The following is a 55859-nucleotide window of genomic DNA, read 5'->3' on the forward strand; positions in this document are numbered from 1 at the left end:
CTGCCGGATGGCAGCTTTCACGCGACGGTGCGCTACCGCGTGCCGCCCACGAACGACATCCGGACGCTCCAACTCGATCAGCAGCGATTTTCCGTGGCCTCGGAGGCGGTGCTTCGGGCCCGGGAATTGGCGGTGCAGTGGGTGGCGGACCGCTCCGGTGACGGGCGTGGCGAAGGCTAGGGACGTTCGGCGCGCCAGACAGGTGAGCGCATGAAGACGGCCAGCCGCCCCGGCCGGTCCAAGGCATCGGCTTTCTCCCACACCGATGCCGCTGCGGGCTGACACGCGCGGCATGCGCGCCGGCGCAGAGTCGCGCTTTTCACATCGCCCCGGAGCCCCAGCATGCAGCGTTTCACGGACAAGGTCGTCATCGTCACGGGGGCCGGCAGCGGCATCGGAGAGGCCACCGCGAGGCGCTTCTCGCAGGAAGGCGCCAGCGTGGTGCTGGCCGGTGACCACCGGGCCAAGCTCGAGCAGGTGGCGCAAGACCTCCCGCCGGAGCGCACGCTGGTCAAGGTGACCGACGTGTCGAAGTACCGGCAGGTGCAGGCGCTGGTGGATGCCACCGTCAAGCGCTTCGGCGCGCTGCACGTGCTGTTCAACAACGCCGGCATCGCCATCGACGGCAACGTCACCGAGGCGCCACTGGACGGTTGGGACCGGATCATGGCGATCAACGCGGGCGGCGTGTTCCACGGCTGTCGTGCGGCCATGCCGCACCTGATCGCGAGCAGGGGCTGCATCGTCAACACCGGCTCGGTCTCGGGCCTGGGGGGCGACTGGGGCATGGCGCTCTACAACGCCTCCAAGGGCGCGATCGTGAACCTCACCAAGGCGCTGGCGCTCGACCACGGAAAAGACGGCGTGCGCATCAACGCCGTGTGCCCGAGCCTCACCTTCACCCCCATGACCGCGGACATGAAGAAGGACCGCAAGCTCATGGCGAAATTCCGCGAGCGCATCCCGCTGGGCCGCGGCGCCGACCCGTCGGAGATCGCGGCGGTGGTCGCCTTCCTGGCCAGCGACGACGCGAGCTTTGTTTCCGGCGTCGCGCTGCCGGTCGACGGCGGCCTGAGCGCGTCCAACGGCCAGCCGAACATGGCCTGAAGACGCCGCTGCCCCACACCACCCCACTCACAAGGAAATCCCTCCATGGCCCACCGCAAAGTCGCCGACCTCGTCATCGAAACCCTGCAACACGCCGGCGTCAAGCGCTGCTACGGCATCGTCGGCGACACCCTCAACCATGTCACCGATGCCATCCGGCGCAGCGAGATCGAATGGGTGCACGTGCGCCACGAAGAGGCCGCGGCCTTTGCTGCCGGCGCGGAGTCGTACCTGTCGGGCGAACTCACGGCCTGCGCCGGGTCGTGCGGACCGGGTGGGCTGCACTTCATCAACGGGGTGTTCGAGGCCAACCGCAACCGCGCGCCGATGGTGCTGATCGCGAGCCAGATCGTGACCACCGAACTCGGCATGGACTTTCCGCAGGAGGTGGACTTCAAATCGCTCTACGCCGGCTGCAGTGTGTTCTGCGCGCAGGTGCATTCGGCCGACCAGGCGCAGCGCGTGACGGCCCTGGCGGCGCAGGCCGCGCTCTCGCGCCGCGGCGTGGCGGTGGTGATCCTGCCGAGCGACATCGCGCAGACCGAGGTCAAGGAGGGCCTGACCTTTGCCGTGCACCGTGCCGCGCCCGTGGTGCGGCCCAACGACGCCGAACTCGCCCAACTGGCCGACTTGATCGGCAAGGGCCAGAAGATCGCCATCTACGCCGGCCATGGCTGCGAGGGCGCGCACCGGATGCTGCTGGCGCTGGGCCAATGCCTGAAGGCGCCGATCGCCCACACCTCGCGCGCCAAGGATTTCGTGGAGTACGACAACCCCTTCAACATGGGCATGACCGGCATCTTCGGCGTGGAGTCGGGCTACCGTGCGCTGCAGGAGTGCGACACCTTGCTGCTGCTGGGCGCCGATTTCGCATGGAGCCAGTTCTATCCCTCGAAGGCCACCATCCTGCAGATCGACACCGACGGCAGCCACCTGGGGCGGCGCCATCCGGTCGCGCTGGGGCTGGTGGGCGACGTGGCCCACACCATCGAAGCGCTGATCCCGCTGCTCGAGGAGCGCACCGACCGCAGCTTCCTCGACGCGTGCCTGCGCCATCGCAAGGATGCGGTTGACACGCTGCGCCGCGACGAGCGGCCGGGCAAGGAAGGGCTGATCCACCCGCAGCACCTCACGCACATCCTCGACGAGTTGGCGTCAGACGACGCGATCTTCACGGCCGACGGCGGCAGCCCCATGGTGTGGTCGCTGCGGCACCTGCACATGAACGGCCGGCGCCGCACGCTGGTGAGTCTGCTGCACGGCACCATGGCCAACGCGATGCCGCAGGCGCTGGGCGCGCAGAAGGCCTATCCGGGCCGGCAGGTGATCTCGCTCTCGGGCGACGGCGGCATCGCGATGCTGCTGGGCGACCTGATGACGGCGGTGCAGGAGAAGCTGCCGATCAAGGTGGTGGTCTACAACAACGCCAGCCTGAACTTCGTCGAGCTCGAGCAGAAGGTCGAAGGACTGCTCGACAACTACACCGACCTGCTGAACCCGGACTTCGCGCGCCTGGCCGAGGTGATCGGCTTCTACGGCCAGAAGGTCGAACGCGCGGAGCTGCTGCCCGACGCGGTGCGCGCCTTCCTGGCCCACCCGGGACCGGCGCTGCTGGACGTGAAGGTCAACCGCACCGAGCTCGTGATGCCGCCCAAGGTGGAGTTCAGCCAGGTCGCGGGCACGATGCTGTACTCGGCCAAGGCCGTGCTGAGCGGCCGCTCGGGCGACGTGGTCGACCTGCTGAAGGAAAACTTCACCGAGTGAGGACCGGCCGCTTCAGCCTGACGAAGCTGTCGCTCGACGAACCTGTCAGCCGGCCCGTTTCTCGACCTCTCGAGCCAGCGCCTCATTGACCTTGGCCAGCTCCTGTGCCGACTGCGCCAATTGCTTCTCGAGCTGGTTGGCGTGTTCGATGGCCTGCGCGACGTCGCCGACCTGGACGTGGTCGGGCAGTTCCTGCTCGAGCACGGTGGCGACCACTGCCAGATCCTCGGACGCGCTCTGCACCTCGGCGGCGATCGCCTGGTTCTTCTCGAGCGTGCGGCCAAGTGGCGCCGTGCCCGTGGAGGGGGCGTGGGATGGGGAGGACATGGGTGCCATGGTAGCAATTCGGCCGTCGGCGGGGGAGGGCCACGTTCCGTGAAGGGCAAAAAAAAGGCCCCGTGAGGGGCCTTCATGAACTTGCTGTGTCCAGGTGGAAGGTCTGGACATCATTTTTTTGGCGGAGCAGGCGGGATTCGAACCCGCGGAGGGTTTTACCCCTCACACGCTTTCCAGGCGTGCGACTTAAACCGCTCATCCACCGCTCCGCGAAGCCTCAGATTGTAGCAGTTTGAAAGGGCGTTTCAGCTCGATGCCGCGGGTTTGCCTGCCTGCACCATGCGCATCGCCGACGCGATCAGCGCCGCGGTCTCGCTCATGTTGCTCGGCACGATCAGCGTGGTGGTCGCATCGGCGGCCACCTTGCCGTAGGCGTCGACGGCGCGCTCGGCCACCTTGAGTTGCACCGCCTGCTCGCCGCCGGGCTGGCGGATGGCGGCGGCCACGCGTTCGATGGCACCGGCAGTGGCTTCAGCCACCGCGGTGATGGCCGCGGCCTCGCCCTGCGCGTTGTTGATCTGGGCCTGCTTCTCGCCTTCGGAGCGGGCAATGAAGGCCTCGCGTTCACCGGTGGCGATGTTGATCTGTTCCTGGCGACGGCCTTCCGACGCGGCGATCAGGGCGCGCTTGCCGCGCTCGGCGGTGATCTGTGCCTGCATGGCCAGCAGGATTTCCTTCGGCGGCGTCAGATCCTTGATTTCGTAGCGCAGCACCTTCACACCCCAGTTCAGGGCGGCTTCGTCGATGGCCGCCACGACCTGCGCGTTGATGATGTCGCGTTCCTCGAAGGTCTTGTCGAGTTCGAGCTTGCCCACCACGCTGCGCAGCGAGGTCTGCGCCAGCTGCGTCACGGCCACGATGTAGTTCGACGAACCGTAGCTCGCACGCATCGGGTCGGTCACCTGAAAGTACAGGATGCCGTCGACCTGCAGCTGCGTGTTGTCGCGCGTGATGCAGATCTGGCTGGGCACGTCGAGCGGGATTTCCTTCAGGCTGTGCTTGTAGGCCACCTTGTCGATGAAGGGGATCAGGAAGTTGGCACCGGGCGTCATGGTGCTGTGGTACTTGCCGAGGCGCTCACGCACCCAGGCGTTCTGCTGCGGCACGAACTTGACCGATTGGCTGATGAACAGAATGGCGATGACCAGAATGACCAGAGGTACTGCGAAATCCATAGGGATGCTCCTTTTCGGGGGTTTGCTGCTAAATCTTGGTGACGACGAGGCGGCTGCCCACGACTTCGACCACACGGTGTTCACCGGTCTGCAGGTCGGTGCCGGCCTTCGCCACCGCCGTCCACTGCGCGCCGCGGTAGCGCACGGAGGCGGTGCCGTCCGGGTTCCAGGCCTCGACGTGGACGCTCTGTCCGATGTCGAGGTTGCCCCCGCGGTTGGCCTGCGCGGGCAAGCGCGCCACGCGACGACGCTTGATCAGGTACCAGCCCAGGACCGCGCCCACGCCGACCGCCGAAGCCACGATGAGCTGCGTGATCACGCTGGCGCCCAGGTGGCCTGCGATGGCGGCGGCAGCGAAGCCGGTGGCCAGCAGCAGCAGGTAGACGGTGCCGGACAACAGCTCGACCACGATGGTCGCCCCCGCGATCAGCCACCAGATGGTGGAACTCTCCATACAGCCTCCTTTGTGTCGTATCCACCCCATTCTGCGATACCTGTATCAGCACTTGTCTTTTGAATTCCTTACACTTCGCGCCTCTTCTCCCTGTCCGAGCCCCTGCACATGAAATTTCGCTTCCCGATCGTCATCATCGACGAGGACTTCCGCGCCGAGAACACCTCGGGTCTTGGCATTCGCGCGCTGGCGCAAGCCATCGAGAGCGAGGGCTTCGAAGTGCTGGGCGTCACCAGCTACGGCGACCTGTCGCAGTTTGCCCAGCAGCAAAGCCGCGCGAGCGCCTTCATCCTGTCGATCGACGACGAGGAATTCACGCCCGGCCCGGACCTCGATCCGGCCGTGCTGAGCCTGCGCAGCTTCATCGAGCAGGTGCGGCGCAAGAACGCCGAGGTGCCGATCTACATCTACGGCGAAACGCGCACCTCGCGCCACATCCCGAACGACATCCTGCGCGAACTGCACGGCTTCATCCACATGTTCGAGGACACCCCCGAATTCGTGGCGCGCCACATCATCCGCGAGGCCAAGAGTTACCTCGAAGGCGTGCAGCCGCCGTTCTTCAAGGCGCTGATCGACTACGCGGAAGACGGCTCGTACTCGTGGCACTGCCCGGGTCACTCGGGCGGCGTGGCGTTCCTCAAGAGCCCCGTGGGCCAGATGTTCCACCAGTTCTTCGGCGAGAACATGTTGCGCGCCGACGTCTGCAACGCCGTGGAAGAGCTCGGCCAGCTGCTCGACCACACCGGCCCGGTGGCGGCCAGCGAACGCAATGCAGCGCGCATCTTCAATGCCGACCATTGCTTCTTTGTGACCAACGGCACCAGCACCAGCAACAAGATGGTCTGGCACCACACGGTGGCGCCCGACGACGTGGTGGTGGTGGACCGCAACTGCCACAAGTCGATCCTGCACGCGATCATCATGACCGGCGCGATCCCGGTCTTCATGAAGCCCACGCGCAACCATTTCGGCATCATCGGCCCGATCCCCAAGAGCGAGTTCGAGCAGAGCGCGATCAAGGCCAAGATCAAGGCCAACCCGCTGCTGGCGGGCGTCGATCCCGACAAGGTCAAGCCGCGCGTGATGACGCTCACGCAGTCGACCTACGACGGCGTGATCTACAACACCGAGACCATCAAGAACATGCTCGACGGCTACGTCGACACCTTGCACTTCGACGAAGCCTGGCTGCCGCACGCCGCCTTCCACCCGTTCTACGGCGCCTACCACGCGATGGGCAAGAACCGGGTGCGGCCCAAGGAATCGCTGGTGTTCTCGACCCAGTCGACGCACAAGCTGCTGGCCGGCATCAGCCAGGCCAGCCACGTGCTGGTGCAGGACTCGCAGAACCGCGCGCTCGACCGCGACCTGTTCAACGAGGCCTACCTGATGCACTCGTCGACCAGCCCGCAGTACGCGATCATCGCGAGCTGCGACGTGGCCGCGGCCATGATGGAGCCGCCCGGCGGCACCGCGCTGGTGGAGGAGAGCATCCTGGAGGCGCTCGACTTCCGCCGTGCGATGCGCAAGGTCGAGGCCGAGTTCGGCAAGGACGAGTGGTGGTTCAAGGTCTGGGGTCCCGAGAAGCTGGTCGACGAAGGCATCGGCCGCGCCGAGGACTGGATCATGAAGGGCGAGGGCAGCACCGACAGCAAGGCCAAGAGCGCGAAGCGCAACTGGCACGGCTTCGGCAAGCTGGCCGATGGCTTCAACATGCTCGACCCGATCAAGTCGACCATCGTGACCCCCGGCCTGGACCTGCAGGGCAAGTTCGCCGAGACCGGCATCCCGGCCAGCGTGGTGACCAAGTTCCTGGCCGAGCATGGCGTGATCGTGGAGAAGACCGGCCTCTACAGCTTCTTCATCATGTTCACCATCGGCATCACCAAGGGCCGCTGGAACACGCTGCTCACGGCGCTGCAGCAGTTCAAGGACGACTACGCACGCAACCAGCCGATGTGGCGCATCCTGCCGGAGTTCTGCCAGCAGCATCCGGGCTACGAGAAGCTCGGCCTGCGCGACCTGTGCCAGCACATCCACAAGCTGTACGCGCGCTACGACGTGGCGCGCCTCACGACCGAGATGTACCTGAGCGACCTGACGCCGGCCATGAAGCCCAGCGACGCCTTCGCCCACATCGCGCACCGCAAGACCGAGCGCGTGGAGATCGACCAGCTCGAAGGCCGCATCACCACCAGCCTGATCACGCCGTACCCGCCGGGCATCCCGCTGCTGATCCCGGGCGAAGTCTTCAACAAGAAGATCGTCGACTACCTCAAGTTCGCGCGCGAGTTCAACAAGGAGTGCCCGGGCTTCGAGACCGACATCCACGGCCTGGTGGCGCGCATCGACGAGACGGGCAAGAAGCGCTACTACGCGGACTGCGTGCGCCAGCAGGCCTGAGGCACGAACTCAGGGCCTCAGGTCGCCGCGCACGCGCAGGAAGCGGGCGAAGCGCGGCAGGCCCTTGGCGGTGGTGCCGTTGAAGCGGTAGCTGACCCAGCTGCCGACGGCCGGTGGATCGTCGCGCTGCGCGTCGCTGAAGCCGCCGCCCAGCTTGAAGCGGCGGCCGTCGGGCATCTCGACCATCAGCGCGCCCATGCGGCCCTCGTGGCGGCCCTTGCCGGGCAGGTGCGCGACGACCCGCGCATCGGCGTCCTCGTAGGGCTTGAGCTTGAGCAGGTCCTGGTTGCGCTCGGCGCGGTAGAGCGAGGCGCCGCGGTGCAGCACCAGGCCTTCGCCGCCCATCTTCACGACTTCCTTCATCTGCGCCAGCAGCGCGGCATGGGTGGTGGCGCGCTGCTGGGCCACCGGCAGCACCCAGGGTGCGGCAGGCAGCGGCAGCAGGCGGCGCAGCGCGGCCAGGCGCGTCGTGAAGTCGCCCGGCTCGGCGGGCAGGTCGAAGACCATGAAGCGCATCTCGCGCCAGGCCGCGTCGAGCGGCACCTGGCTGCGCACCGTGGAGGTCGCGAACTCGAAGCGGCCGCGGCCGGCCCAGAGCTCGCCGTCCATCGGCACGGCCGGCAGCGGGGCGGTGAACCAGGCCGGCGCCATCACGCGCTCGCCGCCGCGCGTCCAGAGCTGGCGGCCGTCCCAGTAGCCGCGCAGGCCGTCGTATTTCTCGCTGACCCAGTAGTCGTCGAGCGCGATGCCCTGCCGGTAGACCTCGGCCAGCATCAGCGCGGGCGCCGCCGCGAACACCGGCGAAGCGCAGCCCGCCCAGGCCAGCAGGCCCGTCAGCAGGAGGCTTCGGCGATCCGGCATCGCGCCGCTCGGCGTCGTCGGACGCTATTCCTGGATGCCGCCGACGACCTGGCTGAAGCCGCCGTCGACGTAGGTGATCTCGGCCGAGACGCCGCTGGCCAGGTCGCTCAGCAGGAAGGCTGCGACGTTGCCGACCTCTTCGATGGTCACGTTGCGACCGATCGGCGAGACCTCGGCCACGGCCGAGAGGATCTTGCTGAAGCCCTTGATGCCACTGGCCGCCAGGGTCTTGATCGGACCGGCGCTGATGCCGTTCACGCGCATGCCCTTGCTGCCCAGCGACTGCGCCAGGTAGCGCACCGAGGCCTCGAGGCTGGCCTTGGCCAGGCCCATGGTGTTGTAGTTCGGCATCGCGCGCTCGGAGCCCAGGTAGGTCAGCGTGAGCAGCGCCGACTTCTCGCGCAGGAAGGGCAAGGCGGCCTTGGCCATCGCGGGAAAGCTGTAGGCGCTGATGTCGTGCGCGATGCGGAAGCCTTCGCGCGACAGGCCTTCGAGGAAGTCGCCGGCGATGGCCTCGCGCGGCGCGAAGCCGATGCTGTGCACGAAGCCGTCGAATTGCGGCCAGGTCTGCGACAGGTCGGCGAACAGTTTCTCGATCTGCGCGTCGTCGCCCACATCGCAATCGAAAATCAGCTTCGAGTCGAAATCCGCGGCGAATTCGGTGATACGGTCCTTGAATCGCTCGCCGACATAGCTGAAGGCGAGCTCGGCGCCTTGTTCGTGACAGGCCTTGGCGATGCCATAGGCAATCGAGCGATTGCTCAATACGCCGGTAATCAACAGTTTTTTGCCGGAAAGAAAGCCCATGAAGTTGCCTTGTGAAAATCTTGGGCAGAATTCTCGCATGCGAGGTTGGCTGCTCCTGATATTGGCTTTCTTGGCGCCGCCCTCGTGGGCGGCGCACGGACTGGGCATGGGCTATGAACCCAAGTACCCGGCGTCCTTCACGCACTTCGACTACGTGAACCCCGATGCCCCCAAGGGCGGCGAACTCACGCTCTCGGCCAGCGGCAGCTTCGACAAGCTCAACCCCTTCACGCTGCGCGGCCGCCCGCCGGTCGGCATGGGCTACAGCGCCAACGGCTTCGTGTTCTCGGAATACGGATTGATCTTCGACTCGTTGATGACCCCCAGCGAGGACGAGCCCTTCTCGAACTACGGCCTGCTCGCACAGGACGCGGCGCTGGCGCCCGACCGCCTGAGCATCACCTTCAGGCTCAACCCCAAGGCCCGCTTCTCCGACGGCAGCCCGGTGCTGGCGCAGGACGTGAAGCACTCCTTCGACACGCTGATGAGCAAGCAGGCCGGGCCGACCTTCCGCTCGTACTGGGTCGACATCAAGGCGGCCGTGGTGGTCGACGATCGCACGGTGCGCTTCGACTTCAAGCGCCGCAACTCCGAGCTGCACATGATCATCGGCCAGCTGCCGGTGTTCTCGCGCGCCTGGGGCCAGGGCAAGCCCTTCGACCAGCTCGTGACCGAGCCGCCGATCGCGAGCGGCCCCTACGTGATCGACAAGGTCGACTTCGGCAAGTCCATCACCTACCGCCGGCGCGCCGACTACTGGGCGGCCGACCTGCCGGTGCGCAAGGGCATGTTCAATTACGGCAGCGTCAATTACCAGTACTTCAAGGACCGATTGGGCGAAGAGGAGTCGCTCAAGGCCGGTTCGCTCGACGCGCTGGAAGAGGTCTCCATCATCGCCTGGGTGCGCCGCTACAAGGGCCGGCGCTTCGATTCGGGCGAGCTCATGAAGGAAGAGATCTCGCACCGGCGCTTCACCGGCATGCAGGGCCTGGCCGTGAACCTGCGCCAGCCCCGCTTCGCCGACGCCCGTGTGCGCCAGGCGCTCGCGCTGGCCTTCGATTTCGACTGGCTCAATGCGCACCTGTTCTACGGCCGCCGTGCACGCACCCAGAGCTATTTCCAGAACAGCGACGACCTGATGGCGCAGCCGGTGATCAGCGCCGAAGAGCAGGTGCTGCTCGATGGTTTGAAGACGAAGCAGCGCTATCTGGACAACACCCATGGCGAACTGCCACGGCCGGCCACCACCGGCGACACCGCCGAAGGCCTGCGGCGCAACCTCGTGCGTGCCCAGGCCCTGCTGCGCGAAGCGGGCTGGACCTACCGCGACGGCGCGCTGCGCGATGCGGCCGGCACGCCGCTGTCGATCGACATCGACATCGCCGACCGCAGCTCGGAAACCGTGCTCGCGCCCTATGCGCGCAACCTGGGCAAGCTGGGCATCACGCTGCAGTACCGGCTGCGCGACGCCAGCCTGATCAAGAAGAAGCTCGACGATTTCGATTTCGACATGGCGATCAGCCTGCAGGGCGGCTCCTCGAGCCCGGGCAACGAGCTCTACGACGACTTCGGCTCGAAGGCCGCGGCCGAGAAGGGCAGCCAGAACCTGAGCGGCATCAGCGATCCGGTGATCGACGAGATCCTCGAACTGATCGTCGACAGCCCCGACCGCGCCTCGCTGGCGGCCGCGGCGCGGCTGCTCGACCGCTACCTGCTGCACCAGCACTACGTGACGCCGATGTACTACGGCAAGCAGTATTTCATGGCCCACAAGCAGTACCTGCGCCATCCCGAGGCCGCGCTGCCGCAGCGCCTGCTGGCCGGCTCGGCGCTGCTGACCATGTGGTGGATCGACCCATCGAAGAAGAAGTAGACCGAGACTCCGACCCCACCGCATGGCCGCCTACATCCTCCGACGCCTTCTCCTCATCATTCCCACCTTGCTGGGCGTGCTGATCCTCAATTTCGTGGTGGTGCAGTTCGTGCCCGGCGGGCCGGCCGAGCAGCTGCTCTCCCAGCTCAACGACAAGGAAAGCCGGGTTTCCGGCGGCCCCGCGGGCCGTTCGCTGGACCCGAAGCAGGTGGCCGAGATCAAGGCGCTCTACGGCTTCGACAAGCCCGCGCCCGAGCGTTTCTGGCAGATGCTGACCCAGTTCGCACGCTTCGACCTGGGCAAGAGCTTCTTCCAGAGCAAGGACGTCTGGGAGCTGATCAAGGAGAAGCTGCCGGTCTCGATCAGCCTGGGCCTGTGGACCTTCTTCATCAGCTACCTGATCGCGGTGCCGCTGGGCGTCGCGAAGGCGGTGCGGGCCGGCTCGAGCTTCGACTTCTTCACCACGCTGATCGTGCTGGTGGGCTATGCGATCCCGGGCTTCGTGCTGGGCGTGGCGCTGCTGGTGATCTTCGGCGGACAGTTGCAGTGGTTCCCGCTGCGCGGCCTGACCTCGCCCAATTGGGAGTCGCTGAGCTGGGGCGCGCGCATCACCGACTACCTCTGGCACATCACGCTGCCGGTGACGGCGATGGTGCTGGGCAGCTTCGCCGTCACGGCCATGCTGACCAAGAACTCCTTCCTCGAGGAGATCCGCAAGCAGTACGTGCTGACCGCGCGCGCCAAGGGGCTGTCGGAGCGGGCGGTGCTCTGGAAGCACGTGTTCCGCAATGCGCTGATCCCGATCATCACGGGCTTCCCGGCCGCCTTCATCGGCGCCTTCTTCACCGGCGCACTGCTGATCGAGACCCTGTTCTCGCTCGACGGCCTGGGCCTGCTGAGCTACGAGAGCGTGATCCGGCGCGACTATCCGGTGTTCCTCGGCACGCTCTACATCTTCACGCTCATCGGTCTGCTGACCAAGCTGATTTCCGATCTCTGCTACGTATGGGTGGATCCGCGTGTCAAGTTTGATTGAGACCCCCATGACGCCTGTGACGCCCGTTGTGGCGAGCGCGCCGACCACCTCGCTGAGCCCGGGCCGGCGTGCCTGGTTGCGTTTCAAGCGCAACCGGCTGGGCTTCTGGAGCCTCGCGGTGTTCAGCGTGCTGGTGGTGCTGAGCCTGTTCGCCGAGGTGCTGTCGACCGACCGCCCGCTGCTGCTGCGCTACGAGGGGCAGACCTATGTCCCGGTGCTGCGCGACTACCCCGAGACCACCTTCGGCGGCAACTTCGAGACGCCGACCGACTTTCTCGACCCCTTCATCCAGGAGCGCATCACGCGCGGCGACAACTGGGCGATCTACGCGCCCAACCGCTACGGTCCGCGCACGCTCAACTATTTCGCCAAGCAGCCCAACCCGGCGCCGCCCTCGAGCGAGAACCTGTTCGGCACCGACGACCGCGGCCGCGACCTGCTGGCCCAGCTGATCTACGGCTTCCGCGTGAGCGTGCTGTTCGCGCTGGCGCTGACCTTCATCGGTGTGCTGCTGGGTGTGGTCACGGGCGCGCTCCAGGGTTTCTTCGGCGGCAAGACCGACCTGGCTTTCCAGCGCTTCATCGAGATCTGGGGCGCGATGCCCGAGCTCTACCTGCTGATCATCTTCAGCGCGATCTTCAACCCCAGCGTGGCGCTGCTGCTGATCCTGCTGAGCCTGTTCGGCTGGATGGGCCTGTCGGACTATGTGCGCGCCGAGTTTCTGCGCAACCGCCAGATGGACTACGTGCGCGCCGCCCGCGCGCTGGGCGTGTCGAACCTGCAGATCATGCGGCGCCACATCCTGCCCAACAGCATGACGCCGGTCGTGACCTTCCTGCCCTTCCGCATGAGTGCGGCCATCCTGGCACTGACCTCGCTCGACTTCCTGGGCCTGGGCGTGCCGCCGGGCACGCCCTCGCTGGGCGAGCTGCTGAGCCAGGGCAAGGGCAACATCGATGCCTGGTGGATCTCGCTGTCGACCTTCATGGTGCTGGTCGTGACCCTGATGCTGCTGACCTTCATGGGCGACGCGCTGCGCGACGCCCTCGACCCCCGAAAGCTGGACCGATGAACGCATTGCTGGATGTTCAGGGTCTTCACGTGGCCTTCGGCGGCAAGCCGGTGGTGCACGGCATCGATTTCTCGATCGCGCCGGGCGAAAAGCTCGCGCTGGTGGGCGAGTCGGGTTCGGGCAAGACCGTGACCGCGCTGAGCCTGCTGCGGCTGGTGCAGAACGCCGACATCACGGGCGTGGCGCAATTCGCAGGCATGGCGGGCGCGGGGCAGGGCGCCGGCAAGAACGCCCCGCGCGACCTGCTCTCGATGCCCGAGCAGGCCCTGCGCGGCGTGCGCGGCAAGGAGATCGCGATGATCTTCCAGGAGCCCATGACCGCACTGAACGCGCTCTACACCGTGGGCGACCAGGTGGCCGAGGTGCTCGAGCTGCACGAGGGCCTCTCGAAGCGCGCCGCGCAGGAGGCGGCCGTGCAGCTGCTGGCCGACACCGGCATCGCCGAGCCGGCCCGGCGTGCGCGCGCCTTTCCGCACCAGCTCTCGGGCGGCCAACGCCAGCGCGCCATGATCGCCATGGCGCTGGCCTGCAAGCCGCGGCTGCTGCTCGCCGACGAGCCCACCACGGCGCTGGACGTCACGGTGCGTGCGCAGATCCTCGAGCTGCTCAGCGAACTGCAGCGCAAGCACGGCATGGCGGTGCTGCTGATCACCCACGACCTGAACCTGGTGCGGCGCTTCGCCGACCGGGTGGCGGTGATGGAGCGCGGCCGCATCGTGGAGCAGGGCGCCGTGGCCGAGGTCTTCGGCGCGCCGCAGCATGCCTACACCCGCAGGCTGATCGACAGCCGCCCGGTGCGCGACGTCGCGCCGGGCCGGACGGGCGCAGCGCCCGTGCTGTCGGCCCAGGCGCTGCGCGTGAGCTATCCCGTGCCGATCCCGGGCGTGCGTGGCTGGTTCCGCAAGGGCGCATTCGTGGCGGTGCAGGGGGCCGACTTCAGCATCGCGCCCGGCCAGACACTGGGCGTGGTGGGCGAATCGGGCTCGGGCAAGTCCACGCTCGCGCTGGCGACGTTGGGCCTGTTGCCGCACAGCGGCACCGTGGCCGTGGCGGGCCAGCGTTGGGGCCAGGGCCGCACCGAAGACCGGGCGCTGCGACGCACCATGCAGGTGGTGTTCCAGGATCCGTTTTCCTCGCTGTCGCCACGCATGACCGTCGAGCAGATCGTGGGTGAGGGTCTCACGGTCCATGCGCCCGAACTCGATGCGACCGAGCGCCGCGTGCGGGTGCTGGCGGCGCTGGCCGACGTCGGCCTGACCGAGACCCAGTTTCCCTCGTTGCTCGACCGCTATCCGCACGAGTTCTCAGGCGGGCAGCGCCAACGTCTGGCGGTGGCGCGCGCGCTGGTGGTCGATCCCCAGCTGCTGGTGCTCGACGAGCCGACCAGCGCGCTCGACGTCACGATCCAGAAGCAGGTGCTGGGCCTGCTGCAGCGGCTGCAGCGCGAGCGCGGCCTGGGCTACCTGCTGATCACCCACGACGTCGAGGTGATCCGGGCCATGGCGCACCAGGTGATCGTGATGAAGGACGGCGCCATCCTCGAGCACGGCCCGGTCGACCAGGTGCTCGACCAGCCCGAACATCCCTACACGCGCAAGCTGGTCGCGGCCGCGCTGGCCGACTGACGACAACTCTTCGCCGCACCATGTCGAATATCGGATACGACCGCCGCGGCGCCTGGCGCGCCGCCCTCGCGTGCATGGTCACGCTGGCGGTGGCCATGGGCCTCGGGCGCTTCGCCTTCACGCCCATGCTTCCGATCATGCTGCACGAGGGCAAGCTGGACCTGCAGAGCGGGGGCGTGCTGGCTTCGCTCAACTACCTGGGCTATTTCCTGGGGGCGGTGTCCTGCGCAGCGATCCGCCTGCGACCCGCCTTCATGGTCCGCAGCGGCCTGGTCGCGACCGCAGTGCTGCTGCTGGGCATGGGCCTGCTCAACGGATTCACGCTGTGGGGCGCGTTGCGCGGCGCGGCGGGCGTGGTGAGCGCCTGGACCTTCGTCTTCGCCTCGGGCTGGGGCCTGCGCCGGCTGGCCGAAACCGGTGCGCCGATGCTGGGCGGCGTGATCTACAGCGGCCCGGGCCTGGGCATCGCGGCGACCGGACTGCTCGGCGGTCTGACCGGCCGCTGGGGCTCCGACTGGGCCTGGATCGGCTATGGGCTGGTGGCGGTCGTGCTGATCGCAGTGATCTGGCGGATCTTCGACGACGGCGTGCCGGCCGCGACGGCGGCGGGCGGCGCGCCGCAGGTGCCGGCGCCGACCGCGCTCACGCCGGAGGCCCGCAACGATGCGCGCTGGCTGATCGCGCTGTACGGCCTGGCCGGCTTCGGCTACATCATCACTGCCACTTTCCTGCCGGTGATCGCACGCCAGGCGCTGCCGGGATCGCCCTGGCCGGATTTCTTCTGGCCGCTGTTCGGCCTGGCGATCGTTCCCGGCGCGCTGATCGGCGCACGCGCACCGCCCGAATGGGACAACCGGCTGCTGCTGGCCATCGCCTACGCGCTCCAGGCCGTCGGCGTGGTGCTGTCGGTGGCATGGCCGACCATCGCCGGCTTTGCGCTCGGCAGCCTGCTGCTGGGCATGCCCTTCACCGCCATCACGCTGTTCGCGGTGCGCGATGCGCGCCGTTTGCGCGGCAATGCGGCCGCCGGCCTGATCGGCTACGCGACGGCGTCCTATGGCGTCGGCCAGATCCTCGGGCCGCTGTTCGCTGCGCCTTTGGCACAGCGCACCGGCTCCTTTGAAGTGCCGCTGCTGGTCGCGGCCGCCGTTCTGGCGGTCGGTGCGATGCTTTTTGCATCGGTCTGGTGGCGTGCCCGAGCGAAAGCGCTGGCATTGGCCGGTTAAAGCCCCACACTTTTGAGCACTTTTGGGCATATAATCCAAGGCTCACGACCAAACGGGCGGGTACCAACCGCCCGTTTTTTATTGGGCGAAGCATTTCTCTCGAAGATTGGCAGGTGCACGGCGCAAAGAGCGGCCCGCATCGCAATTCAGAGAGCAACACCAAAGGCGCATTCAGACACGTGGCATTGCAGCAAACAGTGGAACAAACCGTAGCCGGACTTGGCTACGACCTGGTCGAGATCGAGCGGTCGGCCGGTGGCTTGCTGCGCGTCACGATTGATTTGCCCTGGACCGCCCCCACCTCGGAAGAGATCGCGGCCGGCATTCCCGAGCCCTACGTGACGGTGGAAGACTGCGAGAAGGTGACGCGCCAATTGCAGTTTGCGCTCGAGGTGGACGGTGCGGAATACAAGCGGCTCGAGGTGTCCTCGCCGGGTATCGACCGCCCCTTGCGCAATGAACAGGATTTTCAGCGTTTCGTCGGCGATGTGATCGACCTGACGCTCAAGGCGCCCATGGGCGCGGCGGCAGGCGGCCAGGTGTCGGCCAGCCGCAAGAAGTTTCGCGGCACGCTGGAGCGTGCCGACAGTGGTGGCTGGCAGATCGTCTGGAGCGATGCCCCCGAACCCAAACCTGGACAAAGAGTGAGCAAGAAGCGCGCGCCTGCACCGTTGCATGCGCTGGGCTTCACGCTGGACGAATTGCGCGAAGCGCGGCTTGCGCCGATCGTGGATTTCAAGGGGCGCAGGCCCAGAACCCTAGAGGGTTCGCTGGACAAGGCCCCCGAAGGCCTTTCGGACATTGGCGGCACGGAAGTGTCGGACTGACAAGAGGAGCGTAGTGGCATGAATCGCGAAATGTTGATGTTGGTGGATGCGATATCGCGGGAGAAGAACGTCGAGCGCGACGTCGTCTTCGGCGCGGTCGAGTCCGCACTGGCGCAGGCTACCAAGAAGCTCCATCAGGGCGACGTGGACATCCGCGTCGCGGTCGACCGCGACAGCGGCGACTACGAAACCTTCCGCCGCTGGCATGTGGTCCCGGATGAAGCCGGCCTGCAACTGCCGGACCAGGAAATCCTGCTGTTCGAAGCCAAGGAAGAGATGCCCGACATCGAGGTCGACGAGTACATCGAAGAAGCGGTGGACTCGGTGCCGATCGGCCGTATCGGCGCCATGGCGGCCAAGCAGGTGATCCTGCAGAAGATCCGCGACGCCGAGCGCGAGATGCTGCTCAACGACTTCATGTCGCGCGGCGACAAGATCTTCGTGGGCACCGTCAAGCGCCTGGACAAGGGCGACATCATCGTGGAAGCCGGGCGCGTCGAAGGCCGCCTGCGCCGCAGCGAGATGATCGCCAAGGAGAACCTGCGCAACGGCGACCGCGTGCGGGCCATGATCATGGAGGTCGACCTGACGCTGCGCGGCGCGCCGATCATCCTGTCGCGCTCGGCCCCCGAATTCATGATCGAGCTGTTCCGCCAGGAAGTGCCCGAGATCGAACAAGGCCTGCTGGAGATCAAGAGCTGCGCCCGTGACCCGGGTTCGCGCGCCAAGATCGCGGTGCTCTCGCACGACAAGCGTGTCGACCCGATCGGCACCTGCGTCGGCGTGCGCGGCACCCGTGTCAACGCCGTGACCAACGAACTCGCCGGCGAACGCGTCGACATCGTGCTGTGGAGCGAGGACCCGGCCCAGTTCGTGATCGGCGCCCTGGCACCGGCCAACGTGTCGTCGATCGTGGTCGATGAAGAAAAGCACGCCATGGACGTGGTCGTCGACGAGGAAAACCTCGCGATCGCCATCGGCCGCGGCGGGCAGAACGTGCGGCTGGCTTCCGACCTCACGGGTTGGAAGATCAACATCATGGACGCCAGCGAGTCGGCCCAGAAGCAGGCGCTCGAGACCGACTCGAGCCGCAAGCTCTTCATGGAAAAGCTCGATGTGGACGAGGAAATCGCCGACATCCTGATCAATGAAGGTTTCACCAGCCTGGAAGAAGTGGCCTACGTGCCGATCTCCGAGCTGCTGGAAATCGAGAGCTTCGACGAAGACACGATCAACGAGCTGCGCACGCGTGCAAAGGATGCGTTGCTCACGATGGAAATCGCCAAGGAAGAAAGCGCCGAAGGCATCTCGCAGAATCTGCGTGATCTCGAAGGCCTCGACGCCGAACTCATTCCGAAATTGGCCGAGGCGGGTGTTCACACCCGTGACGACCTGGCCGACCTTGCGGTCGACGAACTCACCGAGATCACCGGCCACAGCGCCGATGACGCCAAAGCCCTCATCTTGAAAGCCCGTGAACATTGGTTCTCGGGCCAAGAGTGACGGTCATGGGAGCACGAAGCACATATGTCCAGCACCACAGTCGCCGAGTTCGCGAACGAACTCAAGAAGACCCCCGAAACCTTGCTTGACCAGCTCAAGAGCGCAGGCGTGGCCAAGGCCTCGCCCACCGATGCGCTCACCGAGGCGGACAAGCAGCGCCTGCTTGGCTTTCTGAAAGCCAGCCACGGAACGGCCGAAACGGAACGCAAGAAGATCACCCTGGTCAAGAAATCGACCAGCGAGATCAAGCAGGCCGATGCCACCGGGCGTGCCCGCACCATCCAGGTCGAAGTGCGCAAGAAGCGCACCTTCATCCAGCGCGACGAAGGTCCTGCCGCCGAACCGGTGCAGGCCCCAGCCCCCGTCGCCGAGCCCGCGGCCCCCAAGGTCGACGAAGCCGAGCTGGCACGCCGCGAGGAAGACGCGCGTCGCCAGGCCGAACTGATCCGCCGTCAGGAAGAAGAATTGGTCGAAAAACGTCGCCAACGCGAAGCGGCTGAAGCCGTCGAACGCGAGAAGGCCGAGCGCGCCGAGCAGGCTGAACAGCAAGCCAAGGCCGCAGCGCTCCAGAAGGAAAAGGAAGCAGCCGCCGCCCGTCCGCCGGCCCCCGCAGCGCCCAAGGCTCCGGTGGTCGAGACGCAGGCTGCCACCGAGGCCGCGACCGGCAAGGCCGCGGCCGAAGCCGCCGCCAACCAGGCCAAGGAAGATGCCAAGGCCAAGGTCGCCGCCGAATCGAAGGCCCGTGCCGACGAGGAAGCCGCGCGCGCCAAGGATCTGGACGAACGCCGTCGCAAGGCGCTGGCCGAAGCCGAAGCCATCCGCGCCATGATGAACGCACCGGCCCGTGTGCTGGTGCCGCACAAGGCGCCCGAGAAGGAAGTGCCGAAGCCGGCCGTCAAGGGCACGCTGCACAAGCCGGTCGCTCCCGCGGCCCGCCCGGGTGCGCCTGCCGCCGCCGGTGCTGCTGCAGCGCCTGGCGCCAGCAAGGACGTCAAGTCGGCCAAGCTCTCGTCGAGCTGGGCAGGCGATCCGGCCAAGAAGAAGGAAATCAAGACCCGCGGCGATGCCAGCGGTGGTGTCAATCGCGGCAGCTGGCGCGGAGGCCCGCGTGGGCGTCGTGGCAGCAACGACCGTGGCGGCCATGAAGAACATGTGCAAGCCGCACCGGTGGAAGCGCGCGTGCTCGAAGTGCACGTGCCCGAGACCATCACCGTGGCCGAGCTGGCGCACAAGATGGCCGTCAAGGCGCAAGAGGTCATCAAGCAGTTGATGAAGCTCGGCATGATGGCGACCATCAACCAGTCGCTCGACCAGGACACCGCGATGATCATCGTGGAGGACATGGGCCACACGGCCGTGGTCGCCGCGCTGGACGATCCGGAAGCCTTCACCGACGAAGACGTCGGCGCACAGGCCGGCGAGTCGCTGCCGCGTGCTCCCGTGGTCACCGTCATGGGTCACGTCGACCACGGCAAGACCTCGCTGCTGGACTACATCCGTCGCGCCAAGGTCGCTGCGGGCGAAGCCGGCGGCATCACGCAGCACATCGGCGCCTACCACGTCGAAACGCCGCGCGGCATGGTGTCCTTCCTCGACACCCCGGGTCACGAGGCGTTCACCGCCATGCGTGCCCGCGGTGCCCAGGCCACCGACATCGTCATCCTGGTGGTGGCGGCCGACGACGGCGTCATGCCCCAGACCAAGGAAGCCATCAAGCACGCGAAAGCGGCCGGTGTGCCGATCGTGGTCGCGATCAACAAGATCGACAAGCCCGATGCCAACCTGGACCGCGTGAAGCAGGAACTGGTGGCCGAAGAAGTCGTGCCCGAAGAGTACGGCGGCGAAGTGCCGTTCGTGCCCGTGTCGGCCAAGACCGGCCAGGGCGTGGACGACCTGCTCGAACAGGTGCTGCTGCAGGCCGAAGTGCTGGAACTCAAGGCGCCGGTGCAAGCCGCTGCCAAGGGCCTGGTCATCGAAGCCCAGCTCGACAAGGGCCGCGGCCCGGTGGCGACCGTGCTGATCCAGTCCGGCACGCTCAAGACCGGCGACGTGGTGCTGGCGGGCTCGACCTATGGCCGCGTGCGCGCCATGCTGGACGAAGACGGCAAGTCGATCAAGACGGCAGGTCCGTCGATCCCGGTGGAAATCCAGGGTCTGACCGAAGTGCCGCAGGCCGGCGACGAGTTCATGGTGATGGCCGACGAGCGCCGTGCGCGCGAGATCGCCACCTACCGTGCAGGCAAGTTCCGCAACACCAAGCTGGCACGCCAGCAGGCTTCGAACCTGCAAAGCATGTTCACCGACCTGTCGGCCGGCGAAGTGCAGACGCTGCGACTCATCATCAAGGCCGACGTGCAAGGTTCGCAGGAAGCCCTGGCGCAGTCGCTGCTCAAGCTGGCGACCGAAGAAGTCAAGGTGCAGATCGTGTACGCCGGTGTCGGCGGCATCAGCGAGAACGACATCAACCTCGCGATCGCATCGAAGGCAGTGGTCATCGGCTTCAACGTGCGCGCCGATTCGGGTGCACGCAAGCTGGCCGAAGGCAACGGCGTGCAACTGAACTACTACAGCATCATCTACGACGCCGTCGATGAAGTGAAGGTGGCGATGTCCGGCATGCTGGCACCCGAGCGCCGCGAAGAGATCATCGGCCAGGCCGAGATCCGCACGGTGTTCGTGGCTTCGAAGATCGGTACGGTCGCCGGTTCGTACATCACCGCAGGTCTGGTCAACCGCAGCGCGCACTTCCGCCTGCTGCGCGACAACGTGGTGGTCTACACGGGCGAGGTCGACTCGATCAAGCGCATGAAGGACGACGTCCGCGAAGTGCGCGAAGGCTTCGAGTGCGGTATCAAGCTCAAGAACTACAACGACATCAAAGAAGGCGATCAGCTCGAATTCTTCGAAATCAAGGAAATCGCCCGGACGCTGTAAGCGTTCGAAGCGAGAGCGTCCATGCCGAAAAGAAAAGCAGCAGCCCCCAACCGGGCCTTCAAGGTCGCCGATCAGATCCAGCGGGATCTGACGGAGCTGATCGCGCGCGAGCTGAAGGACCCGCGGGTGGGCATGGTCACGATCCAGGCGGTCGAGGTCACGCCCGACTATGCGCACGCCAAGATCTACTTCAGCCTGCTGGTCGGCGACCCCGTCGTCACCACCGAGGCCTTGAACCAGGCCGCGGGCTTCCTGCGCAACGGCCTTTTCAAGCGCCTGCAGATCCATACCGTGCCGACGCTGCACTTCCTGTTCGACCGCACCACCGAGCGTGCGGCCGACATGAATGCACTGATCGCTCAGGCCGTCGCCTCGCGCTCGAAAGACGAGTAGGCATGAACGCGCCACGCACCAGGGTGCAACGGCGCCCTGTGCATGGGGTGTTGTTGCTCGACAAGCCGCTGGGTCTCTCCAGCAACCAGGCCTTGCAGAAGGCCAAGTGGTTGCTGCGCGCCGAAAAAGCGGGCCATACCGGCACGCTGGACCCGCTCGCGACCGGCGTGCTGCCGCTGTGTTTCGGCGCGGCCACCAAGTTCAGCCAGTTGCACCTCGACGCCGACAAGACCTATGTCGCGACGGCGCGCCTGGGCGTGAAGACCTCGACCGGCGACGCCGAGGGCGAGGTGATCGCCGAGCGTGCGGTGCAGGTCACGGCCGACGACCTGATCCGCGTGGCGGCGCAGTTCACCGGCCCGATCCGTCAGGTGCCGCCCATGCACAGCGCGCTCAAGAAGGACGGCAAGGCGCTCTACGAATACGCCCGCGAAGGCATCGAGGTCGAGCGCGCGCCGCGCGACGTCGTGATCCATGAACTCGCGCTGACCGCGATCGAGCCGGACCTGGTCCGCATCGTGGCGCGGGTCAGCAAGGGCACCTACATCCGCACGCTGGGCGAAGACATCGGCGAAGCGCTGGGCTGCGGTGCGCACCTGCGTTCGCTGCGACGCACCGCGACCGGCGACTTCGTCGAAGCACAGTGCGTCACGCTCGAAGCGCTGGAGGCCATGGGCGAGGACGAGCGCCTGGCCCGGCTGCTGCCGGCCGAAGCGCTGGTGGCCGGCCACGAACGCGTCACGCTCGAGACCGAAGATGCGGCACGCTTTCTCTCGGGCCTGCGGCGACGCGGCGACTGGGCCGATGCGGAGGAGGTGGCCGTGTTCGGCCGCGATCCGCCGGCCTTCCTGGGCTCGGCCCATGTCAAGGCCAATGAACTGATCCCGGGGCGCTTGCTGAACCCCATCGAAATCCAGCAAATCCTTTTGAACGCATCCATCTGCGAAACGACACCATGAGTACCCAAAAGCAAATCCGCAATATCGCCATCATTGCCCACGTGGACCATGGCAAGACCACCATGGTGGACCAGCTGCTGCGCCAGTCCGGCACCTTTGCCGACCACGAGAAGGTGGTCGACACGGTGATGGACAACAACGCCATCGAAAAAGAACGTGGCATCACGATTCTGGCGAAGAACTGCGCCGTGACCTGGGAAGGCACGCACATCAACATCGTCGACACCCCCGGTCACGCGGACTTCGGCGGTGAAGTGGAACGCGCGCTGTCGATGGTCGACGGCGTGGTGCTGCTGATCGACGCCCAGGAAGGCCCGATGCCCCAGACGCGCTTCGTGACCAAGAAGGCACTGGCCCTCGGCCTCAAGCCCATCCTGGTCGTGAACAAGGTCGACAAGCCGGGCGCACGCCCCGATTTCGTGGTCAACGCGGCCTTCGACCTGTTCGACAAGCTCGGCGCGACCGACGAACAGCTCGACTTCCCGGTGGTCTACGCTTCGGGCATCAACGGCTGGTCGTCGCTCGAAGAAGGCGCCCCCGGTGAACAGTGGGGTCCCGACATGTCGGCCCTGTTCAACACCGTGCTCAAGCATGTGCCGGCGCAGAAGGGCGACCCCGCCGCGCCGCTGCAACTGCAGATCTCCGCACTCGACTTCTCGACCTTCGTCGGCCGCATCGGCGTGGGCCGCATCAGCCAGGGCACCATCAAGCCCATGATGGACGTGGTGGTCATGGAAGGTCCGGACGGCAAGGCCATCAAGGGCCGTGTCAACCAGGTGCTGACCTTCCAGGGTCTGGAACGCGTGCAGGCGACCGAAGCCGGCCCGGGCGAGATCGTGCTGATCAACGGCATCGCCGACCTGAACATCGGTGTCACCGTGACCGACTCGGCCAACCCGGCGCCGCTGCCCATGCTCAAGGTCGACGAGCCGACCCTGACCATGAACTTCTGCGTGAACACCAGCCCGCTGGCCGGCCGCGAAGGCAAGTTCGTCACCAGCCGCCAGATCTGGGACCGCCTGCAGAAAGAGCTGCAACACAACGTGGCACTGCGCGTCAAGGAAACCGACGAAGAAGGCATCTTCGAAGTCATGGGCCGCGGCGAACTGCACCTGACCATCCTGCTGGAGAACATGCGTCGCGAAGGCTTCGAAATGGCCGTGAGCAAGCCGCGCGTGGTGATGAAGGACGTCGACGGCGAGAAGTTCGAGCCCATCGAACTGGTGACGGCCGACATCGAAGAGCAGCACCAGGGCGGCGTGATGCAGGCACTGGGCGAACGCAAGGGCGAGCTGGTCAACATGGAACCGGACGGCCGCGGTCGCGTGCGCCTCGAGTACCGCATTCCGGCGCGTGGCCTGATCGGTTTCACCAACGAATTCCTGAACCTGACGCGCGGCTCGGGTCTGATCTCGAACATCTTCGACAGCTACGAAGCGCACAAGGGCGACATCGGCGGCCGCAAGCAGGGCGTGCTGATCTCGATGGACGACGGTGAAATCTTCACCTACGCGCTGGGCAAGCTGGACGACCGCGGCCGCATGTTCGTGCGCGCCAACGATCCGGTCTACGAAGGCATGATCGTCGGCATCCACAGCCGCGACAACGACCTGGTGGTGAACGCCACGCGGACCAAGCAGCTGACCAACTTCCGCGTGTCGGGCAAGGAAGACGCGATCAAGATCACGCCGCCGATCGAACTCACGCTGGAATACGGCGTGGAATTCATCGAGGACGACGAGCTGGTCGAAATCACCCCCAAGAGCGTGCGTCTGCGCAAGCGCCACCTCAAGGAAAGCGACCGCAAGCGCGCCAGCCGCTGATCGGCAAGCCCGTCACCAGAGGCCACTGTGCGGCTGACCCACGGGTTTGCGGTCTGGCTCATGGTCGGCGTGACCCTCATGTGGGCCACCGCCGGCGTGGTGACGCGTCATCTCGAGCATGCGCGCAGCTTCGAGGTGACTTTCTGGCGCAGCGCCTTCACGGTGCTGGCGCTGCTGGTGATCCTGCCACTGTGGCGCGGCCGCGCCGTGCTCACGACGCTGCGCCACGGTGGGCGCGCGCTGTGGGCCTCCGGCCTGTGCTGGAGCATCATGTTCACCGCCTTCATGATGGCGCTGACGCTCACCAGCACGGCCGACGTGCTGGTCACCATGGCGGTCGGACCGCTGCTCACGGCACTCGCCGCGCGGGTCTTCATCGGGCACCGCCTGCCCGCGCGCACCTGGTCGGCGATCGCCGTGGCCGGCCTGGGCATCGCCTGGATGTATGGCAGCCAGATCGGCGCCAGCCAATGGCTCGGCACGCTGGTCGCGCTCTGCGTGCCGGTGGCCGCCGCGGCCAACTGGACCGTGGTGCAGCACGCCCACGCCCAGGGCCAGGATGTCGACCTGGTGCCCGCAGTGCTGGTCGGCGCCCTGATCTCGGCGCTGGTCACGCTGCCGCTGGCCTGGCCGCTGCAGGCCACGCCGCACGACCTCGGCCTGCTGGCTTTCCTGGGCCTGTTCCAGCTCGCGATTCCCTGTGTGCTGTCGCTGGCCTGCGCGCGCGCCCTGAAGGCGCCTGAGATGGCGCTGCTGGGCCTGCTCGAGGTGATCTTCGGCATCGCACTGGCCTGGGTCGGCGCGGGCGAGGTGCCGGCCGCCAGCGTGCTGTTCGGGGGCCTGCTCGTGATCGGCGCGCTGGTGGCCAACGAACTGCTCGGGCTGCGCGAACGACAGGCGAGGGTGCGGCCCTTGCGCTCATGAAAAAAGCCGGCGGATGCCGGCTTTCTTGTCTGCGGTGGTCGCTTGCTCAGGGACGTGCGAGCTTCCAGACGCCGCCGACGCCGTCACCGGTGCGGTCGCCGGCCTTGCTGTCCTTGGCCCAGTAGTAGAGCGGGGCGCCCTTGTAGGCCCACTGCTTCTTGCCGTCGTCACGCATCACCACGCTGTAGTCGCCCATGGGCTTGGCAGCTTCGGGTGCGTCGAGCGCGGGCCAGTTGGCGATGCAGGGACCGTTGCAGGCCGACTTGCCGCTGCCGACGGCGTCACGCCCGAAGGTGTAGAGGCTCATGCCGTTCGGTCCGACCAGCACGCCATCCGCGGTGCGCGTCGGCGTGTCGGCGGCCATCTTGGGGGCCATGCCGCCGCAGCCGGCGAGCAGGGCCGCGGCCAGAAGGGATGCGCTGAACAGTTTCATGGAGTTTTCTCCTTCGGTTAAAAAATCGTGTGACGGGTCATGTGGAAGCGTCGGAATCACAGCTGACGGTACACCACCGTGGCAAGCCGCAGCAAGGATTCGCGCGGCAGCTTGCCGGCCAGTGCATAGCCGAAGCCGCCCTCGACCCAATAGAAGCTGGGAACCGGCCCCTCGGCCGAAAAGCTGAAGGCCGATCCGCCGGACTGGACCACGGCCGCGCCACCGTTGAGGGCTCCGAGGTACAGCGTGATGCGCTGTCCGGCGCCGTCTTCGAACATGAACTGTGCGCGCGCACCCTGGTCCCCGGGCAGCAGCCGACCGCCTACCAGCGTGTAGCCCTCGGCCGACAGATCGGGGACCTTGAGCGGCCGGTCGAGCCGGCGCGACAGCCACTGCACCAGGTGCTGCTGCTCGGCCGCGGCCACCTCGACCGGGTGACGCTTCTCGGGCGCGTAGACCGCATGCGCCACGGCGGCCGCGTGGACGAACTCCGGCCCCAGCGGGCCGCGCGCCATGGCCCGGCCGTGCGCGCCCGGCGACCATTGGCCGCTGGCCAGCCAGCCGGCCGCGAAGGCCATCAGCAGGCCAGCCGCCATGCCGCCCCAACGCATCCAGCGCGTCTGGTCGGCGCGGCGCCCCTCGGCCCGCTCCGCCGCCGCCAGCAACGCCAGGGGCACGGGCTCGTCGAGCACCTCACGGTGCAACTGGCGCAGGGCGTCGCGCTGCCGAGCCCAGTCGGGCAGGGCGTCGTCGTCGTCGTCGGGTGGTGTGGCGTGGTTCATGGCGGGATGGCGTCGGGGCTCATTTGAGTCGGCGAAGGCCGGGACGGGCCGTGAGAGGCGCAGCGCCTTCCATCAGTTCGTGCAGGCGCGAGCGCGCCCGCGACAGCCGCGACATCACCGTGCCGATGGGGATGTCCAGCACCCGGGCCACCTGGGCATACGAGAGATCCTCGAGCGCGATCAGCAGCAGCACGGCCCGCTGGTCCTCGGGCAGCAGCAGCAGGCAGCGCTGCAGGTCCAGGGTGCGGTCCTGGCCCGCATCGGCGCCGGCCAGGTCGTGCGCGACCTCGTCGATGTCCACCGCACGCGGCGGCGCCCGGCGCAACTGGTTTGCGAACACGTTGTGCATCAGCGTGAACAGCCAGGCCCGCAGGTCGGTGCCGACGGTCCAGAGGCGCCATTTGACGCAGGCGCGCTCCAGCGTGTCCTGGACCAGGTCGTCGGCGGCCCAGGCATCGCCCGTCAGCGCGCGCGCATAGCGGCGCAGGCTGGGGATGTGGGCGACGAGGGGGCGGGTGTCCATGACTACAGGATGAACACCGGCGGCCCCCGGTTTATTCCATCGCGGCGATCAACGGTTGTGCGTTTTCATCGCACGCTCGACTTCGCGCTTGCCTTCGCGGTCCTTGATGGTGTCGCGCTTGTCGTGCTCGGCCTTGCCCTTGGCCAGCGCCACCTCGCACTTCACCTTGCCGGCCTTCCAGTGCAGGTTGATCGGCACCAGCGTGTAGCCCTTCTGCTCGATCTTGCCGGTCAGGCGACGGATCTGCTCCTTGTGCAGCAGCAGCTTCTTGGTGCGCACCGAATCCGGCGTGGTATGGGTCGAGGCGCTGCGCAGCGGGTTGATCTGCAGGCCGACGATGAACATCTCGCCTTCGCGGATCACGACGTAGCCGTCGGTCAGCTGGACCTTGCCTTCGCGCAGGGACTTGACCTCCCAGCCCTCGAGCACGAGGCCGGCTTCGAAGCGCTCTTCGAAGAAATAGTTGTAGGCGGCCTTCTTGTTGTCGGCGATGCGGGAGGAGGTGTCTTGTTTCTTGGTAGCCATGGCGGTCTCATTTGGGGTCGCATGGCCTCAATACAATCGAAACGCACACACCGCCGATTCTATGAAAACCGTTCACAAGTCCGTCCTCATCTGGTACAGCGCCGAGGAGATGTATGCCTTGGTCACCGATGTGGCGAAATATCCCGAGTTCCTACCCTGGTGCGACCGCTCGCGGATTGTCGATCAGGACGAGGCCGGCATGACCGCCGAGGTGGGCCTGGCCTTCGGGGGCATGCACCAGCACTTCACCACCCGCAACACCCATGTCCCGGGCCGCGAGGTGCGGCTCAAGCTGGTCGATGGCCCCTTCTCCAACCTCGACGGCACCTGGAAGTTCAACCCCGTGGGCGAACAGGGCGAGCGCGCCTGTCGCGTCGAGCTCGACCTGAGCTATGGCTTCAGCAACTTCGCACTGCAGGCGCTGGTCGGTCCCGTGTTCGACAAGGTCGCCTCCACGCTGGTCGAGGCCTTCGTGAAGCGCGCCGAGCAGGTCTACGGCAAGACCTGATGGTCCAGATCACGCTGGTGTGCGCCATCGCGCCGCGCAAGGTATTCGAGCAGAGCCTGAGCCTGCCCGACGGTGCGACGGTGGACGATGCGCTGGCTGCCAGCGGCCTCGCCGGCGCGCTGCCAAGCTTCGATCCCGAGGCGATGACCGCAGGCATCTGGGGTCGCGCCGCGCAAGGACGGCAGGTCCTGAAGGAGGGTGACCGGCTCGAATGGTGCCGCGCCCTGACGGTCGACCCCAAGGTGGCGCGGCGCGAGCGCTTCCAGCAGCAAGGCGCGCGTGGCACGGGACTGTTCGCGCGCCGCCGCGAAGGCGGCAAGCAGGGTTATTGAGCGTTCGGCGCGGCCGGCGGCGCGCGCCAGACAGCGCCCCGGCTACTTGCAGTCGCTGTCGATGACCGACTGCAGGCGCTGCTGCTCCGCGGTCCGTGCCTTGTCGTCCATGATCTCGCGCTCGCCCTGTGCATTGACACGCGCGACGCGGATGCCGCTGTCCATGGTCGCCTTGCCCTGACGCGCACGGCCGCAGTTGTCGGCCTTGGCCTTGGCCAGCTTCTGCGCTTCGGCCGCCTGCTTGGCCTTCTCGGCTTCCTCGGCCTTGCGGGCCTTCTCCTCGAGTTCCTTGTCGACGCCCGAGGGTTTGGGGCCGCTGGGCGCCGGGGCAGAGGGTTCGGAGGGCGTCGCGTCGGCTGCTGCAGGCGTCGGCGACACCCCGTGGCGTGCCACCGGGACGCCGGCACGGCGCACGATGTTCTTGTCGGGGATGTCCGGTGGCGGGGCCTGGTCGCTGAAAACCTTCCTGCCGTCCTTGTCGACCCATTGCCACTGCGCGGCTGCCGCGAGCGGCATGGCACACAGACACCCCAGAACCAGCCAATGCACGATTTTCATGAGCGGCAGTTTAGCGCCGCCTTACGTTTTGCAATACCTTGGCGTTGCGCGGCCGCCGCCTCACGCCACGGCGCGCGCGGCGGCACGGTCAACGGCCCTTGGCGCGGCCGAAGATGAAGTCCAGGAATGCCAGTGCGAGCGCGGCCACGAGCAGCAACAGACTGACGTGATAGCTGCCCAGCGGGTGTTCGTGCAGCACCCCTGCGGCATTCGGTCCGCTCATGTCGAGCAACCCGAAGATCGCCACGAAGCCAAGGCAGAGCGCAAGAGCGAACGCCCAACCCCAATGGAAGTGCCACCTGCCCACAGTGGGGCCCGTCGGGCGCCGCGAGTTCGGTTCCTGGTTCTTCATGATGATGTCATTCCTGTACGGATCGATGCCGCGGGTGCCGCGGGCGGCCGGAGCCGGCGCTTCTTCCAGCCGCCGAAGCGGCATGTCTGGCGCACCGGGCACCAGCGTTGGTTTCACTTCTTGGCGACGGGCGTCGGCACCAGGTCGAAGTGGTCGTTCTGGTACTGGAACAGCAGGCAGTTGGTGCCCGGCTCGCAGCCGCTGAAGTGCGGCAGCTTGCCCGGGATGTAGTAATACGAGCCGGCCGGGTACTGCACCTTCTTGCCGTCCTCGAAGATCGCGTAGAACACGCCGCTCAGCACCACCGTGGGCAGCGCCTGGGTGTGGAAATGGTGCGGGTTGACGTAGCCGGCCGGGAACTCCACGAAGGCCTCGTAGGGGCCCTTGCCGATGATGTCTCCGCGCACGTTCGCGGCGCGGATGCCGCCCGTGCCGGGGACTTCATGCCATTGGAGGTCCTTGGCAGGCAGGGACACGAGGGCCTCGGTCGCGGCCGTCTTGCCTGCGTCCTTCCTGGCGGGTGGGGTGGCCCAGGCGGAGGCCGCGACACCGGCGACGGCGGCGAGGGTCAGGGCGCCGATCAGGCGATGGACATTGTTTTTCATGGTTCTTCCTTGTGTGACAGCAAAAAAAAGGGGAGGGAGCGGCGGGCCGGCCACCGCTCGAAGACTCAGGCCGCTCAGACTTCGAGGGGCAGGCCCAGGATGTCGGCGGTGGTGCGGATCTCGGCCACCACGTCGGACACGCCGCGCAGCGCCGCGCGATGCAGGTCCTGGTGTTTCAGCACGCCGCCTTCCTCGAGGTCCAGGTCGCGCGTGGCGCAGGCATCGCTGACGATGATGCTGTGGTAGCCGCGCGGTGCCGCATCGAAGGCCGTGGCCGACACGCACATGTGCGTCATGAGGCCGGTGATGACCAGCGTCTTGATGCCGCGGGCTTCGAGGTGCGCCTGCAGGTCGGTGCCCGCGAATGCGCTGGGCGTGGGCTTGCGCAGCACCACGTGGTGCGGGGCAGGGCGGATGAGCGAGTGGATCTCGAAGCCCGGGCTGCCTTCGGCAAAGATCGGGCTGTCCGACGGCGCGATGTGCTGGGCGTGGAACACGGTGATGCCGTGCGCGTCGGCCAGGTCCACCAGCCGAGCGGCCTGGCGCATGGCGGCTAGGCCATCGGGAATGGGCATCCGGCCCTCGAAATATTCGTTCTGGAAGTCGATGGCGATCAGCGCCGTCGTGCGCGGATCGAGCCGCGTGGTGGGGGTCGCGCCAGTGATCTGGCGGATGCTGGGGTGCGTCATGAGCGGGTGCCTTGTGTGCTGAATGTGTGACGGGCTGAAGCGTAAAAGAGTGCGCCGCCGCGCGATAGCCGTGGCGCCGCACAAGATTTGTGCAGATCGCGCACCGCAGTGACGTTTGGCGCGATTCGCAGGGTTCGTTGCCGCAGGGACACTGCACCGGCGCGTGCGGTGTAGGCCGACGCCTCGCTACAATTCGTCTTTTGGAGCCTTCCCCATGCGCCTTCTCGGCAAAGCGCTCACCTTCGACGATGTGTTGTTGGTGCCAGCGTTCTCCCAGGTCCTGCCCAAGGACACCTCCCTCGCCACCCGACTTTCCCGCAACATCACGCTGAACCTGCCCCTGGTTTCCGCGGCGATGGACACCGTGACCGAGGCCCGCTTGGCCATCGCGATCGCGCAGGAAGGCGGCATGGGCATCGTGCACAAGAACCTCACGGCGCAGCAGCAAGCGGCCGAAGTGGCGCGTGTGAAACGCTATGAATCCGGCGTGCTGCGCGACCCGGTGGTGATCACGCCCACGCACTCGGTGCGCCAGGTGATGGCGCTGTCGGACCAGCTCGGCATCTCCGGTTTTCCGGTGATCGACGGCGGCAAGGTCGTCGGCATCGTGACCGGGCGCGACCTGCGCTTCGAGACCCGCTACGACGTGCCGGTCAGCGAAATCATGACGCAGCGCGACAAGCTCATCACGGTGCCCGACGGCACCACGCTGGCCGACGCCAAGGCGCTGCTCAACAAGTACAAGCTCGAGCGCCTGCTGGTCATCAACAGCGACTGGGAGCTCAAGGGCCTGATCACCGTCAAGGACATCACCAAGCAGACCACCTTCCCGAACGCCGCACGCGACGCCAACGGCCGCCTGCGGGTGGGCGCGGCGGTGGGCGTGGGTGAGGGCACCGAAGAGCGCGTCGAGGCGCTGGTCGCCGCGGGCGTCGACGCGATCGTGGTCGACACCGCGCACGGCCACAGCGCCGGCGTGATCGAGCGCGTGCGCTGGGTCAAGAAGAACTATCCGCAGGTCGACGTGATCGGCGGCAACATCGCCACCGGCGACGCCGCGCGCGCGCTGGCCGACGTCGGCGCCGATGCGGTCAAGGTCGGCATCGGCCCGGGCTCCATCTGCACCACCCGCATCGTGGCCGGCGTGGGCGTGCCGCAGATCATGGCGGTCGACAGCGTCGCCACCGCGCTGCAGGGCACGGGCGTGCCGCTGATCTCCGACGGCGGCGTGCGCTACTCGGGCGACATCGCCAAGGCCATCGCGGCCGGCGCCAGCACCGTGATGATGGGCAGCATGTTCGCGGGCACCGAAGAGGCGCCCGGCGAGATCGTGCTCTACCAGGGCCGCAGCTACAAGAGCTACCGCGGCATGGGCTCCATCGGCGCGATGCAGCAGGGCAGTGCCGACCGCTACTTCCAGGAATCGACCACCGGCAACCCGAACACCGACAAGCTGGTGCCCGAAGGCATCGAAGGCCGCGTGCCCTACAAGGGTTCGATCGTCTCGATCGTCTACCAGATGGCCGGCGGCGTGCGCGCCAGCATGGGCTACTGCGGTTGCGCGACCATTGCCGACATGCAGAACAAGGCCGAGTTCGTCGAGATCACCACGGCCGGCATCCGTGAGAGCCACGTCCACGACGTGCAGATCACGAAGGAAGCGCCGAACTACCGGGCAGAGTAAACAGGCCCCACTGCGTGTGAGGCGCAGCCCCTCGAGGGGGCCACAGGCCGCCTCGGGGCGGCCCGGCGCCGGCCTGAAGCCTGATCTGGCCAGACTTAAGAAATCTGGCCAGATTTGCTAGAATCCGGGCCAGATTCCATTTTCTGGTCCCATGCAATCCATCGGCATCGCTGAAGCCAAGAACAACTTCTCGGCCCTGATCGACTCGGTCGAAAAGGGCGAGGAAGTTCGCATCACCCGCCACGGCAAGGAAGTCGTGCGCATGCTGCCGGTGCGCCGCAAGCCGGTGATCACCGACGAGCAGATCCAGCGCGAACTCGGCCAGATCGACGCGCTGCACGCCACCCTGCGCCCCGGCCCTTCGCCGCGCGCCCTGCGCGAAGAGGGCCGCCAGTCGTGACCGCCTTCGTCATGGACGCCTCGGTCACCGCCGCCTGGCTGCTGCCCGAGCACGCCACCGAACACACCCGCAAGCTCTACGCCGCCATCCGCCGCGACGAGGTCGAGCCGCAGGCCCCCAATGCCTGGCAATGGGAGTGCGCCAACATCATTGCCAACGGCGTGCGCAGCGGCCGCATCCCCACGTCCGCGGTCGAAGGGCTGTGGAGCGTGCTCGACGCGATCCGCCACCGGGTCGAACTGCACGAGCTCGCGCCCGCGCAACACAAGGCCGTGCTGGCCGTCGCCATCGATGCCGGCGTGTCGCAGTACGACGCGGGCTATCTGTGGCTCGCCAGATCGCTCAATCTTCCGCTCGCCACTTTCGACGAGCACCTCCTCCAGGCCGCGCCCAAGGCGGGCGTGAAGCTGTTCGACATTTCAACGCTCTGAGTCCAACGCCATGCAACACGACAAGATCCTCATCCTCGACTTCGGCTCCCAAGTCACCCAGCTGATCGCCCGCCGCGTGCGCGACGCCCATGTGCTGAGCGAAGTGCATCCCTGCGACGTGAGCGACGAATGGGTGCGCGAATACGCCGCCGACGGCCACCTGAAGGGCGTGATCCTTTCGGGCAGCCACGCGAGCGTCTACGAAGACACCACCGACAAGTGCCCGCAGGCCGTGTTCGACCTGGGCGTGCCGGTGCTGGGCATCTGCTACGGCATGCAGACCATGGCGCACCAGCTGGGCGGCAAGGTCGAGGGCGGCCACAAGCGCGAGTTCGGCTTCGCGGCCGTCCGTGCCCATGGCCATACCGCGCTGCTCAAGGACATCGCCGACCGCACCACGGCCGAAGGCCACGGCATGCTCGATGTCTGGATGAGCCACGGCGACAAGGTCACCGAACTGCCGCCCGGCTTCAAGCTCATGGCCAGCACCGACAGCTGCCCGATCGCCGGCATGGCCGACGAGACGCGCCGCTACTACGGCGTGCAGTTCCATCCCGAAGTCACGCACACCGTGCAGGGCCAGGCGCTGCTCAACCGCTTCGTGCTCGACATCTGCGAAGCCAAGCCCGACTGGGTCATGCGCGACCACATCGCCGAAGCCGTCGCGAAGATCCGCGAGCAGGTGGGCGACGAAGAGGTCATCCTGGGCCTGTCGGGCGGCGTCGATTCGAGCGTGGCCGCCGCGCTGATCCACCGCGCCATCGGCGACCAGCTGACCTGCGTGTTCGTCGACCACGGCCTGCTGCGCCTGAACGAAGGCGACATGGTGATGGAGATGTTCGAAGGCAAGCTCAACGCGAAGGTGATCCGCGTCGACGCGAGCGATCTGTTCCTCGGCAAGCTGGCCGGCGTGAGCGACCCCGAAGCCAAGCGCAAGATCATCGGCGGCGAGTTCGTCACCGTGTTCAAGCAGGAAGCCGCCAAGCTCAAGGCCGGTGATGGAGGCCACAAAGGCGCGACCTTCCTGGCGCAGGGCACGATCTACCCCGACGTCATCGAGTCCGGCGGCGCCAAGAGCAAGAAGGCCGTCACGATCAAGAGCCACCACAACGTGGGCGGCCTGCCCGAACAGCTGGGCCTCAAGCTGCTCGAGCCGCTGCGCGACCTGTTCAAGGACGAAGTGCGCGAACTGGGCGTGGCGCTGGGCCTGCCGCCCGAGATGGTGTATCGCCACCCGTTCCCCGGCCCGGGCCTGGGCGTGCGCATCCTGGGCGAAGTGAAGAAGGAATACGCCGACCTGCTGCGCCGCGCCGACGCGATCTTCATCGAGGAACTGCGCAACTTCACCGACGAAAGCGGCAAGAGCTGGTACGACCTCACGAGCCAGGCCTTCACCGTGTTCCTGCCGGTCAAGAGCGTGGGCGTGATGGGCGACGGCCGCACCTACGACTACGTGGTCGCGCTGCGCGCCGTGCAGACCAGCGATTTCATGACGGCCGACTGGGCCGAGCTGCCGTATGCGCTGCTCAAGAAGGTGTCGGGCCGCATCATCAACGAGGTGCGCGGCATCAACCGCGTGACCTACGACGTGTCGAGCAAGCCGCCGGCGACGATTGAGTGGGAGTGAGCTGAGGTCCCTTGGGACCTGTCGTTTGTTGAGAACCGACGTACCGTTTGGGCCCCCGAAGGCCATGCGGTGCGGCCGATGTCAGGACATCGGGAAGTCCCGATGAACGCACGAACGCCACCCATCCAGTTCGACTGCGGTGTGGTGGGCCGTCGCGCATCGCGCTGGCCGCAGTCTTCCGTGAGCAGCAGGCGCAAACGATCGCCGTGGCGCGCATGCCGCAACCTCAGCTGTGCTGATACCGCCACTCCTGGGTGACGCCGCCATAGCCATAGGACGCGGCCAGGCAGTCCACGACATGAATGCTCGAATGCGGATGCACATTGCCCAGCAACTCGGCGAGCAGTTCATAGGCCGCCTTGTGATAGTCCGCCTTCTCCGTGCGTGTGTTGGTTTCGCCCGTGATCGTGACCTCGAGCTTGAACGAGCGCCTGCCGTCCTCGGCCAACGACGCGCCCGCGATGAACCACTGGTCGGCTGGCAGGTACTGAACGATCACCCGGGTACGCGAGCGTTCTTTCTTCAATACCCGGCAGGTGAGCTGCATGAGCCGTTCCGCGAGTTTCGGCGTCAAGGTCGCGTCCGAGGGGCCAGAGACAGTGATGTGAATACCAGGCATGCTTTTCTCCTTGCTGTGTCCTGAAGCGCCAGTATCTGGCGCCAACTGATCACGGAAAAGCGGGAAGTTATGATGATATCCATCGGAAAAACAGGTGGATAAATGCCTCGCATCCTGGATCTGGAATTGCTCCACACCTTGGTGGTCGTCGCCGACGCGGGCAGCCTGTCGGCCGCAGCACCTCGCTTGCACCGTTCGCAGTCAGCGCTCAGCGAGCAGGTGCGCAAGCTCGAACAGATCTGTGGCGTGGCGCTCCTGGTCCGAGCAAAGACGGGAGTCCGTCTCACGACGGCGGGCGAGCGGCTGGTAGGCCATGCGCAAAAGCTCCTCTCGCTCAGCGATGCGGCCTGGCGCGAAGTGCAAGGCGCTCAATTGACCGGGGATCTGCGACTCGCGATCACCGATTACTTTCGCCCGCATGCATTGCCGATCATCATCAGACGCCTGCGTGAACAGTTTCCTCAACTGCGCCTCCACGTCAGCATTCGCAAGAGCGCGTGGATCGAAGAAGAGGCCAATGCCGCGAGTTTCGACATCGGGGTGTCGATGACGATATTGCACAAGAACCATTCGCCCAACGACATGGCCGCCGGGCGGATCGGGTTGCGTCGCGAGCCGCTGCACTGGATCGCCGACAAGTCCTTCGTGTTCGCATCCGACGCGCAAGCGCTTCCACTCTTGGTGTTGCCGGACACCTGCTCGCTGCAGCGATTTGCCCTTCATACGCTCGATGTGCACGGCACGGCCTACCGCATCGAGCACACGGCGTCGGACATCGGCGGCCTGCATCTGGCATTGGCGGCGGGACTGGGCGTGGCCTGCCTCAATGCCTCGGCCATCCCGCCAACGGCCGCGCCGATCGATGGCGGCATGAGGCTGCCTGCGCTGCCGGAAGTGGCGTTCAGCCTCGCGCCTCCCCGGGCGGGTGAAGCTGTTTTCGTATCGCATGTCCGGGACATGCTCGCCGCGCAGTTGGGCTGAGGCTGGCCGGAGCGGGATGTACGTCCCGGCTATTCGTGGACACGCCTCCACCACGCTTCACCCGCATGCGGCGCGCTCACCGACAGCCGCTCCCCCATCACCGGCGTCGCGAGCTTCACGTCGCGCGCCTGCGCCAGCGCATGGATGCGCTCGAAGGGCTCGTTCCAGGGGTGCAGCGCCAGGTCGAAGGTGCCGTTGTGCACCGGCAGCAGCCAGCGTCCCTTCAGGTCGAGATGGGCCTGCAGCGTCTCCTCGGGCTGCATGTGGATGTCGGCCCACTGCCGGTCGTAGGCGCCGGTCTCGATCATCGTCAGGTCGAAGGGACCGTAGCGTTCGCCGATGGTCTTGAAGTCGGCGTGGTAGCCGGTGTCGCCGCTGAAGAAGAGCCGCAGGCTGTCGGTCGCGATCACCCACGAGGCCCACAGCGTGCGGTCACCGTCGCGCAGGCCGCGGCCGGAGAAATGCTGCGCGGGCACGGCGATCAGTTGCACGCTGCCGGCCTTCGTCTCGCCCCACCAGTCGAGCTGCCGGACCCGGGCCGGGTCGACGCCCCAGGCGATCAGGCGATCGCCCACACCCAGCGGCGCGATGAACACCTCGACCTTCGGCGCCAGCCGCAGGATCGCGGCATGGTCCAGGTGGTCGAAATGGTCGTGCGACAGGATCACGCCCTTGATCGGCGGCAGCGCGTCGATGTCGATCGGCGGCGCATGGAATCGCTTCGGTCCGGCCCACTGCACCGGTGAGGCGCGTTCGGAGAAGACCGGATCGGTGAGCCAGAACGCGCCGTCGAGCTTGAGCAGGAGCGTCGAGTGGCCCAGGCGATACAGGCTGCCGTCGGGCGCCGCGAGGAGCGCTTCGGGCGTCAGCGGCTGGACCGGAATCGGCACGCTGGGCACGCTCGCGTCGGTCTTGTGCGTCAGGAATTCCCAGCCAAGTGCGACCGTCTTCAGGAAGCCCGGCTGCACGCGCGGCACGACGTTGTGGAAGCGGCCATCGCGCTGCTGCGGCGACTCGGGATGGGCTGTCGGTCCGGCGCCGCAGGCGCACAGGGCGAAGGTGGACATGGCGATGATTCCGATCATGAAAGAGTGACGTGACGAGCGCTTCATTCGACGCTCACGATCCGGACGCGGCACGCCGCGTCGTCGGGCTCTGGGTGCTTTGACTGCCGCAAGTCAGGCGCACCGCGAGACGGATGCCGGCCTGGTACTCGGCGGACGTCCGGGCGTGGTGCTTGAGGCCGTGCGCGGCCGCCAGCAGATGCTGCGCGAGCGACTTGGCCGTCAGGCCGGCACCGTGCCACGGGATGGCGGCACCGTTGGCCTGGATCGCTCGCGTCAGCTCCTTCTGGACCGTCTGGTCGAAGGCTTCGAGCACCGGTCCGATGAGTTGCCGCGCGGTCTGGACGATCTCGCTCATGTGTTCCAGGGACATCTGCGAACCGTCGCTCTGGGCATGCAGCGCCGCGAAGGCGCCGGTCAGGCGCTCTTCGAGCGGCAGATCCTCGCGTGCCAGCGCGCTGCGCATGGCATCGAGGCTCTGCTGCGCGAGCCATGTGGCCGCCTGCTTGAAGAGCTCGTCCTTCGACGGGAAGTGCAGATAGAGGCCCTGGCGGGAAATACCGGCGGCACGTGCGAGGTCGTCCATCGAGGTCTTCCTGTAGCCATAGCGCAGGAAGACGCCGATCGCCGCATCCAGGATGACCGTGCGCCGGTCCGGTCCGGTGGCCATCAGCAGCACGCTCCGGCAAGCCCGGCGGACACGAACGCGGCAGCTGGCGCCGAACGGCGAGGAAGGCCAAGAGGGGGACGCAGGAGACCTGCGGTGATGGAGGAAAGAGGTGGCATGAAGCGAATTTGACGAAAGGGTCGGCAGGCGGGATGCCTTTCCGGCCGACCCGAGCACGCAGCCTTGGCTGCGGATTCGTCACACTTTACGATATCGGCCTATTTTGTCAATCAGAAGGCAGGCTGCCTGATCCGCCAGGGCGCGGTCTTCAATGGCGTGGTTCGCGAAGCTGTGCCAGGGCGCCTCGCGCAGGCGCAGCCCGGCGTGTGCGTGCGTGCGTGCGTGCGTCCGCAAGCGTGTGGTTCGAATGGGAGGACGGCGCTTCGCGGGCCTTGCATGGACCGCGCGTCGATCGCGATAAGCGCCGCTTTCTCGTGCAGACGCAGCAGGGCGCCGGTCGACAGCGGGAACGCCGCCTCAAGCCCCAGGCGCTAGCGTTCGACGCTGCTGCCCAGCGGGTCGAAAACGGCCGACCGCGAGGCCTTGGCGCGAACGGAATCGATGCTTTCCAGGGCCGCGCTCTTGTCCGCAAAGCCCGTCGGGCATTTGGCGATCACTTCACCGGACAGGGCCCGGAGTTCCCAATACCAGCGTCGATTGATGTCCATGAAAACGACAAAGCGCATACGGTCTTTCGAGCTATGTGACGTTCAGATGGCGCCGTACCCTGCGACGGACCGACGGCATCGCCCCAGGCAATGGCTGGTGGGGAATGGCGGATCGCCATGCGCCGGGCCTGGAGGAAGGAGGCGGGGCACCGACATGGGGGAAAGGGGGAGGGGCGAAGATCGAGAAAAGGCCGCGCTGCGCCGTCAGGTGATCAGGTCGCTGTTGCCTGTCAGCGAACGCTTGCTGGCGCTGACCGAGCTCACGATGCCGATCGCACTCGCGCGAAGCAACTCGTTGCGCAGCGCAGACTCGAGCTGCGCCCGCGCCGAATCCGGCCGGTCATGCTGGTACTCGTCGTCCAACTCGCAGTGCAAGTAGTAGTCGACTTTTGCCATCAGCCGTTCAATCGATGCCGCCAAGTCCGAATTGTTCATCTGCCTGCTTCCTTCACCATGGACGGGCTCGCTCTTTATCTCCACTGATCGAAAAACTGCTTTCGCCGTTTCAAGCAATACCTCAGGTTAGCACGCTTGCACGGGACGTTCTCGCCATCGGATCCGGTCGATGCAAAATTGACCATTAAAGAATTCATTGAGCTCTCTCATCCGTCCTGAAATGAAAGAAAGAGCTTTTTAAAATAGGTCTTTAGTTTTCAAATTAACGCAAAGAAGGCGTGACAGGTGCCGGCAGGACCATTTGCACAGCCTGTGCAACCCTGACGCAATCCTTGATATGTTGCTCGCCCAGGGCGCGCAGCGCCGCATAGCCCAGCGCCGCCGACACCATCTGGCCGGCGATCGGCACGTACTTGGCAGCCTGCTTCGACGTCAGGCGGATGCCCGCATGCTTGGCCAGACCGATCAGAAGATCACGCGTGATCAGGCGGCCGACCAGCAGTGCCCCGACCGTGGTGGCGGCCTTCTGGATGCGCTCGCGCCGCTCGGGCGCCAGTTTCTCGATCTGGGTCACCGACAGCCCGAATTCGGCGCTGATCTGCGGCACCAGGCGCGACAGCAGGGCCGCGTCGGCCGCCCAGTCGACGCCCGGCAGCGGCACGGCGCTGGCCGCCGCCGACAGCAGCGCCTTGCGCGCAATCAGTTTCCGGCTGCGCTGCACCGCGGCGATCAGCGCCGGATCACCCTGGGCCAAATCGATCGCATTGGGCATGCCGGCATTTCCTTTCAGGCGGCGAGGGCTTCCAGCTGACCGGACAGCGCCAGCCAGCGCTCCTCGAGTTGCTCGATTTCGTCGTTCAGCGCCTTCAGGCGCTTGCCCGCCTCGGCGATTTCCGCGGCCGGCAGCGACTGCGTGAGCCGGGTTTCGATCGCGTCCTTGTCCTTGCCGGCCGCAGCCAGCCGCTCGTCGATCTGGCCCAGCTCGCGCTTGAGCGGCTTGGCCTGGTCGTTGCGCTGCTGGCGGCCCTGCGCGTCCTGCTTGCGCTGGTCGCGGGACTCTGCGGGCGCCGCAGCCGCCGGTGCCGCGACCGCGGCAGGCTTGGGCGCGGGCGCCGCGGCCTTGTTGCGTACCGCCTCCTTGGCTTCCTCGCGCTGGCGCTTGGCTTCTTCCAGCAGGTAGCGCTGGTAGTCGTCGAGGTCGCCGTCGAAATCGGTGACCGCACCGCGGCCGACCATCCAGAACTCGTCGCACACTGAACGCAGCAGCGCACGGTCGTGGCTCACCAGCATCAGCGTGCCTTCGAATTCGTTGAGCGCCACGGCCAGGGCCTCGCGCGTCGCCAGGTCCAGGTGGTTGGTGGGCTCGTCCAGCAGCAGCAGGTTGGGGCGCTGCCAGACCATCATCGCGAGCACCAGCCGGGCCTTTTCGCCGCCGCTCATGGTGCCCACCGGCTGTTTGACCATGTCGCCGGTGAAGTTGAAGCTGCCCAGGAAGCCGCGCAGCGCCTGTTCGCCCGTGGGCTCCTTGACGGCCGCACCGAGCTCGCGCGCCATGCGCACCATGTGCTCGAGCGGGTTGTCCTGAGGGCGCAGCACGTCGAGTTCCTGCTGGGCGAAGTAGCCGATGTTGAGGCCCTTGCCCTCGGTGACTTCGCCGGCCAGGGCGCCCATTTCGCGCGCGATGGTCTTGACCAGCGTCGACTTGCCCTGGCCGTTGGCGCCCAGGATGCCGATGCGCTGACCGGCCTGCACCGACTTGCTGACGTGGGTCAGGATGGTCTTGGGCTCGCCGTCCACCATGTAGCCGAAGTCGGCATGGCTGATCGAGAGCATCGGGTTCGGGATGTTGCCCGGCTCCTTGAACTCGAAGGTGAAGTCGGCTTCGGCCAGCAGCGGCGCGACCTTCTCCATGCGCTCCAGCGCCTTGACCCGGCTCTGCGCCTGCTTGGCCTTGCTGGCCTTGGCCTTGAAGCGGTCGATGAACTTCTGCAGGTGGGCGATCTTTTCCTGCTGCTTGCCGAAGGCGGCCTGCTGCTGCTCCATGTGCAGCGCGCGCATTTCCTCGAACTTGCTGTAGTTGCCGCCGTAGCGCGTGAGCATCGCATTGGCGATGTGCAGCGTGACGGTGGTCACGGCGTCGAGGAATTCGCGGTCATGGCTGATCACGATCATGGTGCCGGCGTACTTCTGCAGCCAGGCTTCGAGCCAGACCAGTGCGTCGAGGTCCAAGTGGTTGGTGGGTTCGTCGAGCAGCAGCAGGTCGCTCGGGCACATCAGTGCGCGCGCCAGCTGCAGGCGCATGCGCCAGCCGCCCGAGAAGCTGTTGACCGGCTGGTCGAGCTCGTGCGTCTTGAAGCCCAGGCCCAGGATCAGCGCCTGCGCGCGCGGCGCGGCGTCGTGCTCGCCGGCATCGGCCAGGTCGGTGTAGGCATGGGCCAGCGCCATGCCGATCTCGGCATCGTCGGGGTTGGCGGCGTAGGCCTCTTCGACCTTGGCCAGGGCCTCGCGCAGTTCGACCAGCCGGGTGTCGCCGCCGACCACGAAGTCGCTGGCCGATTCCTCGGTCTCGGGCATGTCCTGCGCGACCTGTGCCATGCGCCACTGCTTGGGCAGGTAGAAATCGCCGCCGTCCTCGTGCAGCGTGCCGTTGAACAGGGCGAACAGGGTGGATTTGCCGGCGCCGTTGCGGCCGACCAGCCCGACGCGCTCACCCGGGTTGAGGGTGACGGTGGCGCCATTCAGGAGCACTTTGGCGCTGCGGCGCAGGATGACGTTCTTCAGCGAGATCATGGAATCGGCGAAATGAGGCCCAGGGCTTCGACGGCGGCCAGAACCATCGCGGTCTGGGTGTCGTGGGCAAGGATGAAGGGAGCGCCGTGGATCGTCTCGTCGGGAAATTCCGAAATCAACGTCAGGGCGGGGCCCGGTCGATGCACTTCGCTGATCATGCAGGCGGTGCCGTGGATGAGCTCGAACGGTAGATCGCCGGCATGTGCATTGTAGCTGGCGAGCTGTTTGGCGTTGAAAGCCCTCAACGCCGGTCGCTCGGCCAGGCGCAGGCAGACGTGCTCGGCCAGTTGCCGGGCCCTGTCTCCCCAGCCCGGGTGATGGCGCAGGATCAGGAAAAAGCCCTTGGGCAGCATCCAGGCCTCGAAGCCACGCGGGATGTAGCCGCTGAAGGGCCGCGTCCATTCGTGGGCCGGATAGCCGTGGAGGTTGAGGTGCAGCTGGGCGCCGGACATCGCCAGGCCCTGTTCGCGTGCCGCGCGCTCGAACCAGGGCGGGGCATCGCGGTATTCCAGGTCGTCGCCCAGCGCCGTGTAGCGCGCCGCATGGTGCATGTGCCGCGGTGCCTGGGCGCACAGCGCGCGGTGCAGCGCAGCGCATAGCCGTCGGGGTTCTCCAGCGGGATCAGCGCGAAATGGGCCCGCTGGCGGACCAGCTGTTGCGCGGCGCGCAGCGCACCCACCACGCCCGAGGTCTCGTTGGCGTGCTGGGCGCCGGAGATCAGCACCGCCGGGCCCTTGCCTGGATGGTAGACACCGCGGACCGCTCGGCCTTCGCGGCTGGCGACTTCGAAGCGCTGGCCCGGCACGCGCGCCAGTTCGGCCGCGATGCGCGCCGGCGCCAGCGGCGACGGGGTGTGTTCCAGCGGCAGCGCGTCGGCCGCGACGACGACGTCCGGCGCCAGGGCCGGGTAGGCCGAGGCCGTGATGCGCAGGCGCGCAGCGCCTCTGCCGGCGCGCACGTCCGGCACGATCTGGCCCGGCCGCAGCCGGCGGTCGCCGGCCGGCCGGCCGCTGCGGTGCTGGAAGAACTCGAGCAGCGAGAAATACAGGTCCTCGTGCATCGCCTCGTGGGTGTTCATCCAGCCGCTCTCTGCCGCCGGCGCATGCGCGATGCCGGGCATGTCGACACGGAGTTCGAGCCGCTCGAAATACGGTTCGGTCTCGGGCCAAGGGTGGGCGTGCACCAGCGCCAGGGCCTCACGGAAGATCGCCTCGTGCTCCGATTCATGCCGGCGCTCGGACATCGCCGAGCCCGGATACTGGACGCGCAGCCAGGCGGTCGGCGACAGCATGGGCCGGTCGAGGAAGTCGGCGTGGACGCGGTTGGGCGCAGGCACGGTGTCGCTGCGCTCACGGCCATCACGCCAACGCAGGTCGACGCGATAGCAGGGCAAGTCTTCGGATGCCGGCAGCGACAGCAGCTGCAGTTCGGCGCCGCCGAGCATCTCGGCCAGCGGATAGGCCTCGAGCAGGAAACGGCGCGGCGAGGCGGCCGGATGCACCGGGCAATGCACGATCACCCGCGCCAGCGCCTTGCGGTCGACCGCTTCGAGAAAGTGGTGCACCAGCGGCTTATAGGCGCTGTAAAGGCGGGCCTGGATGCCCCGCGCCGCCAGCTGCGCCTCGGCGCGGCGGCGGGCGCGGGTGCCCTCGAAGAGCCAGCCCTCGACCGCCGTGCCGGCCGGACTGCCGCTCAGCTCGCGCACCCACGCCTCCAGCATGCGCGACACCCGGACGTCGAGCAGAACGTCCATGGCCGCGGCGCCTAGCGCAGGCCGCGCACGATGGCGTCGCGCGTGAGCAGCAGCACCTGGTCTTCACCGGCCGAGGTGTCGAGCCCACGCCTCCAGCATGCGCGACACCCGGACGTCGAGCAGAACGTCCATGGCCGCGGCGCCTAGCGCAGGCCGCGCACGATGGCGTCGCGCGTGAGCAGCAGCACCTGGTCTTCACCGGCCGAGGTGTCGAGCCAGATCGCCTCCAGCCGCGGGAAGGCGGCCTCGAAGTAGGCGCGCTCGTTGCCGATCTCGAGCACCAGCGCCGCCTGTGCGCTCATGCGCGAAGGCGCGTCGGCCAGCAGGCCGCGGATGAAGTCCATGCCGTCGGTGCCGCCGGCCGCATTGCCCGACAGGGCCAGCGCGGGCTCGGCCTGGTATTCGGGCGGCAGCGCGGCCATGCTCTGCGCGTTGACGTAGGGCGGGTTGCACAGGATCAGGTCCCAGGGGCCGGGCAGGGCCGCCAAGCCGTCCGAGGCGACCAGCGTGATCCGGCTGTCGAGTGCGTGCCGCGTGATGTTGATCGCGGCCACTTCGAGCGCCGGCGCGGAGATGTCCGAGGCGGTCACCGTCACGTCCGGGTAGGTCATGGCGGCCAGCACCGCCAGGCTGCCGTTGCCGGTGCACAGGTCGAGCACCTGCTGCGTGTGCGGGCCCAGCCAGTAGTCGATGCCGCCGTCGATCAGCAGCTCGGCGATGAAGCTGCGCGGCACGATGGCACGTTCGTCGACGTAGAAGGGCACGCCCTGCAGCCAGGCCTCCTTGGTCAGGTAGGCGGCGGGCTGGCGCGTGCGGATGCGGGTGTCGACCAGCGCCTCGACCTGGGCCTGCTCGGCCGGCGACACCGGCCGGTCGGCCACGGCGTCGAGGTCGTCGATGGGCTGCCGCAGCTGCCACAGCACCAGCCAGGCGGCTTCGTCGAAGGCGTTGGCGGTGCCATGGCCGAAGGCCACGCCGGCCGCATCGAGGCGCTCGGCGGCGGCTTCGATCAGCGCGATCACGGTGACCGGGGTGCTCATGCCGCGCTCCCGGCTTCGATCTGCTCCAGCCGCTCGATGGTGCGGCGGTAGACGTTCTTCATGGTCTCGATGGCATCGACCGCCACATGCTCGTCGATCTTGTGGATGCTGGCGTTGACCGGGCCGAACTCGATCACCTGCCTGCAGATGCGCGCGATGAAGCGCGCGTCGCTGGTGCCGCCGCTGGTCGAGAGCTCGGTCACGATGCCGGTCTCGTCGTGGATCGCCTGCTGCACCGCCTCGACCAACTCGGCCGGCGGTGTGAGGAAGGGCAGGCCGCCCACGGTCCAGGCCAGCGTGCAGTCGACGACGTGCGAGTCGAGCACCGCCTGCACGCGCTGCTGCAGCGATTCGGGCGTGGACTCGGTCGAGAAGCGGAAGTTGAAGTCGATCACCACCGCGCCCGGGATCACGTTGTTGGCGCCGGTGCCCGCATGGATGTTGCTGATCTGCCAGCTGGTGGGCTGGAAGAAGGCATTGCCCGCGTCCCAGCCGCCGGCCTCGTTGATCGCCACCAATTGGGCCAGCGCCGGCGCGAAGGCATGCACCGGGTTGCGCGCCAGGTGCGGGTAGGCGATGTGGCCCTGAATGCCGTTCACCGTCAGCCGCCCGCTCATCGAGCCACGGCGGCCGTTCTTGATCATGTCGCCGCAACGCTCGACCGAGGTCGGCTCGCCGACGATGCAGTAGTCGATCGTCTCGCCGCGCGCGGCCAGCGTGTGGCAGACCACCACGGTGCCGTCGACCGACGGACCTTCCTCGTCGCTGGTGAGCAGCAGCGCGAGCGTGAGCTGCGGGTCGGGCTGCGCGACGAGGAACTCCTCGATGGCCACCACGAAGGCCGCCAGCGAGCTCTTCATGTCGCAGGCGCCACGGCCGTAAAGCTGGCCGCCGCGGTGGGTCGGCGTGAAGGGCGGGCTGGTCCATTGCTCGAGCGGGCCGGTCGGCACCACGTCGGTGTGGCCGGCGAAGACCAGCGTCCTGCCGCCTTCGGCACCGGCGCGCACCGCCCACAGGTTGGTGACACGGAAGTCGGCCGGGCCGCTCTCGATGGTCTCGAGGCGGAAGCCCAGGCGCGCGAGGCGCTCGCCCAGGATCTGCTGGCAGCCCGCGTCGTCGGGCGTCAGCGAGGGCCGGGAAATGAGTTGTTCGGCGAGTTGCAGGGTACGGGACATGGTCAGGTCAGTTCTTCTTCAAGCGGCTGCATGAGCGTAGCTCGGCAGCCCGGTCGGGGAATACCGCGGAACCGGCTTTGCCGGGCCGCCGGTATTGCCCCCTTGAGGGGGAGGCGCCAAAGGCGCCTCGGGGGTGGGCCAATGACACCGTGGAACCGGCTTTGCCGGGCCGCCGGTATCGCCCCCTTGAGGGGGAGGCGCCGCAGGCGCTTCGGGGGTGGTGCAAGTTCAGTGGCGCACGTCGAGAGTGATGTCCGTGAAGCTCGGCGCCTCGGATTGCTCCATCAGCGCCTTCTCTTCCTCGCGCTTGCTCGCGGGCACCTGGCGGTTCTGCAGGCGCCACATGAGGTTGGTGGGGGAGTCGGCCTGGGCCAGGCCTTCCTCGCGCGTGACCCGGCCTTCGCCGATCAGCCGCGCAATGTCTTCCTCGAAGGTCTGCGAGCCCTCGGCCATTGACTGGACCATGGCCTCCTTGACGGCGGAGAAGTCGCCTTTCTCGATCATCTCGGCGATCAGCGCCGTGTTGAGCATGACCTCGATCGTCGGCCAGCGTTCGCCCTTGGGCGTGCGCAGCAGCCGCTGCGCCACGATCGCGCGCAGCGCGCCCGACAGGTCGCCCAGCAGCGTGGGACGCACCTCGACAGGGTAGAAGCTCAGGATCCGGTTGAGCGCGCGGTAGCTGTTGTTGGCATGCAGCGTGGCCACGCACAGGTGGCCCGACTGGGCGTAGGCGATGGCGGCCGTCATGGTTTCGCGGTCGCGGATCTCGCCGATCTGGATCACGTCGGGCGCCTGGCGCAGCGCGTTCTTCAAGGCCACCTGCAGCGACTGCGTGTCGCTGCCGACGTCGCGCTGGTTCACCATCGACTTCTTGTTGGTGAAGGTGAACTCGATCGGCTCCTCGACCGTGAGGATGTGGCCCGAAGCGTTCTCGTTGCGGTAGTCCAGCATCGAGGCCAGCGTGGTCGACTTCCCCACGCCGGTCGCGCCGACCATCAGGATCAGGCCGCGGCGCTCCATTACCAGCGTCTTGAGCACGTCGGGCAGGTGCAGGTCGTCGAAGGACGGGATGGTGAGCGCGATATGCCGCACCACCACCGCATAGCTGCCGCGCTGGCGCATGCCGCTGATGCGGAAGTTGCCCGCGCCCTCGAGCTGGATCGCCATGTTGAGCTCGCCTGTGCGCTCGAGCTCGGCGATCCGGCTCTGGTGCACCACCTCGGACAGCAGGTTCAGCGGCGCTTCGGGCGGCAGCACCTGGCTGTTGATCGGCAGGCAGTTGCCGTTGATCCGGATCAGCGCCGGCGAGTTCGCCGAGAGATAGATGTCGGAGGCCTTGCGTTCCGCCATCAGGCGAAGGATGCGTTCCATCGTATTCATCGGTCTCTCGCTCCTCGGGGCGTTCTCAGGGAGAAAAAAGACCGCCTTGCGGCGGCCGGGGCGGGATCAGTCGCGCAGCAGGTCGTTCAGGCTGGTGGTCGAACGCGTCTTGGCGTCGACCTTCTTCATGATGATCGCGGCGTAGGTGCTGTACTTGCCACCGGGCTTGGGCAGGTTGCCGGCCACCACCACCGAGCCGGCCGGCACGCGGCCGTAGCTCACGGTGTCGGTCGCGCGGTCGTAGATCGGGGTGCTCTGGCCGATGAACACGCCCATCGACAGCACCGAGTTCTCTTCGACGATCACGCCTTCGACGACTTCGGAGCGCGCGCCGATGAAGCAGTTGTCTTCGATGATGGTCGGGCCGGCCTGCAGCGGCTCGAGCACGCCGCCGATGCCGACGCCGCCCGACAGGTGCACGTTGGCGCCGATCTGCGCGCACGAACCCACGGTGGCCCAGGTGTCGACCATGGTGCCTTCACCGACGTAGGCGCCGATGTTGACGTACGAAGGCATCAGGATCGCGCCCTTGGCGATGAAGCTGCCGCGGCGTGCCACGGCCGGCGGGACGATGCGCACGCCGGCTTCCTTGAGTTCGCTGGCCGACAGGTGCGAGAACTTGGTCGGCACCTTGTCGTAGAAGCCCAGCGAGCCGGCCTGCACCTGTTCGTTGTCCTTGAGGCGGAAGGACAGCAGCACCGCCTTCTTGATCCACTGGTGCACGGTCCACTGGCCGACGGCCTCGCGGGTCGCGACGCGCAGCGTGCCGTTGTTGAGTTCGGAGATCACATGGTCGACGGCGTCGCGCACTTCGGCCGAAGCCTGCGAAGGCGAGAGGTTGGCGCGGTCTTCCCACGCGGCGTCGATGGTCTGCTGGAGTTGTTGGGTCATGAAGGAGCTCGGTTCTGGATGAAATCAACGATGCGGCGGGCGGCCTCGGTGCACTCGTCGGTGCCGGCCACCAGGGCCATGCGGACACGGCCCCGGCCCGGGTTCACGGGGTGGGCGTCGCCGACGTCGCGTGCGAGGAAGCTGCCCGGCAGCACCGTCACATTGTATTGAGCGTAGAGCGCGCGGGCGAAGGCCTGGTCGTCGCCGTTCCAGGCCGCGGGCACGCCGGCCCAGAGGTAGAAGCCGGCATCGGGCAGGCGCACGTCCATCACCGCTTCCAGCAGCGGCGTGACGGCCGCGAACTTGGCGCGATAGAGCGCGCGGTTTTCCACCACATGCGTCTCGTCGCCCCAGGCCGCGATGCTGGCCGCGGCCACCGCGCCGCCCATGGCGCTGCCGTGGTAGGTGCGGTAGAGCAGGAAGGACTTGATCAGCGCCGCGTCGCCGGCCACGAAGCCGCTGCGCAGGCCGGGCACGTTGCTGCGCTTGGACAGCGAGGTCAGCATGACCAGGTTCTTGAAGTCGGTGCGGCCCAGGCGCGTGGCGGCCTCGAGCCCGCCCAGCGGCGCTTCCTCGCGGAAGTAGATCTCGCTGTAGCACTCGTCCGAGGCGATCACGAAGCCGTGGCGGTCGGACAGCGCGAACAGCTTGCGCCATTCGTCCAGCGGCATCACCGCGCCCGTGGGGTTGCCCGGCGAGCAGACGAACACCAGTTGGGTGCGGGCCCAGACGGCCTCGGGCACGCCGTCCCAGTCGACCGCGAAGTTGCGCTCGGCGATGCTGGGCACGTAGTGCGTATCGGCGCCTGACAGCAGGGCCGCGCCCTCGTAGATTTGATAGAAGGGGTTGGGCGACATCACGATGGGCGCGGCCGGCCCCGACGGATCGACCACGGTCTGCGCCAGCGCGAACAATGCCTCGCGCGAGCCGTTGACCGGCAGCACCTGCGTCGCGGGATCGACCGCCACGTCGTAGCGGCGCTGCAGCCAGCCGGTGAAGGCGGCGCGCAGCTTGGCGTCGCCCGCGGTCGCCGGGTAGGCCGCGAGCCCGTCGAGGCCCTCGCTCAATGCGGTGCGGATGAAGCCCGGTGTCCGGTGCTTGGGTTCGCCGATGCCCAGGCTGATGGGCGCGAAATCGGCATTCGGCACCACGCCGGCGAAGAGTTGGCGCAGCCGCTCGAAGGGGTAGGGCTGCAGCTTGGCGAGCAGGGGATTCATGGCGTCGTCTACTTGAGTTTCTTGACCAGGACCTGGCTCTTGCGGTCCCAGTTGTATTTGCGTTTGCGCGCCTCGGGCAGCCAGTCGGGGTCGACCGCCACGAAGCCGCGCTTGATGAACCAGTGCATGGTGCGGGTGGTCAGCACGAAGATGCTGTCCAGGCCCAGCGCCTTGGCGCGCTGCTCGACGCGCTTGAGAATGCGTTCGCCGTCGCCCTGCGACTGCGAGTGCGGCGACACCGTGAGCGCCGCCATCTCGGCGGTGCGCGATTCGGGGTACGGGTAGAGCGCCGCGCAGCCGAAAATGACGCCGTCGTGCTCGATCACCGAGTACTGGCTGATGTCGCGCTCGATCTCGGTGCGGCTGCGCTTGACCAGCGTGCCGTCGCGCTCGAAGGGCTCGATCAGCTGCAGGATGCCGCCGATGTCGTCGGCCGTGGCCTCGCGCAGCGACTCCAGCTTCTCGTCGACCACCATGGTCCCGATGCCGTCGTGCACATAGACCTCGAGCAGCAGCGAGCCGTCGACCGAGAAGGGAAGGATGTGGCTGCGCTCGACGCCCGCTTCGCAGGCCTTCACGCAGTGCTGCAGGTAGAAGGCGGTGTCGGTGGGGCGCTGCGCGGGCGGCAGCGTGGTCAGCAGCTTGCGCGCGGCGTCCAGCGGCAGCTCGGTGTCGATCGGGTTGTCCTCGCTCTCGGGCAGCTCACTGTCGACGCGGATGCCCGGCACCTCGGTCAGGAAGATCAGCTTGTCGGCCTGGATCGAGATCGCCACGCTGGTCGCGACTTCCTCCATCGTGAGGTTGAAGGCTTCACCGGTCGGCGAGAAGCCGAAGGGCGACATCAGCACCATGGCGCCGAAGTCCAGCGTGCGCAGGATGCCCGCGCTGTCGACCTTGCGCACCAGGCCCGAATGCTTGAAGTCCACGCCGTCGATCACGCCCACCGGCCGCGCCGTGATGAAGTTGCCCGAGATCATGCGCACCGTCGAGCCCGCCATCGGCGTGTTGGGCAGGCCCTGGCTGAAGGCGGCTTCGATCTCGTAGCGCAGCTGGCCCGCGGCCTCCTGGGCCGAGTCGAGCGCCACCTCGTCGGTGATGCGCAGGCCGTGCGAGTAACGGGCCTCCTGGCCCTTGGCGCGCAGCTGCTCGTTGACCTGGGGCCGGAAGCCGTGCACCAGCACCACCTTGACGCCCATCGACTGGATCAGCGCCAGGTCCTGGGCGATGTTCTGCAGCTTCCCCGCGGCGATCGCCTCGCCCGTGAGCCCCACCACGAAGGTCTTGCCTCGGTGCATGTGGATGTACGGGGCGACGGAACGGAACCAGGGAACGAAGGTGAAGTTGAAGACGGTGGACATTCGGCGGTGGCTGGCAGGGTGGCGAAGGAGGGTGAACGGCGCGAACCGGAGCGGGCTGGGATAATTGTCAATTCTCTCCGATGTGCCTCGTGCCCGACTGACTGTCTTGTCTACCGATTCCCTGTCCGCCCCGCCCGCGCCCCTTCCGCCGAAGAGCACGCTGAAAATCGAATTCCCGGAGTCGCTGCCCGTCTCGGCCCGGCGCGTGGAAATCGCCGAGGCCATCGCCGCCCACCAGGTGGTGATCGTCTGCGGCGAAACCGGCTCGGGCAAGACCACGCAGCTGCCCAAGATCGCGCTGCTGCTGGGCCGCGGCAAGCTCAACAAGCCGCCGGGCCAAGGCAGGCTGATCGGCCACACCCAGCCGCGGCGCATCGCCGCCAGCTCGGTGGCCAAGCGCATCGCCGAGGAACTCAAGACGCCGCTGGGCGACGTGGTGGGTTTCAAGGTGCGCTTCCAGGACCGGCTGAGCCGCGACGCCTCGGTCAAGCTCATGACCGACGGCATCCTGCTGGCCGAGACGCAGACCGACCCGCTGCTCAAGGCCTACGACACCATCATCATCGACGAGGCGCACGAACGCAGCCTCAACATCGACTTCCTGCTGGGCTACCTGCGCGAGATCCTGCCGCGTAGGCCCGACCTCAAGGTGATCGTGACCTCGGCCACCATCGATGCCGACCGCTTCGCCACGCATTTCGCGTCCAGGAACGGACCCGCACCGATCATCTATGTGTCCGGGCGGACCTTCCCGGTCGAGCAGCGCTACCGTCCCTTCGAGGAATCGCGCGAGTACGACCTCAACAGCGCGATCGCCGACGGCGTCGACGAGCTCTGGCGCGACCCGCACAACGGCGGCGACATCCTGGTCTTCCTGCCGGGCGAGCGCGAGATCCGCGAGGCGGCCGACCACCTGCGCCGCCACCTGGCCAACCAGCCGGTGATGCGCAATGCCGAGGTGCTGCCGCTGTTCGCGCGGCTCTCGCCGGCCGAGCAGGACCGCATCTTCGAGGGCCACACCGGCCGCCGCGTGGTGCTGGCCACCAACGTGGCCGAGACCTCGCTCACGGTGCCGGGCACGCGCTACGTGATCGACACCGGCACCGCGCGCGTCAAGCGCTATTCCTTCCGCAGCAAGGTCGAGCAGCTGCTGGTCGAGCCGATCAGCCAGGCCGCGGCCAACCAGCGCGCCGGCCGTTGCGGCCGGGTGGCCAACGGCATCTGCATCCGGCTCTACGACGAAAAGGACTTCCTGGGTCGGCCCCGCTTCACCGACCCGGAAATCCTGCGCTCCTCGCTGGCCGGCGTGATCCTGCGCATGAAGTCGCTGCACCTGGGCGACGTGGCGCGCTTCCCCTTCCTCGAGGCGCCCGCGCCGCGCGCCATCGCCGACGGCTACCAGCTGCTCAACGAGCTGGGCGCGGTCGACGACGCCAACGAGCTCACCGCCATCGGCCAGGAACTGGCCCGGCTGCCGCTGGACCCGCGCGTGGGCCGGATGATCCTGGAGGCACGCTCGCGCGGCGCGCTGGAAGAGGTGCTGGTGATCGCCTCGGCGCTGTCGGTGCAGGACGTGCGCGACCGCCCGATGGAGGCGCAGCAGCAGGCCGACCAGGCGCACGCCAAGTTCGACGACGACCGCAGCGAATTCAGCGGCTATCTCACGCTCTGGAAATGGATCGCAGACGCCCGCGGCGGCAACGCACCGCAGACCCGGCGCGAGCTGCACGGCGACCCGGGCAAGCGCGCGAGCGCCGCCGTGCTGCCGATCGCGCAGCGCATGGCCGCGGCGGCGCCCGCACCGGTGGCCGAGGCGCTGCCCACGCACAAGATCAGCAACCGCCAGTACGAGCAGCTGCTGCGGCAGAACTTCGTCAACATCCGCCGGCTGCGCGAGTGGCGCGACATCCATTCGCAGCTGCTCACGGTGGTCAGCGAGCACAAGTGGCAGCTCAATCGCCAGCCCGCGAGCTACGAGGCGCTGCACCTGTCGATGCTGGCCGGCCTGCTGGGCAACGTCGGCTGGAAGATGGAGGACGACGAGGCCTACCTGGGCGCGCGCGGCATCAAGTTCTACCGGCACCCGGGCGCGCACCTGCGCAAGAAGCCGGGCCGCTGGATCGTGGCCGCCGAGCTGGTCGAGACCACGCGCCTGTTCGGCCGCGGCATCGCCAACATCGAGCCGCAGTGGCTGGAAGAGGTCGCGGGCCACCTGCTCAAGAAGCAGCTGCTCGACCCGCACTGGGAAAAGAAGGGCGCGCAGGTCACGGCGCTGGAACGCGCCACGCTTTACGGGCTGGTGGTGTACAGCGGCCGGCGCGTCGACTTCACCAAGGTCGACCCGGTGGCCGCGCGCGAGATCTTCATCCGAGAGGCGCTGGTCGGCGGGCAGTGGGAGACCAAGTACCCCTTCCTGGCGGCCAACCGCAAGCTGGTCAAGGAGGTCGAAGGTCTCGAGCACAAGGCGCGCCGGCAGGACGTGCTGGTCGACGACGAACTGATCTACGCCTTCTACGACGCGCAGCTGCCACCCGATGTGGCGAGCGGCACGTCCTTCGAGCACTGGTACAAGGAATTGTCGCGCGCCCAGCCGCGCCTGCTGTTCCTCACGCGCGACGAGCTGATGCGCCACCAGGCGGCCGGCATCACCACCCAGTCCTTCCCGCCGACGGTGCGGCTGGGCGGCGTGGACTGCGCCGCGACCTACCTGCATGCGCCCGGCGACGCCAAGGACGGCCTGACCGTGAGCGTGCCGCTGTTCGTGCTCAACCAGGTCAGCGAGGAGCGCTGCGAGTGGCTGGTGACCGGCATGCTCAAGGACAAGATCCAGGCGCTGCTCAAGAGCCTGCCGCAGCGCCCGCGCTCGCGGCTGGTGCCGCTGCCCGAGTCGGCGAGCAAGCTGGCCGAGGCGCTGTCGGCGCCCGAGCTGTTCGGCGCGGGCTCGTTGACCGACGTGCTGCTCAGGCGCGTGCGCGAGCTGACCAGCATCGACGTGCTGCGCGCCGACTTCAAGCTCGACATGCTGCCGCCGCACCTGTTCATGAACCTGCGCATCGTCGACGAGCACGGCCGCCAGCTGGGCATGGGCCGCAACCTGGGCGCGCTCAAGGGCGAACTCGGCGCGCAGGCGCGCGGTGCCTTCCAGGCGCTGGCCGGGCTGAACGTGCGAGCCGCGCCCGCGGCACCGGCTGAAAAGAACACACCGGCGACGGCACCGCGTGCCGCGGCACCGGCCGCCGCCCCAGCGCTGCCCGCGGGCGCGCGCTACACCGCCTGGACCTTCGGCGAGCTGCCCGAGCTGATGGAGGTGCGCCGTGGAGCGCAATCGCTGATCGGCTTCCCGGCGCTGCTCGACGGCGGCGACGGCGTCACGATCGAGGTCTTCGACGAACCAGCCGTGGCCGCCGCAAAGCACCGCGCAGGCCTGCGCCGCCTGTTCGCGTTGCAGCTCAAGGACGCGCTCAAGTACCTCGAGAAGAACATCCCGGACCTGCAGAAGATGGCCGTGGCCTACATGCCGCTGGGCACCTCCGACGAACTGCGCGCACAGCTCATCGACGTGGCGCTGGACCGCGCCTTCCTGCAGGAGCCGCTGCCGACCGACGAGTTCGCCTTCAAGCGGCGCATCGAGGAAGGCCGCGGCCGGCTCACCTTGATCGCCAACGAGGTGGCCCGGCTGGCCGGCGTGATCCTGGTCGACTACGCGACGGCGGTGCGCAAGATCAAGGACACCAAGATCCAGCCTGAAGCCACGGCCGATGCGGCGCAACAGTTGCAGAAGTTGATGGGCAAGCGTTTCATCATCGACACGCCCTGGCCGCAGCTGCAGCATTTCTCGCGCTACCTCAAGGCGATCACCGCGCGGCTCGACAAACTGCGCGCCGACCCCGCACGCGACGCCGCCAAGCTGGCCGAACTGCGGCCGCAGGAGCAGCGCTACTGGCGGCTGGTGGCGGAACGCAAGGGCGCGGTCGACGATCGCATGCTGGAGTTCCGCTGGCTGCTCGAAGAGTTGCGCGTGAGCTTCTTCGCGCAGGAGCTGCGCACGCCGCAGCCGGTGAGCGTCAAGCGGCTGGACAAGGCCTGGGCCCAGCTGCAGGCATGAAAAAGCCCGCGCGAGCGGGCTTTTTCATGGCGCGGGTGAGGCGGCTCATGGCGTCATATGCGGCCCATGACCAGCAGCACGATCACGACGATCAGCACCAGGCCCAGGCCGCCGCTCGGTCCGTAGCCCCAGTTGCGGCTGTGACCCCAGGTCGGCAGCACCCCGATGAGCAACAGAATCAGGATGACCAGCAGTATTGTCGACATGAACTTCTCCTAAGGGCTTCGTATGGAAGCCCCATGGTCGCCCCGATCGGGGCGGCGGCAAAGGGAAAGCAGCCCCTGTGCCGGTCAGGCCAAACCGACGCGCCGTGTCAGAGCTTCGCCAGTCGCTCCAGCGCGTGCACCAGGGTTTCGTCCTTCTTGGCGAAGCAGAAGCGCACCACGCGCTGGTCGAAGCCGCCACCGTAGAAGGCCGACAGCGGAATGGCAGCCACGCCGATCTCGCGCGTGAGCCACTGGCAGAAGTCGGCTTCGCCCAGGTCGCTCACGGCCGTGATGTCCACGCACTGGAAGTAGGTGCCGGCGCTGGGCAGCAGCTTGAAGCGGGTCTTGGCCAGCCCGGCGGCGAACAGGTCGCGCTTGCGCTGGTAGAAGGCCGGCAGTTCCAGGTAGGGCGTGGGGTCGGCCATGTAGCTGGCCAGCGCGTGCTGCATCGGCGTGTTGACGGTGAACACGTTGAACTGGTGCACCTTGCGGAACTCCGCCGTCAACGAGGCAGGCGCGGCCACGGTGCCGACCTTCCAGCCGGTCACGTGATAGGTCTTGCCGAAGCTGCCCACGATGAAGCTGCGGGCCGCCAGGCCCGGGTAGCGGGCCACGCTCTCGTGCGGCACGCCGTCGAACACCATGTGCTCGTAGACCTCGTCGCTGATCACCAGCACGTCGGTCGGTGCCAGCAACTCCTCAAGCGCGCGCATCTCTGCGGCGGTCCAGACCGTGGCGCTGGGGTTGTGCGGCGTGTTGATGACGATCGCGCGCGTCTTCGACGTGAGCGCGGCGCCGATCCGGGCGAAGTCGGGCCTGAAGGTGCCCGGCGTGAGCGGCACCCGCACGACGACGCCGCCGGCCAGTTCGATGTTGGGCACGTAGCTGTCGTAGCAGGGCTCGAGCACGATCACCTCGTCGCCCGGGTGCACCACGGCCAGGATCGCGGTGATGATGGCCTGCGTCGCGCCGGCCGTGACGGTGATCTCGCTCGC

Annotated in this window: 54 protein-coding genes and 1 tRNA gene (2 of these 55 running past the window's edge); 24 read left to right on the forward strand and 31 right to left on the reverse strand. The window is 67.3% G+C overall.

What is annotated here, in order from left to right; genetic code table 11:
* The 3 genes from K0H49_RS22985 to K0H49_RS22995 all read left to right on the forward strand — a co-directional run.
* A protein-coding gene (locus tag K0H49_RS22985) for a hypothetical protein (RefSeq protein ID WP_219217446.1) crosses the window boundary here: on the forward strand, positions 1 to 180 show its 3' portion. Its footprint begins 51 nt before the window's first position; the window shows 180 of its 231 coding nt (coding positions 52-231); the start codon falls outside the window, past its left edge; the stop codon is at positions 178 to 180.
* A gap of 162 nt (positions 181 to 342) precedes the next feature.
* Positions 343 to 1107, forward strand: a complete 765-nt coding sequence (locus tag K0H49_RS22990) for an SDR family NAD(P)-dependent oxidoreductase (protein ID WP_219217448.1) — start codon at positions 343 to 345, stop codon at positions 1105 to 1107.
* 45 nt (positions 1108 to 1152) lie between these two features.
* Positions 1153 to 2871 carry a thiamine pyrophosphate-dependent enzyme gene (locus tag K0H49_RS22995; RefSeq protein ID WP_219217450.1) on the forward strand — a complete coding sequence of 573 codons (1719 nt, stop codon included), beginning with the start codon at positions 1153 to 1155 and terminating at the stop codon, positions 2869 to 2871.
* 45 nt (positions 2872 to 2916) lie between these two features.
* Here K0H49_RS22995 and K0H49_RS23000 read toward each other — a convergent pair whose 3' ends face one another.
* The 4 genes from K0H49_RS23000 to K0H49_RS23015 all read right to left on the reverse strand — a co-directional run bounded on the left by K0H49_RS23000 (position 2917) and on the right by K0H49_RS23015 (position 4836).
* Positions 2917 to 3198 carry a hypothetical protein gene (locus tag K0H49_RS23000; RefSeq protein ID WP_219217451.1) on the reverse strand — a complete coding sequence of 94 codons (282 nt, stop codon included), beginning with the start codon at positions 3196 to 3198 and terminating at the stop codon, positions 2917 to 2919.
* Between the two features lie 128 nt (positions 3199 to 3326).
* Positions 3327 to 3416, reverse strand: a tRNA-Ser gene (locus K0H49_RS23005).
* Between the two features lie 36 nt (positions 3417 to 3452).
* The gene (locus K0H49_RS23010; protein ID WP_183026839.1) at positions 3453 to 4382 is read right to left on the reverse strand and encodes an SPFH domain-containing protein; all 930 of its coding nucleotides are present in this window, start codon (positions 4380 to 4382) and stop codon (positions 3453 to 3455) included.
* 28 nt (positions 4383 to 4410) lie between these two features.
* Positions 4411 to 4836, reverse strand: a complete 426-nt coding sequence (locus tag K0H49_RS23015) for an NfeD family protein (RefSeq protein ID WP_219217454.1) — start codon at positions 4834 to 4836, stop codon at positions 4411 to 4413.
* 108 nt (positions 4837 to 4944) lie between these two features.
* Between K0H49_RS23015 and K0H49_RS23020 the strand changes: the two genes are divergently transcribed.
* Entirely contained in the window at positions 4945 to 7242 is a 2298-nt protein-coding gene (locus tag K0H49_RS23020) for an Orn/Lys/Arg decarboxylase N-terminal domain-containing protein (RefSeq protein WP_219217456.1), read from the forward strand.
* Between the two features lie 9 nt (positions 7243 to 7251).
* Here the strand turns inward: K0H49_RS23020 and K0H49_RS23025 are convergent, their stop codons facing one another.
* The gene (locus K0H49_RS23025) at positions 7252 to 8103 is read right to left on the reverse strand and encodes a DNA ligase (RefSeq protein ID WP_219217458.1); all 852 of its coding nucleotides are present in this window, start codon (positions 8101 to 8103) and stop codon (positions 7252 to 7254) included.
* A gap of 24 nt (positions 8104 to 8127) precedes the next feature.
* On the reverse strand, positions 8128 to 8910 hold the full coding sequence (fabI, locus tag K0H49_RS23030; RefSeq protein ID WP_219217460.1) for an enoyl-ACP reductase FabI: 783 nt from the start codon (positions 8908 to 8910) through the stop codon (positions 8128 to 8130).
* 106 nt (positions 8911 to 9016) lie between these two features.
* Here fabI and K0H49_RS23035 point away from each other — a divergent pair, with 106 nt between their 5' ends.
* The 12 genes from K0H49_RS23035 (at position 9017) to K0H49_RS23090 (ending at position 25105) form a co-directional block, all read left to right on the forward strand.
* A complete protein-coding gene (locus K0H49_RS23035) occupies positions 9017 to 10783 on the forward strand; it encodes an extracellular solute-binding protein (RefSeq protein WP_257625080.1) in 1767 nt (588 codons plus the stop codon).
* Between the two features lie 22 nt (positions 10784 to 10805).
* The gene (locus K0H49_RS23040; protein WP_219217463.1) at positions 10806 to 11819 is read left to right on the forward strand and encodes a microcin C ABC transporter permease YejB; all 1014 of its coding nucleotides are present in this window, start codon (positions 10806 to 10808) and stop codon (positions 11817 to 11819) included.
* 7 nt (positions 11820 to 11826) lie between these two features.
* Positions 11827 to 12891: an ABC transporter permease gene (locus K0H49_RS23045; RefSeq protein ID WP_219217465.1), complete on the forward strand. Its 1065-nt coding sequence runs from the start codon at positions 11827 to 11829 to the stop codon at positions 12889 to 12891.
* Positions 12888 to 14516 (forward strand): ABC transporter ATP-binding protein, encoded by a 1629-nt coding sequence (locus K0H49_RS23050; protein WP_219217467.1) that lies wholly within the window; start codon positions 12888 to 12890, stop codon positions 14514 to 14516. Before K0H49_RS23045 ends, K0H49_RS23050 begins: the two co-directional genes overlap by 4 nt.
* A gap of 20 nt (positions 14517 to 14536) precedes the next feature.
* Positions 14537 to 15742 (forward strand): YbfB/YjiJ family MFS transporter, encoded by a 1206-nt coding sequence (locus K0H49_RS23055; protein ID WP_219217469.1) that lies wholly within the window; start codon positions 14537 to 14539, stop codon positions 15740 to 15742.
* Positions 15743 to 15921: 179 nt separating this feature from the next.
* Positions 15922 to 16569, forward strand: coding sequence for a ribosome maturation factor RimP (gene rimP / locus K0H49_RS23060; protein ID WP_219217471.1), 648 nt, complete (start codon positions 15922 to 15924; stop codon positions 16567 to 16569).
* A gap of 18 nt (positions 16570 to 16587) precedes the next feature.
* Positions 16588 to 18072: a transcription termination factor NusA gene (gene nusA, locus K0H49_RS23065; protein WP_183026850.1), complete on the forward strand. Its 1485-nt coding sequence runs from the start codon at positions 16588 to 16590 to the stop codon at positions 18070 to 18072.
* A 24-nt stretch (positions 18073 to 18096) separates the two neighbouring features.
* Positions 18097 to 21006, forward strand: a complete 2910-nt coding sequence (infB, locus tag K0H49_RS23070; RefSeq protein WP_219217478.1) for a translation initiation factor IF-2 — start codon at positions 18097 to 18099, stop codon at positions 21004 to 21006.
* 21 nt (positions 21007 to 21027) lie between these two features.
* Entirely contained in the window at positions 21028 to 21399 is a 372-nt protein-coding gene (gene rbfA / locus K0H49_RS23075; RefSeq protein ID WP_140838664.1) for a 30S ribosome-binding factor RbfA, read from the forward strand.
* 2 nt (positions 21400 to 21401) lie between these two features.
* Positions 21402 to 22358 carry a tRNA pseudouridine(55) synthase TruB gene (truB, locus tag K0H49_RS23080; protein WP_219217480.1) on the forward strand — a complete coding sequence of 319 codons (957 nt, stop codon included), beginning with the start codon at positions 21402 to 21404 and terminating at the stop codon, positions 22356 to 22358.
* Positions 22355 to 24181: a translational GTPase TypA gene (gene typA / locus K0H49_RS23085; protein WP_219217482.1), complete on the forward strand. Its 1827-nt coding sequence runs from the start codon at positions 22355 to 22357 to the stop codon at positions 24179 to 24181. The genes truB and typA overlap by 4 nt, the downstream gene beginning before the upstream one ends.
* A 27-nt stretch (positions 24182 to 24208) precedes the next feature.
* Complete coding sequence (locus K0H49_RS23090) at positions 24209 to 25105, forward strand: DMT family transporter (protein ID WP_374122405.1); 897 nt, start codon at positions 24209 to 24211, stop codon at positions 25103 to 25105.
* A 46-nt stretch (positions 25106 to 25151) separates the two neighbouring features.
* Here K0H49_RS23090 and K0H49_RS23095 read toward each other — a convergent pair whose 3' ends face one another.
* The 4 genes from K0H49_RS23095 to smpB are packed head-to-tail and all read right to left on the reverse strand — an operon-like array spanning position 25152 to position 27368.
* Positions 25152 to 25538, reverse strand: a complete 387-nt coding sequence (locus K0H49_RS23095) for a COG4315 family predicted lipoprotein (protein WP_219217483.1) — start codon at positions 25536 to 25538, stop codon at positions 25152 to 25154.
* A 56-nt stretch (positions 25539 to 25594) separates the two neighbouring features.
* On the reverse strand, positions 25595 to 26320 hold the full coding sequence (locus K0H49_RS23100) for an anti-sigma factor family protein (RefSeq protein ID WP_219217485.1): 726 nt from the start codon (positions 26318 to 26320) through the stop codon (positions 25595 to 25597).
* Between the two features lie 19 nt (positions 26321 to 26339).
* Positions 26340 to 26843, reverse strand: coding sequence for a sigma-70 family RNA polymerase sigma factor (locus tag K0H49_RS23105; protein WP_219217487.1), 504 nt, complete (start codon positions 26841 to 26843; stop codon positions 26340 to 26342).
* Positions 26844 to 26891: 48 nt separating this feature from the next.
* Positions 26892 to 27368 (reverse strand): SsrA-binding protein SmpB, encoded by a 477-nt coding sequence (gene smpB / locus K0H49_RS23110; protein WP_219217489.1) that lies wholly within the window; start codon positions 27366 to 27368, stop codon positions 26892 to 26894.
* A 61-nt stretch (positions 27369 to 27429) separates the two neighbouring features.
* On the opposite strand from smpB, the gene K0H49_RS23115 reads away from it, so the two are divergent.
* The gene (locus tag K0H49_RS23115; protein ID WP_219217491.1) at positions 27430 to 27876 is read left to right on the forward strand and encodes a type II toxin-antitoxin system RatA family toxin; all 447 of its coding nucleotides are present in this window, start codon (positions 27430 to 27432) and stop codon (positions 27874 to 27876) included.
* Positions 27876 to 28208 (forward strand): RnfH family protein, encoded by a 333-nt coding sequence (locus tag K0H49_RS23120; RefSeq protein ID WP_219217499.1) that lies wholly within the window; start codon positions 27876 to 27878, stop codon positions 28206 to 28208. The genes K0H49_RS23115 and K0H49_RS23120 overlap by 1 nt, the downstream gene beginning before the upstream one ends.
* 42 nt (positions 28209 to 28250) lie before the next feature.
* On the opposite strand, the gene K0H49_RS23125 is transcribed toward K0H49_RS23120, so the two are convergent.
* The 4 genes from K0H49_RS23125 to K0H49_RS23140 form a co-directional block, all read right to left on the reverse strand.
* A complete protein-coding gene (locus K0H49_RS23125; RefSeq protein WP_219217502.1) occupies positions 28251 to 28766 on the reverse strand; it encodes a DUF4124 domain-containing protein in 516 nt (171 codons plus the stop codon).
* An 88-nt stretch (positions 28767 to 28854) separates the two neighbouring features.
* Positions 28855 to 29235 (reverse strand): hypothetical protein, encoded by a 381-nt coding sequence (locus tag K0H49_RS23130; RefSeq protein ID WP_219217504.1) that lies wholly within the window; start codon positions 29233 to 29235, stop codon positions 28855 to 28857.
* Entirely contained in the window at positions 29232 to 29723 is a 492-nt protein-coding gene (locus K0H49_RS23135; RefSeq protein WP_219217506.1) for a cupin domain-containing protein, read from the reverse strand. Before K0H49_RS23135 ends, K0H49_RS23130 begins: the two co-directional genes overlap by 4 nt.
* 74 nt (positions 29724 to 29797) lie before the next feature.
* The gene (locus K0H49_RS23140) at positions 29798 to 30412 is read right to left on the reverse strand and encodes a cysteine hydrolase family protein (RefSeq protein ID WP_219217508.1); all 615 of its coding nucleotides are present in this window, start codon (positions 30410 to 30412) and stop codon (positions 29798 to 29800) included.
* Between the two features lie 214 nt (positions 30413 to 30626).
* On the opposite strand from K0H49_RS23140, the gene guaB reads away from it, so the two are divergent.
* From guaB to guaA, 4 genes are all read left to right on the forward strand, one after another.
* Positions 30627 to 32096: an IMP dehydrogenase gene (gene guaB / locus K0H49_RS23145; protein ID WP_219217510.1), complete on the forward strand. Its 1470-nt coding sequence runs from the start codon at positions 30627 to 30629 to the stop codon at positions 32094 to 32096.
* A gap of 151 nt (positions 32097 to 32247) precedes the next feature.
* Entirely contained in the window at positions 32248 to 32496 is a 249-nt protein-coding gene (locus tag K0H49_RS23150; RefSeq protein ID WP_219217512.1) for a type II toxin-antitoxin system Phd/YefM family antitoxin, read from the forward strand.
* A gap of 11 nt (positions 32497 to 32507) precedes the next feature.
* A complete protein-coding gene (locus K0H49_RS23155) occupies positions 32508 to 32927 on the forward strand; it encodes a type II toxin-antitoxin system VapC family toxin (protein ID WP_219219121.1) in 420 nt (139 codons plus the stop codon).
* A 10-nt stretch (positions 32928 to 32937) separates the two neighbouring features.
* Positions 32938 to 34554, forward strand: coding sequence for a glutamine-hydrolyzing GMP synthase (guaA, locus tag K0H49_RS23160; protein ID WP_219217514.1), 1617 nt, complete (start codon positions 32938 to 32940; stop codon positions 34552 to 34554).
* A gap of 226 nt (positions 34555 to 34780) precedes the next feature.
* Here guaA and K0H49_RS23165 read toward each other — a convergent pair whose 3' ends face one another.
* Positions 34781 to 35173 carry a tautomerase family protein gene (locus K0H49_RS23165; protein ID WP_219217516.1) on the reverse strand — a complete coding sequence of 131 codons (393 nt, stop codon included), beginning with the start codon at positions 35171 to 35173 and terminating at the stop codon, positions 34781 to 34783.
* Positions 35174 to 35275: 102 nt separating this feature from the next.
* On the opposite strand from K0H49_RS23165, the gene K0H49_RS23170 reads away from it, so the two are divergent.
* Positions 35276 to 36154, forward strand: a complete 879-nt coding sequence (locus K0H49_RS23170; protein WP_219217518.1) for a LysR family transcriptional regulator — start codon at positions 35276 to 35278, stop codon at positions 36152 to 36154.
* Between the two features lie 29 nt (positions 36155 to 36183).
* Here K0H49_RS23170 and K0H49_RS23175 read toward each other — a convergent pair whose 3' ends face one another.
* The 14 genes from K0H49_RS23175 to argA all read right to left on the reverse strand — a co-directional run bounded on the left by K0H49_RS23175 (position 36184) and on the right by argA (position 50553).
* Positions 36184 to 37221 (reverse strand): MBL fold metallo-hydrolase, encoded by a 1038-nt coding sequence (locus K0H49_RS23175; RefSeq protein WP_257625087.1) that lies wholly within the window; start codon positions 37219 to 37221, stop codon positions 36184 to 36186.
* Positions 37222 to 37273: 52 nt separating this feature from the next.
* Entirely contained in the window at positions 37274 to 37888 is a 615-nt protein-coding gene (locus K0H49_RS23180) for a TetR/AcrR family transcriptional regulator (RefSeq protein ID WP_219217522.1), read from the reverse strand.
* Positions 37889 to 38376: 488 nt separating this feature from the next.
* Positions 38377 to 38571: a YegP family protein gene (locus tag K0H49_RS23185; RefSeq protein ID WP_219217523.1), complete on the reverse strand. Its 195-nt coding sequence runs from the start codon at positions 38569 to 38571 to the stop codon at positions 38377 to 38379.
* A 186-nt stretch (positions 38572 to 38757) separates the two neighbouring features.
* Positions 38758 to 38988 carry a hypothetical protein gene (locus K0H49_RS23190; RefSeq protein ID WP_219217525.1) on the reverse strand — a complete coding sequence of 77 codons (231 nt, stop codon included), beginning with the start codon at positions 38986 to 38988 and terminating at the stop codon, positions 38758 to 38760.
* A gap of 223 nt (positions 38989 to 39211) precedes the next feature.
* Positions 39212 to 39721: a hypothetical protein gene (locus tag K0H49_RS23195; RefSeq protein WP_219217527.1), complete on the reverse strand. Its 510-nt coding sequence runs from the start codon at positions 39719 to 39721 to the stop codon at positions 39212 to 39214.
* Positions 39722 to 39735: 14 nt separating this feature from the next.
* On the reverse strand, positions 39736 to 41739 hold the full coding sequence (locus tag K0H49_RS23200; RefSeq protein WP_219217529.1) for an ABC-F family ATP-binding cassette domain-containing protein: 2004 nt from the start codon (positions 41737 to 41739) through the stop codon (positions 39736 to 39738).
* Positions 41736 to 42092, reverse strand: coding sequence for a hypothetical protein (locus K0H49_RS23205; protein WP_219217531.1), 357 nt, complete (start codon positions 42090 to 42092; stop codon positions 41736 to 41738). The genes K0H49_RS23200 and K0H49_RS23205 overlap by 4 nt, the downstream gene beginning before the upstream one ends.
* Entirely contained in the window at positions 42068 to 43492 is a 1425-nt protein-coding gene (locus K0H49_RS23210; protein ID WP_219217533.1) for a M14 family zinc carboxypeptidase, read from the reverse strand. Before K0H49_RS23210 ends, K0H49_RS23205 begins: the two co-directional genes overlap by 25 nt.
* A 143-nt stretch (positions 43493 to 43635) precedes the next feature.
* Complete coding sequence (prmB, locus tag K0H49_RS23215) at positions 43636 to 44532, reverse strand: 50S ribosomal protein L3 N(5)-glutamine methyltransferase (RefSeq protein WP_219217535.1); 897 nt, start codon at positions 44530 to 44532, stop codon at positions 43636 to 43638.
* Complete coding sequence (gene dapE / locus K0H49_RS23220) at positions 44529 to 45707, reverse strand: succinyl-diaminopimelate desuccinylase (RefSeq protein ID WP_219217538.1); 1179 nt, start codon at positions 45705 to 45707, stop codon at positions 44529 to 44531. The genes prmB and dapE overlap by 4 nt, the downstream gene beginning before the upstream one ends.
* Before the next feature lie 228 nt (positions 45708 to 45935).
* Entirely contained in the window at positions 45936 to 47087 is a 1152-nt protein-coding gene (locus K0H49_RS23225; protein WP_219217540.1) for a PilT/PilU family type 4a pilus ATPase, read from the reverse strand.
* Positions 47088 to 47153: 66 nt separating this feature from the next.
* Positions 47154 to 47978 (reverse strand): 2,3,4,5-tetrahydropyridine-2,6-dicarboxylate N-succinyltransferase, encoded by an 825-nt coding sequence (gene dapD / locus K0H49_RS23230; RefSeq protein WP_219217542.1) that lies wholly within the window; start codon positions 47976 to 47978, stop codon positions 47154 to 47156.
* Positions 47975 to 49195: a succinyldiaminopimelate transaminase gene (gene dapC / locus K0H49_RS23235; RefSeq protein WP_219217543.1), complete on the reverse strand. Its 1221-nt coding sequence runs from the start codon at positions 49193 to 49195 to the stop codon at positions 47975 to 47977. Before dapC ends, dapD begins: the two co-directional genes overlap by 4 nt.
* A gap of 8 nt (positions 49196 to 49203) precedes the next feature.
* A complete protein-coding gene (gene argA, locus K0H49_RS23240; protein ID WP_219217546.1) occupies positions 49204 to 50553 on the reverse strand; it encodes an amino-acid N-acetyltransferase in 1350 nt (449 codons plus the stop codon).
* A 106-nt stretch (positions 50554 to 50659) separates the two neighbouring features.
* Here argA and hrpA point away from each other — a divergent pair, with 106 nt between their 5' ends.
* A complete protein-coding gene (hrpA, locus tag K0H49_RS23245) occupies positions 50660 to 54658 on the forward strand; it encodes an ATP-dependent RNA helicase HrpA (protein ID WP_257625088.1) in 3999 nt (1332 codons plus the stop codon).
* A gap of 53 nt (positions 54659 to 54711) precedes the next feature.
* Here the strand turns inward: hrpA and K0H49_RS23250 are convergent, their stop codons facing one another.
* Together K0H49_RS23250 and K0H49_RS23255 are read right to left on the reverse strand one after the other, a co-directional pair.
* Positions 54712 to 54864, reverse strand: coding sequence for a DUF3309 family protein (locus K0H49_RS23250; protein WP_183026925.1), 153 nt, complete (start codon positions 54862 to 54864; stop codon positions 54712 to 54714).
* 107 nt (positions 54865 to 54971) lie between these two features.
* A protein-coding gene (locus K0H49_RS23255) for a pyridoxal phosphate-dependent aminotransferase (RefSeq protein WP_219217548.1) crosses the window boundary here: on the reverse strand, positions 54972 to 55859 show its 3' portion. It continues 285 nt past the right edge of the window; only the last 888 of its 1173 coding nucleotides appear in the window; its start codon lies beyond the right edge, outside the window; its stop codon occupies positions 54972 to 54974.

Source organism: Variovorax boronicumulans (assembly GCF_019352895.1).
Classification (GTDB): domain Bacteria; phylum Pseudomonadota; class Gammaproteobacteria; order Burkholderiales; family Burkholderiaceae_C; genus Variovorax; species Variovorax boronicumulans_A.

Coding starts and splice junctions, on each gene's coding strand:
- K0H49_RS22990 (WP_219217448.1), top strand. CDS start 343: ATGCAGCGTTTCACGGACAAGGTCGTCATCGTCACGGGGGCCGGCAGC.
- K0H49_RS22995 (WP_219217450.1), top strand. CDS start 1,153: ATGGCCCACCGCAAAGTCGCCGACCTCGTCATCGAAACCCTGCAACAC.
- K0H49_RS23000 (WP_219217451.1), bottom strand. CDS start 3,198: ATGTCCTCCCCATCCCACGCCCCCTCCACGGGCACGGCGCCACTTGGC.
- K0H49_RS23010 (WP_183026839.1), bottom strand. CDS start 4,382: ATGGATTTCGCAGTACCTCTGGTCATTCTGGTCATCGCCATTCTGTTC.
- K0H49_RS23015 (WP_219217454.1), bottom strand. CDS start 4,836: ATGGAGAGTTCCACCATCTGGTGGCTGATCGCGGGGGCGACCATCGTG.
- K0H49_RS23020 (WP_219217456.1), top strand. CDS start 4,945: ATGAAATTTCGCTTCCCGATCGTCATCATCGACGAGGACTTCCGCGCC.
- K0H49_RS23025 (WP_219217458.1), bottom strand. CDS start 8,103: ATGCCGGATCGCCGAAGCCTCCTGCTGACGGGCCTGCTGGCCTGGGCG.
- fabI (WP_219217460.1), bottom strand. CDS start 8,910: ATGGGCTTTCTTTCCGGCAAAAAACTGTTGATTACCGGCGTATTGAGC.
- K0H49_RS23035 (WP_257625080.1), top strand. CDS start 9,017: ATGGGCTATGAACCCAAGTACCCGGCGTCCTTCACGCACTTCGACTAC.
- K0H49_RS23040 (WP_219217463.1), top strand. CDS start 10,806: ATGGCCGCCTACATCCTCCGACGCCTTCTCCTCATCATTCCCACCTTG.
- K0H49_RS23045 (WP_219217465.1), top strand. CDS start 11,827: ATGACGCCTGTGACGCCCGTTGTGGCGAGCGCGCCGACCACCTCGCTG.
- K0H49_RS23050 (WP_219217467.1), top strand. CDS start 12,888: ATGAACGCATTGCTGGATGTTCAGGGTCTTCACGTGGCCTTCGGCGGC.
- K0H49_RS23055 (WP_219217469.1), top strand. CDS start 14,537: ATGTCGAATATCGGATACGACCGCCGCGGCGCCTGGCGCGCCGCCCTC.
- nusA (WP_183026850.1), top strand. CDS start 16,588: ATGAATCGCGAAATGTTGATGTTGGTGGATGCGATATCGCGGGAGAAG.
- infB (WP_219217478.1), top strand. CDS start 18,097: ATGTCCAGCACCACAGTCGCCGAGTTCGCGAACGAACTCAAGAAGACC.
- rbfA (WP_140838664.1), top strand. CDS start 21,028: ATGCCGAAAAGAAAAGCAGCAGCCCCCAACCGGGCCTTCAAGGTCGCC.
- truB (WP_219217480.1), top strand. CDS start 21,402: ATGAACGCGCCACGCACCAGGGTGCAACGGCGCCCTGTGCATGGGGTG.
- typA (WP_219217482.1), top strand. CDS start 22,355: ATGAGTACCCAAAAGCAAATCCGCAATATCGCCATCATTGCCCACGTG.
- K0H49_RS23095 (WP_219217483.1), bottom strand. CDS start 25,538: ATGAAACTGTTCAGCGCATCCCTTCTGGCCGCGGCCCTGCTCGCCGGC.
- K0H49_RS23100 (WP_219217485.1), bottom strand. CDS start 26,320: ATGAACCACGCCACACCACCCGACGACGACGACGACGCCCTGCCCGAC.
- K0H49_RS23105 (WP_219217487.1), bottom strand. CDS start 26,843: ATGGACACCCGCCCCCTCGTCGCCCACATCCCCAGCCTGCGCCGCTAT.
- smpB (WP_219217489.1), bottom strand. CDS start 27,368: ATGGCTACCAAGAAACAAGACACCTCCTCCCGCATCGCCGACAACAAG.
- K0H49_RS23115 (WP_219217491.1), top strand. CDS start 27,430: ATGAAAACCGTTCACAAGTCCGTCCTCATCTGGTACAGCGCCGAGGAG.
- K0H49_RS23120 (WP_219217499.1), top strand. CDS start 27,876: ATGGTCCAGATCACGCTGGTGTGCGCCATCGCGCCGCGCAAGGTATTC.
- K0H49_RS23125 (WP_219217502.1), bottom strand. CDS start 28,766: ATGAAAATCGTGCATTGGCTGGTTCTGGGGTGTCTGTGTGCCATGCCG.
- K0H49_RS23135 (WP_219217506.1), bottom strand. CDS start 29,723: ATGAAAAACAATGTCCATCGCCTGATCGGCGCCCTGACCCTCGCCGCC.
- K0H49_RS23140 (WP_219217508.1), bottom strand. CDS start 30,412: ATGACGCACCCCAGCATCCGCCAGATCACTGGCGCGACCCCCACCACG.
- guaB (WP_219217510.1), top strand. CDS start 30,627: ATGCGCCTTCTCGGCAAAGCGCTCACCTTCGACGATGTGTTGTTGGTG.
- K0H49_RS23150 (WP_219217512.1), top strand. CDS start 32,248: ATGCAATCCATCGGCATCGCTGAAGCCAAGAACAACTTCTCGGCCCTG.
- K0H49_RS23155 (WP_219219121.1), top strand. CDS start 32,508: ATGGACGCCTCGGTCACCGCCGCCTGGCTGCTGCCCGAGCACGCCACC.
- guaA (WP_219217514.1), top strand. CDS start 32,938: ATGCAACACGACAAGATCCTCATCCTCGACTTCGGCTCCCAAGTCACC.
- K0H49_RS23165 (WP_219217516.1), bottom strand. CDS start 35,173: ATGCCTGGTATTCACATCACTGTCTCTGGCCCCTCGGACGCGACCTTG.
- K0H49_RS23170 (WP_219217518.1), top strand. CDS start 35,276: ATGCCTCGCATCCTGGATCTGGAATTGCTCCACACCTTGGTGGTCGTC.
- K0H49_RS23175 (WP_257625087.1), bottom strand. CDS start 37,221: ATGTCCACCTTCGCCCTGTGCGCCTGCGGCGCCGGACCGACAGCCCAT.
- K0H49_RS23180 (WP_219217522.1), bottom strand. CDS start 37,888: ATGGCCACCGGACCGGACCGGCGCACGGTCATCCTGGATGCGGCGATC.
- K0H49_RS23185 (WP_219217523.1), bottom strand. CDS start 38,571: ATGCGCTTTGTCGTTTTCATGGACATCAATCGACGCTGGTATTGGGAA.
- K0H49_RS23190 (WP_219217525.1), bottom strand. CDS start 38,988: ATGAACAATTCGGACTTGGCGGCATCGATTGAACGGCTGATGGCAAAA.
- K0H49_RS23195 (WP_219217527.1), bottom strand. CDS start 39,721: ATGCCCAATGCGATCGATTTGGCCCAGGGTGATCCGGCGCTGATCGCC.
- K0H49_RS23200 (WP_219217529.1), bottom strand. CDS start 41,739: ATGATCTCGCTGAAGAACGTCATCCTGCGCCGCAGCGCCAAAGTGCTC.
- K0H49_RS23205 (WP_219217531.1), bottom strand. CDS start 42,092: ATGCTGCCCAAGGGCTTTTTCCTGATCCTGCGCCATCACCCGGGCTGG.
- K0H49_RS23210 (WP_219217533.1), bottom strand. CDS start 43,492: ATGGACGTTCTGCTCGACGTCCGGGTGTCGCGCATGCTGGAGGCGTGG.
- prmB (WP_219217535.1), bottom strand. CDS start 44,532: ATGAGCACCCCGGTCACCGTGATCGCGCTGATCGAAGCCGCCGCCGAG.
- dapE (WP_219217538.1), bottom strand. CDS start 45,707: ATGTCCCGTACCCTGCAACTCGCCGAACAACTCATTTCCCGGCCCTCG.
- K0H49_RS23225 (WP_219217540.1), bottom strand. CDS start 47,087: ATGAATACGATGGAACGCATCCTTCGCCTGATGGCGGAACGCAAGGCC.
- dapD (WP_219217542.1), bottom strand. CDS start 47,978: ATGACCCAACAACTCCAGCAGACCATCGACGCCGCGTGGGAAGACCGC.
- dapC (WP_219217543.1), bottom strand. CDS start 49,195: ATGAATCCCCTGCTCGCCAAGCTGCAGCCCTACCCCTTCGAGCGGCTG.
- argA (WP_219217546.1), bottom strand. CDS start 50,553: ATGTCCACCGTCTTCAACTTCACCTTCGTTCCCTGGTTCCGTTCCGTC.
- K0H49_RS23250 (WP_183026925.1), bottom strand. CDS start 54,864: ATGTCGACAATACTGCTGGTCATCCTGATTCTGTTGCTCATCGGGGTG.